A 57,671-nucleotide genomic window follows, 5' to 3' on the forward strand; every position below is an offset into this window, starting at 1 on the left:
CTGGTTTAGTCTTTCTCTATCTTGTTCTCTTGGCAGGTTTTTGTTCATGCCCGTGATACTCTATCCAATTGTCCCTTTTGTCAATCCCCCTCCACCTGAATCCTTACGATAAAATTTCAATGTATATGAATAAATATCAATTATTTCGTAGGTTGTGTTATGCCAAAGGCTTACGCAAAATCAATCATTGCAGATGGGTTGAGCTAATCAACATTGCTATAAACCAGCCGACAATTTAAACTTGAGAATCATTTAAAATTAAACAGGAGCATCAATTATGGTTGCTGAAATTCAAGAAATTGACGCTAAACAGTGGGTAAAAACCCGTTCTTCTCTGGATGCCAACGAGTCTAGTTTTATTGTTTGGTCTGGTAAAATTTATAGTTTTGTACCTGGAGAAAAGCGACAAATTTTATTTAAAATTCTGGGAATGAGTGTGAGTCGCTGTATTCCTACTAGTGCAGAAAGTTGGGATTTTACTTCTAGAGAATTGACTTATTATCTTCATCCCCAAACAGATGAAATTTTACATAAATGGGAAAACCCATGGACAGGAGAAACTGTGCCAGTGATGCATGTAGCTAATAATCCTGTGCAAGGAAAATTTAAAGGTAAGTTTCCTGTCCAAGTGGATGGAGATAAAACGACTTTTGCATTTGACTTGTTTCCCAGTTATCCTAATCCTTTAGCCGCAGATCCTCAATTTAATGATTATTGCCCTTCTGCAAATTATCAAGCAGCAGAATTATTTAAAATTTCTGTGCCTAGTGCAGATTTAGCTAACCCAAACTTAAATTCAGCGACAGAACTGTGGTTAAGTTGGGATAGAATGGGTCAATGGTTGCCTTGGATGAGAATGGGCGATCGCTCTGGTTATCTGATTTATAGTGCTACAGGTAGTAAAGTTAAGGATTTTCCAGCTTTACCAGAACTGCTAAAAACAGAAATTAACACTCGTGTCCCCTTATATAGGCAAGCACCAAAAGCCTATATTGAAGGTGAAGACATGACCTCTTGGTTATATTTCCAAAAACATTTTGATGCCTATTTAGCAGGTGAACAGTTCCCCATTCCCGCAGCAGCAGAAGCTGGAGAGTGAGGAATAGGAGAAGGGGGTAAATTTCTCACCCTACACCCTCTTCTCACCTGTCACCTGTCCTCTACATCCTTTCTAATACCTGAATTCCCAATAAATTTAAGCCTAATTTCAATGTTCTTGCGGTCAAATTACATAACAGCAGTCGTGAAGTTTTGACAGGATCTTCAGATTTGAGAACAGGACAATTTTCGTAGAACTTGTTAAACTTCTCGCTGAGTTGATATAAATAATCACACAACCGATTTGGCAACAATTCTTTTTCTACTTCAGCAATGATTTCATCTAGTTGTAATAGATGCTTGGCTAGATTGAATTCAGCTTCTGCTGACAAAGCAATTTTAGCATTAGAATCTAAATGATTAAAATCAATGTTACCAGCACGACTAATGCCTTGAATTCTGACGTAAGCGTACAGTAAATAAGGTGCTGTATTGCCTTTTAAAGACAGCATTTTGTCATAACTGAAGACATAATTACTCGTGCGGTTCTGACTTAAATCTGCATATTTAACAGCACTCATGCCAATTACTGTGGCAACATTATGAATAAATTCCTCAGTTTCTTCTCTGCCAATTTCTTTTAATCTCAATTCTAAATCTTTGTAGGCACGGCTTACTGCTTCATCTAATAAATCCCGTAATCTCACAGTATCACCAGAACGGGTTTTGAATTTTTTCCCATCTTCTCCTAACACTAATCCAAAGGGAACATGGACTAATTCCACATCTTCAGGAACCCATCCGGCTTTACGCGCTACTTGGAAAAATTGGGCAAAGTGGTTAGCTTGTCCAGCATCTGTAACATAAATTATGCGTTTTGCTTTATCTTCTTGAATGCGGTAGCGAACAGATGCTAAATCTGTAGTTGCGTAGTTATAACCACCATCTGATTTCTGAACAATTAAGGGTAAAGGTTCACCTTCTCTGTTAGTAAAACCGTCTAAGAAAACACATTTTGCCCCTTGGTTTTCTTCTACTAGTCCTGCTGTTTGTAAGTCTTCTACTACTTTGGGTAATAAGGGGTTATAAAATGATTCTCCTCTTTCTTCTAATTTGATATCGAGTAAATCATAAATTACTTGAAATTCTTTTCGAGAAACTTCACAAAGACGTTTCCATGCTGCTTCTGTGAATGGGTCTTTTTGAGATTGTAAGTTTACCACTGCTTTTCTGGATCTTTCTCGAAAATCTTCACTATTATCAAATTTCTTTTTAGCTTCTCTATAGAATTCAACTAAGTCTCCTATATTTATATCACCATGTAAATAATTACCTTGAGAAGTTTCCATCAACATAATGTCGGGATAAGTATCAACAAGATGAGTAATTAACATCCCAAATTGTGTACCCCAGTCACCAACATGATTTAACCGAACTACCTCATGTCCACGAAATTCTAAAATCCGGGCAATGCAATCACCAATAATGGTAGAACGGAGGTGTCCGACGTGCATTTCTTTAGCAATATTCGGACTGGAAAAATCGACAACTTCCCGTTGTGGTGTTGCAGCTACGGGAACTCCTAACCGAGGGTCTGCATTAACTGCGTTGATTTGCGCTTCTAGATAGGATGTTTTTAGTTTTAAATTAATAAATCCTGGCCCAGCGATTTCCGGTGATTCGCAAATATCAGATATTTCTAGTTTATCAACAATCCCAGAGGCGATCGCTCTTGGCTGCATTCCCAATTTTTTACTCAGGGATAATGCCACATTCGCTTGATAATCACCAAATTTCGGGTTACTAGCGGGGACTAAAATCGGGTCTACATCGGTGTATTCAGCACCAAAAGCAGCCACTAAAGCCTGTGCCAATTTTAATTTTAGTTGTTCTTGTGTAGCGTTCATAAGTTAATCGGCTGCTTACTGCGGGGAATATGCTCAAAAGTTTGACTATTTTATAGCAGGGAGGAGGGAGGAGGGAACAGATAACACTGGTTTCTTACCCAATAGAAACAAACTTTCCCTCTACCTGATTCATTTGTGGTTGCGGGTAGAGGGAATTTGCGTGAGGTAAATGCCAGCTTACTTATTAAAGCTGTAAATTTGTTGTGTTTCCAAGCGATCGCAAATAGATGACGGCACTGTATCAGCACCCAAATTTTGTCTGTCTAACTGCACTTGCAAATTCACCAAAGGATCAGTACCTGCGGAAACCAAAAATTCTAGTTTCTGCACATAAGGCAAACTGTATAAATGATCGAGAATTTGACAAATTGCCTGTAGGTAAGGATGGCCGTTTTGCAGATACCAATCTGGTTCCGCTACCTTTGGTTGGTCAAAGCCTAAATGCACCGCTAAAGCTGGTTGGTCAAATAAGGCAATTCCCAAGGGTCTGGCTTCTTCCTGCAACAGTAAATGATGACTTTTCGCTAAGTGACGCAGCTTTTCTAATCTTTCGTAGCGTTTTGTGACTAATTGCGGGTCATCGTACCAATGGAGTGCCACTGTTACCAAATAAGTTTGTAACAGCATATGACCTAACTTTTTGGCCTTAGTGGCTAGGTAATAAGAATTATAGTCGTTGGCTTCAATTAATAAAGGCACACGGTCTACAACCTCTAAACCATAACCCTTAACACCAGCAATTTTACGGGGATTATTTGTGATGAGACGAATTTTTTTTACACCTAAATCCATCAGCATTTGTGCCCCCATCCCATAGTCGCGCAGGTCAGCGGGGAAACCTAAACGCTCATTAGCTTCTACTGTATCTAATCCCATATCCTGCAATGAATAGGCTTTGAGTTTATTAATTAAACCTATTCCTCTTCCCTCTTGTCGCAGGTAAACTACTACACCTTGACCAGCATTTTCAATCATTTTCAGTGCTGCTTTCAACTGCATTCGGCAGTCACAACGCAAAGAACCTAAAGCATCACCAGTTAAACATTCTGAGTGCATCCGCACCATCACTGCTTCATCCTGGAAGGTGCTAGGGTCACCTTTAACGATGGCTACATGTTCGCTGTTGTCCAAGGTGTGACGATAGGCGTAGATTTTAAAATTACCAAATTGGGTGGGCAATTCGGCTACACTTTCCCGAATAATTAAGCGATCATGCTGTAAGCGGTAACTAATTAAATCGGCAATGCTAATAATTTTCAGATTATGAAGCTTCGCATATTCAAATAGCTGAGGTAACCTGGCCATGGAACCATCAGGGTTTTGGATTTCGCAGATGACACCGGCTGGGTAAAGTCCTGCTAACCGGGATAAATCAACCGCTGCTTCCGTGTGTCCTGCTCGTTTGAGTACACCACCAGCTTTAGCCCGAATGGGGAAAATATGACCAGGACGACGTAAATCTAGGGGTTTAGTGGCTGGGTTTAGGGTGACTTGGATGGTGCGGGCCCGGTCTTCAGCAGAGATACCTGTGGAGACTCCTAAATGAGGCCCGGCATCAATACTGACTGTAAATGCTGTTTGGTTAGTATCGGTCAGATTACTCACCATTAATGGTAAGTCTAATTCATCCAGGCGATCGCCTGTCATTGCCAAACAAATCAGCCCTCTGGCTTCCACTGCCATAAAGTTGATCATGTCGGGTGTGGCAAATTGGGCGGCACAAATTAAATCGCCTTCGTTTTCTCTATTTTCATCATCTACCACCACGATGACACGACCCGCTTTGAGGTCTGCCAAAGCGGTATCTATCGAATCGAATTCAAAGGCTTGGGCAGTCTTAGGCTGTGACACAGAAGATTTCCAACTACCAACGTAAATTTTTTTAACGATTTCTTATTGTAGATTGTAGCTTGTTTATCTGAAATAGTTGACAGATGAACAAAGTCAAGGCTTTCCAGAATTATCGGTGTAGTCCTACACTCTGTTCCCATGTGTGTATTTTCTGTTACCAAGCAAACTTTTGTTGGGGATTTTTTTCTACATACTTGAAGTGTGATTCTGTCAGCAAGATATTTTCGATCTATCGATTTATATGTACGCTAAAAGAGGCTATTTGCTATAGAATGCAGCAAAAGTTGAATAGTAATAACCATTCTCCAATTAGCTATTAACTTGATTGTTGATGGCTAATAATTAATTAAACAAAAGCTGATAAGGATTTAATATCATGGGTAATTTAAGGCGCGTACCAGTTGGGATTGTTGGCGCGTCAGGCTATGGCGGAGTGCAACTAGTAAGACTGTTAATGGATCATCCAGAAGTTGAACTAGTGTATTTAGGTGGTGAAAGTAGTGCAGGAAAATCCTTTGGGGATCTCTATCCGCAATTTGGTAGTATCACTAATTTACCCATTGAAGCGGTAGATCCAGAAATCATTGGTAGTCGTTGTGAAGTGGTATTTTTATCTCTACCCAATGGTCTGGCCTGCCAAATCACACCCCAGCTTATAGAAAAAGGATGTAAAGTGCTGGATCTAAGTGCCGATTATAGATTCAGTAATTTAACAACTTATACAAATTGGTATGGTACAGAAAGAAGCGATCGCACCGTTGCCGCTACAGCAGTATATGGATTACCAGAACTATATCGCGATCGCATAGCCGAAGCCTCTCTCATCGGCTGTCCTGGGTGCTATCCTACGGCTAGTCTACTTGCCCTTTCTCCACTCCTCAAACAAGGCTTAATCGTCCCAGAAACAGCTATTATCGATGCTAAATCTGGTACATCTGGTGGTGGCAGACAGGCTAAAGTGAATTTACTCTTAGCTGAAGCTGATAACTCCCTAGCTGCTTATAACGTCGCCCGTCACCGCCATACACCAGAAATCGAGCAAATTTGCAGTGAATTGGCAGGACATGAAGTAACCATCCAATTTACACCCCATCTCATCCCCATGGTCAGAGGGATATTAGCCACCGTTTACGCCACCATGCGTGACCCTGGCTTAGTGCGGGATGATTTAATTACAATTTACACAGCATTTTACCGTAATTCCCCTTGGGTAAAAATCTGTAATAGTGGCGTTTATCCCCAAACAAAATGGGCATGTGGTAGCAATCTTTGCTATATCGGTGTAGAAGTAGATCCCCGCACTGGTCGTATCATTGTCATGTCCGCCATTGACAATCTGATTAAAGGTCAGGCAGGCCAAGCGATTCAGTGTATGAACATCATGTTGGGTTGGGATGAAACACTAGGATTACCAAAGCTAGGGTTTTATCCCTAAAGGGAAGCAGGGAAAGCAGAAGCAGGCATGGAAGGAGGGTTAGGCATAGGAGAAATAAATACTGTCACCTGTCACCTATTCCCTGTCACCTATTCCCTGTCACCTGCCACCTGTTCCCTGTCACCTATTTAGGCCCCAAGCCTACAGCACCAGCATAAATGGCGTGATCGCCTAATTGATCCTCGATACGGAGGAGGCGGTTGTATTTTGCTACCCGTTCACTGCGACACAGAGAACCTGTTTTAATTTGTCCTGCGCGAGTAGCTACAGCTAAATCAGCAATGGTTGTATCTTCAGTTTCGCCGGAACGATGGCTAATTACTGAACGGATACTGTTGCGAGTTCCTAAATCAATGGTTTCCAAAGTCTCTGTCAAGGAACCAATTTGATTCAGCTTAATCAAAATCGCGTTACCTGCTTTTTGCTCAATACCCTTTTGTAAGCGGGTGGCATTGGTAACAAACAAATCATCACCCACCAACTGCACCCGTGAACCTAATTTTTGAGTGAGTAATTGCCAATTTTGCCAATCTTCCTCATGCAGACCATCTTCAATGGAAACAATCGGATATTGGTCAACTAACTGCCCTAAGTAATCAATAAACTCAACGGGAGAATGGGGTTTACCATCGTAAACATATTGGCCATTTTTGTAAAATTCACTGGCAGCCACATCTAAAGCTAAAGCCACCTGTTCCCCAGGCTTATAACCAGCTTTCTCAATTGCTGCTACCAATAATTCCAAAGCCACTTGGTTAGATTCTAGGTTAGGGGCAAAACCACCTTCATCACCTACACCAGTCAGTAAACCTTTCTCATCCAAAACCTTGCTGAGAGTAGCAAATACTTCTGCACCCCAGCGTAAGGCTTCCTTGAAGGAAGAAGCACCGATGGGCACAATCATAAACTCTTGGAAGTCCACGTTATTAGCAGCGTGGGCCCCACCGTTAATGACGTTCATCAAGGGAACTGGCAATAAATTGGCTAAAGGCCCACCTAAATAGCGATAGAGGGGTATTTGCAAAGCCTCAGCCCCAGCTTTTGCCGCAGCCAGAGAAATTGCCAAAATGGCATTTGCACCTAAGTTAGCTTTGTTAGATGAACCATCGAGGGCAATCATTGTCCGGTCTAACAATTCTTGGTCGAGGACATCCAAGCCCAACAATTTTGGTGCTAATACCTGATTGGCATTTTGTACCGCCTTGAGTACACCCTTACCCCCATAGCGGCTTTTATCATCATCCCGCAATTCATGGGCTTCAAATGTACCAGTAGAAGCACCACTGGGCACTTGGGCTAGTCCTACAGCACCACCAGCCAAATGTACTTCTGCTTCCACAGTGGGTCTACCCCGTGAATCGAGAATTTCACGAGCTACAATAGCTTCAATTGCCGTATCCAGAAATTTAGTCATTCCTGCTTCGTCCTTCGTCTCTATCGTATTCAATGGTTAAGACTTTACAGTTTAGTCCTAACCCAACCGTTAGCATAGGTGTTTCTGAGGCGAAATAGGTTGAGATTAAAGAAGATTTCCAATCAAGCGATCGCAACTAGATTTACAGATATTTGTTTCTCTCTATGTATCTGCACCATTGGCTACAAATCAAATAGTAGAATAGAACTCATCACAGCTAACGCCCAACTCGTACAATAGGAAATAGATTGTTGCGAATTGTATAGTTAGAGATATAGCTGTCATGGCTCCCGCCGTTTTAATTGAAAATCTAAAAAAGCGTTACGGTACTGTGGAAGCCGTTAAGGATGTCTCCTTTGTGGTGGAAGCAGGGGAAATCTTTGGTGTACTCGGCCCTAACGGCGCAGGAAAAACCACAACTCTGCGTGCTTTGTGTACACTGACTACTCCTGATGCTGGCAAAATTGAGGTATCGGGAATTTCTGTATTAGCTAATCCCAAATTAGCACGGCAAAAGTTGGGTTATGTGGCCCAGGAAGTAGCTTTAGATAAGGTATTGACTGGTAGGGAGTTGCTGGAATTACAGGCGGCCCTCTATCATTTGCCTGGTAAGGTGATTAAACAACGCATTGATAATGTACTGGATTTACTGGGTTTACAAGAATACGCTGATAAAAAAACCGGAACCTATTCTGGTGGTTTACGCAAGCGTCTAGATTTGGCTGCGGGGTTACTTCATGCCCCTGATGTACTGGTGTTAGATGAACCAACCGTAGGGTTAGATATTGAAAGTCGGTTTGTAGTGTGGGATTTCCTGCGAAAGCTAAGGGCTGCGGGAACTACGGTGGTGATTACCAGCCACTATTTAGAAGAAATTGATGCTTTGGCAGATCGGGTGGCAATTATTGATGGGGGGAAAGTGATTGCCACAGGTACACCATCACAATTAAAAGACAAAGTGGGGGGCGATCGCATTACTTTACGTATCCGCGAATTTTCACCCAGGGAAGAAGCAGAAAATGCTCAACATCTCCTGCAACAATTACCTTTCGTTCAAGAAATCATTATTAACAGTGCTCAAGGTAACTCCCTCAATTTGGTAGTCACACCTCAAAATGATGCCTTGATTACTATCCAGCAAGCCTTAAATAATGCAGGTTTACCAATCTTTGGTATTGCCCAATCTCGTCCTAGTCTAGATGATGTGTATTTGGCTGCCACTGGTAAAACTTTATTAGATGCAGAATTAGCTGCTGTGGCTAATCGTGATCCCAAGGCAGAGAAAAAGCAAAATATGAGATAGGGTGATTGGTGATTGGTGATTAGAAAAAATCACTAATTACCAATTAAACTTATCATAAATTTTCTCAGTATTTCCTAAGAGTAAAGTAAATGATCTGGATCTAACCAAACAATATAAAAAACATTTTCAATGAAGAAACCATGTACTCTGCCATATTCATTTGATGAAAGTTGAAACTGATATGGCTGACCGACTAATTGTTCTTCATCCACGAATCCAAAGCAAGTCTCAGTAGTATCATTCCAATCAATAGGATGGCAACGAAGACTTCTAGCATTTGTCACGGTCATATCATAATATGTCATGCTAGAAATATCACGTAGTCTTTCAATTAGTACATCTGAATACTTGACTATGTATTCTTGACTCTTATTCCTGATTGAGAATTTATCATGATTATTTTTCAGGTATTTGTAGGAAAAGCTAATTAGTTGGGAATGCTCCACCTGTGTAGGTTTGATCCTGGATGAAGATGAAGTTTGAGGATGAGATTTTTTAATCTTCTTCTGCTTCGGCACGTTCCTGGTAATATTCTTTCATCGCTTCCTTAGAAATAATCGCATTAGATGGGGCATCTTGTGGAATATTTCCTCTTGCTTGAATCCAAGGATCTTCACGATGAGTCATTTGTTCTAATTCAAAAGCATCACAACTAAAATAAACTGCTACCAATTCTGCTAGAAATTCATGGACTTGATCAGCAAATTTAGGTTCTTCAACATCCTTGACAATGGGCTTCCAACCAAATTTTTTATACTCCTGGTATAAATCAGGAATCACAGGGCCATGAACCCATGCTTCAAAATCTTCTGCAAATAGAGATTGATCATAAAGAGCTAAGTACCAAGCTTGAGCGTAATAAACTAATTTTTGTAGTTTTAAGTTGCTCAAAAAAGAACCTGTTTCATTCGCTAACCAGATAAAGTAATCAGCGATCGCTTTTGATGTGGTGATAGGCATAATTACCTCCTTCTTGGCCACGATTTTTAGCTTATAGTATTATTGTACTATAGAATTATGACTTTGTGAGTCAATATATCCAGATACGTTCAGTTTATGATAGTCCGGCACTTCCAGAACTCGTTAAACTGGTATTTAAGCGATTGTTGTTCTTTCTAATATTGAGAGTGATGATTTTATTCCATCCTATTATCAGTCACTAACATCGAAAATCCATGAAGACAGACATCCATTTTCAGCAACTAACCTCCCCTACTGTAGTTCCTGAAACTACACCCAACTTCTTTGGTGAAATTGTCCAAGAAACTCTGGCCTTAACTCGCCGTCTATTTATTCAACTGCAACGCCGTCCTTCTACCTTGTTAGCGGGAATTGTCCAGCCGATAATGTGGTTGGTGTTATTTGGGGCATTATTCCAAAATGCCCCTAAAGGTTTATTTGGTAGTACGAGTAATTACGGTCAATTTTTAGCTGCTGGTGTAATTGTATTTACAGCTTTTGCCGGGGCATTGAACGCAGGGCTACCTGTGATGTTTGACAGGGAATTTGGCTTTTTAAATCGGTTACTGGTTGCACCTTTAGCGTCTAGGTTCTCCATTGTCTTTGCTTCAGCCATTTTTATTATTAGCCAAAGTTTATTGCAAGCAGCGGTGATTGTTGGTGCAGCAGCCTTTTTAGGTGCAGGTTTACCCGATGCGGCTGGGTTAGGTGCGATCGCTCTCATTGTCTTGCTTCTAGCTTTGGGTGTCACTGCTATTTCCCTCGGTTTGGCATTTGCTTTACCTGGTCACATTGAATTAATTGCAGTAATTTTTGTGACTAACCTGCCTTTGCTCTTTGCCAGCACAGCCTTAGCACCTTTATCCTTTATGCCTGGTTGGTTGCAAGTTGTCGCTACTCTTAATCCACTCAGCTATGCCATTGAACCAATTCGCTATCTTTATCTCCATCAAAATTGGGGCTTGAATGATGTAGTTATGCACGCTTTTTGGGGTGATGTTACCTTTGCTGCTGCACTATTGATATTGTTGGGATTTGCAGTTGTAGCTTTACTCAGTATTCAACCCCAACTAAGACGGACTCTTGCTTAAGATAGAAGCATCATACCTGAGTGAAATGTGAGGAGGAATCACAATGGGAAAACCATGCTTACCCTTAAATAAAATATTTGCTGCTACCATTGTCGGTATTAGTTTTGCTTCCCTGTTAGTAGCACAACCTAGTCGGGCCGATGTTAATCAACCTTTCGGCACAGAAAGCGATCGCAACACTAACCTCTTGTCTCCCAACAGTTCCGATTTCAATATGCTGGATTTGATTCACCGGGCTAACTTGGGTAATATTCAATGGAATTCTCAACAACAAGACCAACAGCTAGATGATGCGGCCGCAGCATTCAGAGCTAGACAAAAACAACTCATTCAAAGTCAACAACAACAAACTCCTGCTGCTAATACCAATCCAGCAGGAGAAAATATTCCTTCTCCCGTTGTTCTACCCCAAAATAATTAATCTGAATTATTCATATATAAACAAAGAGTTCAGAAGTTGTGCAATTTAGCCACAACTTTGGAACTCTTTTTGCTAGACCTCTTGCATAAGTATTTTTTGTTTCGCGCTAAGGCGCTAAGTCGCAAAGAATCAGGCAAAAATTGGGACTGTTGCAAGAGGTCTACTGATGAAGCAAAACAAAAAGACGATAAATTCAATTTTCTCGCCCCATCTGGGTTTATATCATGTCTTTTTCAATGACCGTCATTGCAACCGTAGGGAAGCAATCCCAAAAACCTTGCAATTGGGTCGTTTCATTGGCAATGGCATATTATGGGTGATTTGCTGGATATGACAACCCTTTATGAGAGGGGAATACCCTACCTGATCCATCGGTATCCACACCTTTAGGATAAATTGCCATTTTTGTAAATAAACGTTATATTTATTTACATAAAGTTACATTAATTAAAAAAACGGAGTTAAAAATGACTATCTTAATTGCAGTATTGGTATTGGGTTGGGTAGCTGCGTCCATGATCGGTTCCCTCGCTTATTTCTTGGGAGAGCAAAAAAAGCCTATTCATGAGCGCAACTGGAATTCCGAATCCTTTGAAAAGCTGGCTAAGGCGATTACTGGTATGGATACAGATTACAGCGATCGCACTCCTGCTTATGCAATGGATGCCTATGCTAGCCGGAATTTACCCCGTTAATTAATCAAGTTTTGGAAGAGTGCCATATTTTTGTACCAATAGCCCCCAGTATTCGCTGGGGGTTTTTTCCATGGGGGAGTGAAGAAGAAGGAAGATGATTAATACCGAATCGAAAAATTTTGGCAACATTAATGATTACCCCACCCGCGCTATCGCGCACCCTCCCCGCTTGCGGGGAGGGTTGGGGAGGGGTTTACTCAATAAGTTGGTTGCTTTTGGAGAATTGGTATAAACCCACCTTCCATAACTCTTATGCCGAAATTTGCCTTTGGTCTGTTGGTGGAAAACGATGATAGAACAAAGCAATCACCATTGGCACAAAAACAATAGTGTTATAAAACAGATGTAACTCTATGCGGGGAACTCCCCATGACTGTAAAACACTGGTGGGAACTGGGGAGTTAAAGAGATTTTTGTGAGTTAAAGCTTGACCTAGTAACAGCGCGTGTTCGATGTGATGCCAAAATTGTAGCCCAAAAGAAATATTCCACCACACACGAGCTTTACCCACCATAGAAGGACGTAGAACAGCTAAACCAACCAACATAAACAGCGCATGACCATAATGCAACCATTCTGAATGTACTAACCAGGGATACAGTAGCCCTAAAGCACCTAGAGCTTGCTTTCTCGGCCAATGCAATATATATACCTGGAACGCTTGAAATAAATGCTCTGCCCAATGAGCAATAATGATAGCCATAAAAACTTGCATGGCGGGTTTATACCACTGGCCATTTAATCGGTACACAAAAGCTTGTAGACCAGAAGAAAATTGACGATAACTTTGATTAATCATTGGTTATTCATTCCTGTTCAATCAAGTTGTTATATTCAAGATTTTGGTAGCTTGAATTTTCATCAACAGCCCTAACTGATTTGATAGGGTTGTAGTGCTGTCCACAATGAAGAAGGAATGGCTGTAGGAATCAGCTTTTCTCCCTGCCTACGCATACAAGCTATTTCCTGTTCACCACGAGCGACTAATTCCTCTCTATCTTGTGTAATACGCCAATATTCAAACAGCATGGGAATACGATTTTGCTTAATCGTTCCTAATCGCATCCGGATGAGAATTTGATCAAAAGCAAATAATTCAGCTAAATATTCACAGGAAACTCGCAGAGTAATTAGGGCTAAATCCTGAGATAGTTCAGTCAGAATATCGGGTGCATATTCTCTGATAAACATCTCCCGACAACGACCTTGCCATAGTATATGATTGGCATAATAAACATTGCCAACTAGGTTAGTTTCTTCAAAGCTGATGATGTGGTGATATTCATAAGTTCGCATTGCTAACACTGATATTTTTTGAGTTGTTAATTAAAGGATGAGAAGAAGTAGAAACTAAATCTCCTGGGGAGGACTGGGACAACAACACAGCAAAAATTAGTGGGTTGTCTTGACCCTGAAGTGAAGTGATAAAAGTTGAAATCAGCAGTGAGCCAGCAGCAAATGACACCCAAGCATCATCTGTGGTGGATGATAGGGATAGGGGAGTATTAACCATAGCCCCGGCTTTTTGTAAACATTCCAGCGCTGTCCACACACGAGTAGCGGCGGTATTTGGGGGTTCTGAGTAGACTTGAGCGATTGTCTCTACTAGCTGGCTATGATCCCAATTGAGTAATTTGTACCAAGTAGCAATTGAGCGAGGAACTACGGTTTCTAAGTCACAACTGAGGGGAACTGTACCAACAACAGCAAAAGTGAGGTCATGGGAATGGGCTGTAGAAATTGCCAAACCTGCTGTTTCTGGTTTACCATCAGGTCGTCGCCAGATGGAGATATTTGCACCTAGTGCTTTACTAATGGCGTAATCGCTCCTAGTTTGTCTTTCTGTATCTACATCTCGCTCTATGGCTACGGACACATTAGCTGTAGGCACAAACTCTTTTAATCGCCGTTCAATATATACTGCTAATAGTGGCTCTACCCAAGGTTTAGTAGGTATTTTCTGATTCACAATTTGTAGTTTGAGACCAGACCATTTTTCTAAAATTTCGCCCCTATCATCTCGAATTTCCAAGTTGTAAATTAAGGTGTTGTCAATGTGAGATTGTTCTTGAGCAAAGACGTAGACAACTTGGGATGTTGGTGTGGTGAAAATCTCTAACCTGTCAACACCCACAGGTAAAATAGTGGCATGGGGAATACAAGCTTGGAGAGCGTGAATAGCTGCATCTCGCGCACCAGGATCACCTAAAACTAGTTCTGCTGGTAAGTAGGAACTAAACCAAGGCGTATCAGCATTTAAGGTAATTTCCGCGACACATTCAGTGGCTTTTAAATGTCGATATGTTTGGATACGTTGGAAGCGGCCACTGTGGAAGAGAATTTCACCATACAAGTCCTGTTGGGGTTGGAGAGAAAGCAAAATGTCAGGAATGGTGATGCGGTGATTTAATTCTGTGGATAAACTGGTAAACTGGCAGGTCGCTTGAAAGTAATCTACACAAAAATTAGTTTCCTCACTTCTGACTACTACTGTGACTACTCCCCCTTCTCGGACTAAAGCGGCAATTCGGAGTTTCTGGGGTAAGTCTCCTATAACTATAGGGCGTTGAAATTTTACATCTGTAAATGTTGGGGGAGTGGAAGAACCAGTTACAGCCATTGCTACTTCAGCCATAGCTTCCAGTCCCATCACCCCAGGAAAGATTTGTTCTCCAGTAAAAACATGGTCTTGAAGATAGGGGTCTGTATTAGCTGATATCTCTACATCTACAATTAATTCAACTCCAGGATAATAGACTCGTTGTGCTTCCAAAAATCGCCATAAAGGTAGTTGGGGTTGGTCTAATTTCAGTGTCGGTGTTTGTGCAAATCTACCGCTAATGACAACGGAAGTAGTAGGTAAGTAGTGGGTTAATAGTTGTTGGCATACCGCAATGCCAATATCTGGGGAAATGGGGGTAATCCCTTCTTGCATGAGGGTGTCTACTCTACCCAAGCGTTCACCCATACCTACACCTGACCAAATCGACCACTCTAAATTGAGACATTGACAGTGGGGATATGCTTGATGATGGTCGGCAACTAAACGCCCTAACCATTCATTCGCTAAAGCGTAATCGGCTTCTCCTGGTAGACCTGTACGGGCAATAATCGAACCAAATGTGATTAATAGTCGCAGTTGTTGGGGGTTGATAGCAGCCAGAAGGTTACGTAGTCCTTGCACTTTTGGGGCTAGGGTACGTTCAAAGTCTGATATTTCTAAATTGGTGATGAGTTTGGGGATATTGACACCTGCACCGTGAAGAATAGCAGTGATGGCTCCAAATTCTTTCTCTCCCTGTTGTACAGCATTGTGTACGGCTGTGGAGTCGCTGACATCAACACTGATGTATTGAAACTTTACACCTGTGGCGGTGATTCTTTGCAGATTAGCTGCTAATTCTGGATCTATGGTGGGATACGATCGCCCTAATAATATTAACTTGACTCCTGTGGTTTTAGCTAAAGCGATCGCACATTCAGCGGCAATACCTTTACCACCGCCTGTCACTAATAACACGTCTGTATGATTGAGGACTTGGTTGCTACTGCTAACATGGTCTGATAATAAACTCAGGCGCGGTTCATAGCGATTGCCCAATAAATCATAGTGTGCTTCTCCATACCCAACTGTGGATAAAGCCTCAGCAATTACCCAGTCGATATTTTGGGGATGGTGGAGGGGAACATCAACAACGCAAACATTTAAACTTGGTCTTTCTAAATATAGTGTCCGTGCGAATCCTGACCCCCCACCACCATGTTGGACTAAGACAAAGTGGGTGTTTGCTGGTTGATTTAAAGCTGTTTTTGCCCCAGTTAATAGTAAATTAATGTGGTTTGTTGCCATTTGTGGGGGAATACACACCACCACACCGCAACCAGGGGCATTTTCTAGGGCTGCTGTGAAGGCATTTGTGAGGGGGTAATCAGCAGGTGCTAATACTTGCCAAGCACCAGATGATTTATGGTTGAGGAGACGACGGGGTAATGGTCGTGGTTGGAGTTCTACTGTAAAGGTACGTATCCAAGAGTCTACACCTTGAGGCGATCGCTGTTCTGGTGTGACGGCTTCTTGAGTCCCAATTTCTGCCAGGGTCGTTAAAGCTTGGGCAATTTCGCTGACTGTGGCATCAGCATAATGAGTAGGGGCAGCAGGTGGGGATAAATGTAGTTTTTTGGTAGCTTCTGCCAATAAATGCCCCACTGTAATGGAGTTGAGATGTAAGTCGCTTAACAGTCGGCTATGGTCTTGAATGGCAGTAAGTGGTAGTTCGGCTTTTTCTGCTACTAAATGACGAATTAGTTCCAGGGGAGACTGGGAGGTGGAAGTAGGAACCACCGGAAGATGGGAAGGATGGGAAGGTGCAGAAGATGGGGGAAGAGTTGGAGATAGGGAACAGGGATTAGCAAAGAATTTCGGTTGCCAATTCAGGTTAAATGGACGAGTAAAGCGATCGCTAAATAATGGTAAATAATTAATTGGTGTTCCCAACACAAAGGCTGCACCCACCGCAGTTAATAAACCAGAGAGGGAACCACCACCAGCGTCGAGGGAAACCACAGGAACTTGCACACATTCTGCTGCTAACCCAGTTAATACGTGACCTGGCCCGACTTCAATTAACAAATCTAAATTTTCAGCCGCAGTTTGAATAGCATCAATAAATTTAACAGGGGCAGTGATTTGAGTAATTAAAAGCGATCGCCAATTTATATCTAATGCCAACGGTTTTCCGGTAACTGTCGATACTACATAATTTTGTAAATATCGTAATTCTACAGTTGCTAAATTTGCTGCTAATTGCTCACCTGCTTGAGCTACCAAAGGTGAATGGAAGGCATGAGAGACTGGTAAATTAACTGTTTTCCAGCCCTTTTCTGTAGCTTCAGCTACAACCTGAGCTACTGCGGCGCTGTCTCCAGAAATTACAGTTTGTTGGGGTGAATTAAAAGCAGCAATATTTACCCTATCACCCTTAATGAGGGCTTGTACCTGTTGAGCAGAGGCACGGATACTGGCCATTGACCCCGCAGGACTATTCAATTGGGACATTGCCAAACCACGCACCTGAGCTAACTGTAATAAAGTAGCTACATCATAGGCACCACCCCAATGCAACGCCACAAGTTCACCTAAACTATGTCCTACCGCTACATTTCCCTGAATTCCCAATTTCTCTAATATCCGTAAACCAGATAAAGATGCACGGACAATGGCTGGTTGGGCCACAGCAGTAGTTTTGGTATCTGTGGGTAAATCGGTTTGTGGATACAGGTCTTGAATATCTGGAAATCTCCGCTGCCAAGCACCACCATTCAGGTATACAGGAGAACCTTGACCAGGAAATAAGAAACCGATGCGGGGGCAATTGTTACCTGTAACTAAAAAGACTCCTGTAGTGATGTCTAAACGCTGGTCAATGCCTGCTTGCAGCCAAGATTGGAGGGTTTGTAACCCTTGAGATAATTGTAGGGGATTGTGAATAGCGATCGCTGCTCGAACAAAACCTTGGGGTTCTAGCCTGTTCGCCATTTCTACAGCTAAATCTCCTACTTCAGCCTGAGACAATTTCGCTGCAAATGTTAGTAATTGAGCTACTTGTTGGGCTAATTCTTCTTGACTTTGAGCCGCTAAGAGAATTAATTCTGTATCCTGTGCCGAAGATAGTAAAACCCTTTCTTGAGATTTAAGAATGTGCCGTCGTTTTTCAGGACAGCCCTCTATTACCACATGGGTATTAATTCCCCCAAAACCCATTGCACTCACACCAGCCTTCAGAGGTAAATCCTCAGGCCACATTTCCCCTTGATTTAACACTCGTAAAGCAGGTTTTTCAGTCCTTAATTCTGGATGGGGTTGTTCGCAACCAGTGGTAGGTGGTAAGACTTGGGTATAAATTGCCATTGTTGCCTTAATCAACCCAGCTACACCAGCGGCTGCTTTCGTATGTCCGATATTAGCCTTAATTGAGCCAATGACAGCAGGGTGAACATCTCCACCGACTTGCTGACGGCTGGTTGAAAGAGCAATTAATTCTGTCTGGTCACCTACTTCCGTACCAGTACCATGGCCTTCAAAATAGGTGACAGTATCAATACCAAAATTGGCACGTTCATAGGCATGGGCTAAGGCTAAAACCTGTCCTGCCACCTCTGGCCGAGTCATACCACCGTGACCATCGGAGGAGATGCCCCAACCTTGAATCAAACCATATATTCTGCGTTGTTGGGCTAGGGCATCAGCATAACGCATCAACACCACAAAGCCACAACCTTCACCAGGGATAAAACCCGCTGAACGGGCATCATACACCCGCATTTCCTCTGGTGCTAAAGCCCCAGCCTGAGCAAAACCAATGATTTCAAAGGGGTCAAGGCTCAAGTCTACACCACCAGCTATCACCACATCTAAATCACCTGTGACGAGGACTGTACTAGCTTGGGCAACTGCGAGGAGGGAAGAACTACAAGCCCCATCTACTGTAAAACCTCCTCCCTGCAAATCAAAATGGTTGCAAATGCGACCAGCAATAGTATTCGATAAATTCCCCGCTAAGGTTTCCGCACCTATTTCTGGAAATGGGGCTTTATATTCTGCTTCCAGATTTTGCAGGAATGCTTGACGTTGTTTGCTTGTCCAGTCGGTGTGAGTTAATGCAGCTTCAACAACACGGCGGACATAAGGCCAGCGCAAACGCATGGTATTGGCACGGGAAAATTCCCCTGTTAAGGTGTTACCAACTATCACACCTGTTTTCATCTTTGGTAAACCTTGTCCTTGAATAAAACCAGCATCTTGTAAGGCTTGACTAGCAATATCTAAGGCTAACCAATGAACTAAATCTGCACTGCGAAAGGTACTGCCAGCAACTCGAAACCCAACCCGGTCAAATTCATAGTCTGTAATGAGGGCAGCGAGGCTAGCATAGGTAGAATCAGGAATATTCTGGTCAAGAGAGAAGTAATCATCTAGGTTCAGGCGTTCTGCTGGCATCCGCCGAAAAGCCCTTCTTCCCGCTAGGACATTTTCCCATAATTCTGTAGGTGAAGTAGCGTCAGCATATCGGCAGGCCATCCCGACAATGGCAATTTCACTACCCATAACTACACCTCTCCAGTTTGGATAGTGTTAGGAACTGGTACTTGTGCAGAGGGAAAAGATTTGATTACTGCTTGGCTGTACATGAAGATGCCCCGCAAAATACACACCGCAGTTAAACCAAAGAATAAGCCAAATACAATATGATTCGTCAGCAATACACCATAGGCAATGGCAACAGCTGCCCCAAATATCACTTGGGCAAATGGTTGGTTGGGTGTGGTTCCTGGGTCTGTCACCATGTAAAAGGTGAATAAAACAAAAGCAACTCCCGTCATGGGAATTAAGGACGGAATTAGTGGTGTATCAAAGATGATGCTTCTAACCAAAGCTTGAATAACAAAACCACCCAACCAGCCACCAATTAATGGCATTTTTTTGGTGAAGCGACTATTGAGGAATGTGCCTGTACAAACAATAATGGCTGGTAATATCCAATCAGCTACACCATTGAGGTTTTCAGTGAATTGATAAGGGGGGGCAATTCCTACCCAAGGAAATAATAATAAGGTGAGAGAAATACCAAAGTTAGAAGGGTTTAAAAAATGCCGTGAACCTTGACCATAAGGAGCGCGAAATATTGCTTTTGAACCGATGGCCACTGCACTAGCAAAGGCTATGGGCAATAGTCTTTCATTGGCATATAACAGCATTGCTATTGCCAAACCAGTGATATGTGCTGAAAGGAGAAAATCAATCAGGTTTTTGATACTACCAAAAAATTGAGGCGATCGCTTGTGAATTTTACTATCTATGATTTCTAATAATATTTCCATGCTATAGGCGCTACCTAGAGATACAAGGGGTTGGGCCCAAGATTGTTCAAATCCTAAAACTGTATGTCCCAATAAGTTTAAAAATGTAATGGCAATAGCAAAGCGACGCAACCCAGCCAGTCGTTGGGGATATTTTTCATGATTTTGTATATTCATGGTAGATAAATATTGGATTAATGGGAAAATAAGACCAGAGTGATGAGAAATTAAATCGATATTGGTTATAAAAATATCTTGTCACTCTGGCAAAAACAGCGTTGATTATTGTTAAAATCTTGCAAAAAATATCTTGTTGCTGAACAGTGATTAAGCAACAGCTTGTTTTTTAATTTTTCTCCCAGATTTTTGATTAGATAAAATACCAAATCCAAAAGCTAAACCTGCGCCAATTACGCTTATAGGTTCTGGTACTTTTTCAGGGTGAACGATATGAATTTCATTCAGTAAAATAGCTACTGGCTGCTGTCCAAAATTACCATTTGCGTCGATGAGAAATAATTCAAGAGGGTTGTTGCCACAATAGGCAACAGCAACGTCAGGATCATAGGGATCATAAGGAGGTGGACATATAACACCATAGGTAGGATCATAAGGAGGCAATAGGTTTGATGGAGAAACCCCTATCAATGGTCGATCACCATCTACCCGCAGAGGAGATTGATTGCCAATGATACCAAATGGAGTATCTATTTTCACGAAAACATCAAAAAAACTACTAGCTAATCCATCTCCATCTATATCTTGAATTTCTCCAGTTCCATCGGCAGTGAGAGTTATTTCTTGATCATTTAATTTGCCTTTTAATGTGTGAGAAAGAATAGTTTTAATAATTCCATTTTCTCCCTTGTCTCTGGTGACTTTAACTGGTCCAGAGAACATAATATTGTCAAATAAAGTAGGAGGACCACTAGGATTTAACAATTGCAAATCAATGTATGCCCAGGAATGGGAAAAATGATCCACACCTGCATCGCAATTATTCACCCAATTTGCACCTGGCCCACAAGTATCAGCAGCATTGGCAGGTTTAACACCAGCAAAAAGAGCGATCGCACTTAATCCTAATGCACTGATAGTAGCAGCAGATTTACTTCTAGTGAAATTCATGGTTTCTATTCTCCTAACCTCATTGCGTGAGCTAATTTAGCTACTCAGATTTAATGCTGATTTTTCCTACCTAAATCTGAGTGCTGTTTTTGTTGAATCTCCAAGCAGCACAGTCTGGCAACCTGGGGACAACAACAAACTTTCTTGGTGGACTTGTCCCTGTCTATCACGCCAGCGTATATCTACTGCTAGTTGGGTGTTATCTGCAACTTTTCCTAACCCAAAGTGCAGTTCTGGACTACGTGCGCCAGAATGACCATTACCACCATCTACCTGTGCTACTAGTTCCCGTCCATTGGGTAGGTGTATAGTAGCGCTGGCCCCTATTGCAGGACTACCAAATACTCCTGGTTGAGGATGACCTGCTTTGACCTGAGTCGTGGCAATTGTTTGGTCTACAGGAGGGAGTAATAAGTGCAGTCCTAAAAACTTGCCGGGATGGGGGCTATCATTGCGATAAAAATAGGACTCTTCAAACTGGTTAGCGATCGCAAAATCTAAATCTCCATCTCCATCTACATCAGCAGTAGCAATACCACGAGTGACATAAGGTTCATCTAACCCCAATTCCTTAGCAAAGTCGTAATATCTGCCATCTTTGGCACGGATAAAGAAGGGGTTATGGTCATGACCACTTAAATCATCTCCCCGTTGACTTTGCAATCTCGGCCAGCTTTGGGTAAGACTCAACATTTCATCATTGCCCATTGCTAACTCATGTAATTCTGGCCAACGGTTGACTGTACCCTTCATGAAACCAGTGGCCTGTAAAGCTTCTAAACTCCCATCATTATCAAAATCGCCAAATTTCGTATCCCACCCCCAACCACCACGAGACACCCCTAAAGGTTCACTGCGGTCAACATAGGGGGCAATTCCTTGGGCCATTTTCTCTACTTCACCAGTGCTAATGAATAGGAAATGACTTTCTTCCAAAGCATATTCACTAGCAATGTTGCTGACGTAAATATCTAGCCAACCATCACCATTCACATCCCCAAAGTCTACTCCCATACCTTTAAATGAGTCATGACCAAGGACTTTTGAGTTGGGAGTGGTTAAGGTTTTTTTCCCGGATAAGATGCCAAATTGGAATTTACCTGGTTGAGAACGGTTATGTAGTAATCTGTCAGGGCCAAAATCGTTAGCAAAATAGATTTCTGGCAACATATCACCATCTAAATCTGCTGTTCCCACTGCTAAAGCCCAAGGTCGAGCTTTTGATTCATTCAAAACATCGGGTATTTCTTGAAAATCTACCGTCGTAGTTGTTGCTGACAACCATCGCAATAAATGATGTCCACCACCGTTATCAGCCCGATTCAAGGAATGTTGCATTACCTCCTGACCAGTTCCTTGAGTGTTGAGAATTTGGGCATTGTCAGGAAAGAAATTACCAACTATTAAATCGTTATGTCCATCACCATCTATATCTGATAGGGTGGCAGCGTTGGTATACCATTGCTCATCACCTGGTAATAAGGCTTGTGGAATGTAGTCACTAGCTTGTAAATTGCCAGTCTTGGTTGATTGTTTGAGGAAAGCCACAGGAGTACGTCCCCAATAGTAAACCAAGATATCCATTTGCCCATCTTCATTGACATCTCCAGGTAAACAGCCCATTGGGGCCATCGTCTTTGGATTGTAGAGGTGGGAATTGGCTACTAAGGTAAAGGGTTGATAACGTGAATTTGTCCCAGGTACAGGTGCAACTAGCACTTGATTTGAGCGTGTTTCTACATAACAAACATCGTTAGCTAACCCATCTCCATCTAAATCATTTAAAGCTACTGCTGCACCAACTGCGGAAATCCAACCAGAGTGTCTTTCTAAACTAGGGTGTACTGGTCGCCATAATTGTGATGATTGAGTTGGTATTGCTGGTAAAGCTGAGGAGGTAAACTGAAAGCGAGAGGCGATCGCTTCTCTTTCTGTTGCCGATACTGCTGGTAAGCGAGAGAGGGAAAATAAGGCCAAAATTACCATTAATGCAACCCACCGCTTGACCTGTTTCCCCATCCATCTAGACAAACGTCTCATACTGGTACACCAAGGGTTGCGAATTGTTTTTGTATTAACTGTCGCCAAATTTCGTAAGCAGGTAAAGCTGCGTCATAGGGTAAATCAATCAACAATTTATCTGTAATTTCTGCCGCAGTTTGAGCAGAAATTCCCAATAGCACTTGGCAAGCCATTTCTGTATCTGAAGTGGGATTTCCGGCTCTTTCCCTAGCCTTGGCAGCAAAAGCTACACCTTGAGCTAAGTGGGGTAAATATAAACCTGCTAATTCTCTCAAAGTTTCGATTTCTTGACGATTCACTCCTCCTGCATAGCCGCAAGCTAATCCAACACCACTCCATAAATCCGCTTGTCTGACCTGATTGAAGGTGTTAATAGTAGCAGCAATTTGCGGAATATCTGCGCCGTAAATAAACCATAAACTTCTCCCCAAACCTTGATCAAAAACTCGCAGTGCATATCCATCTATTTCTGATGGCATGTTTTGCGGTTGGAGATAATGTTGATGGTGAAAGTAACCGGCATGAAATCCATAACCATCTACTGCTAACCACCCCAGTAAGGGATCAGGAAATTCTTGATGAGGTTGATTCAGCGATCGCAAATAACGTTGGATACCCCCAGGAACTCTTGCTAATAACCAACCTGTTCCTACATAACCCATGTATATGTGATTGATTGCTATACCTGACAAAAAATTTTTGAGGCGATTTCTCTGCCAAGGTGTGAAGTAGTCCAAAAGTGCCAAACCCATTGCTGCCCCTTCAAAGGCAAATCCCCGCATCTCTGTTTTTACTACATTGAGTTGGGTGGCTAGTATTTCTAATTCTGCATCAGCGATCGCTAAATGATAGCCATATAAAAATGTCAGCCCAATATCTTCTAGTTTCTGCTTTTTATAAATATCTCTAATAATGAAACCTCTGGTAGCCGCACTGGTTTCTTCAATACTGATTTTGAATAATCTAGCTCGATATTGTTTGACTGTTTGATTTATCAAACATTTACTCTTTTCACTAACATTCAATAATTGTGTGAAAATTCTCCACATACAGTCCTCTTACTCTCTATGGAGTAATAATCAAAAGGCAAGTAATCCTAGTGTTTGTAACAGGAGCAGGGACAACCAAAATCACTAGACTTATCCTCGGTATTTACTTATGGTATCTGTTGTTTACTGATAGTGGTTATTCTTTATTTAATCTTATTTTTATTAAGTAAAGTGAAGTGTAATATTGCAGATTTACAGTTATAAATTAATAATCCAATGAAACCAGCGTAAAAATAGGATTTAATTCCCATTCAGCAATTTAATAACTAGCTAATATCTCCTATTTGGCTTAATTATGAGTCATAACTTATTATTAATTGTTCAGCATTTTCCTATCTATTAACTTCTCATTTCTCAACTACCCCTCAAGGGATTCACTGATATCAAAAGACTCATTCCCATCTGGTGATAGTGATTATCTGGGAAATCAACTATAAGTAATAGTTATTTTTAATGCCGACTAATTGAACATTTAATGACAAGATAACTTCATGAAAACTTCATAAAATGCCTGTTTAATGAATAAATTTTAAGCAGGCTGGATATTCACTAAATTCAAGGGCAGATATGAGCGATCGCCTGGCTCAGATTTCAATAAGTTTAACTATACCTAAATCGAGTTACAACAAACCGCGCTTACCATTAGGACGTATGGTTAACCAATTCGTCTTCGCTACTGAGAGTTGTTCCTCTGTCACCTTCGCCCCAGTCAAATTAGCTCCACACAAATTGGCCCCTCTCAAATTAGCATTACTGAGATAAGCATGACTGAGATCCGCACCCCGTAAATCTGCACCAGCTAAGTCAGCATTGCTGAAATAGGCTTTAGTTAAATTAGTGTCTCGCAAGTTTGCATCTACTAAACTAGCTCTACCAAAATCGCTTTTGTTCAGATTGCTTCCATGCAGGTTAGTTTTCCGCAATTGAGCAGAATTAAAATTAGTCTCGGATAAATCCACTCCAACTAAGCTGAGTAAACTCAAGTTATAAGAAGCAAAATCCCTTCTACCTTTAGAATAGGCTGCCAGTAGGGTTTGTGCATCTAACTTGCGCTCTAGGTGAGAACCATTACTATTACTTGTAGCCAAACTGGTAGCTTTAGATACTATCTCTCCATGTTGAGTACGTCCCATCCCCAGTCCTACCGATTCTCCCCCTTTCGCCCTTCTGGCACGAATAGCGGCTGCAATCTTCGCCACATTTTCATTGCGGTTAGCTGTAGAATTACTGTTCCAAGATGTGGAATTGTCTGGACGCTGGGAATTTTGAACTAGTAAACCCTCTGACAAGCTATTTAGGTATGGCTCTATATCTAGCGCTCCTAGCACTTCCATCGCTGAGTGATAGCGATTCCGTACCGATACCTCTAACATTTTCTTTAATACTTTTGTCAAGTGCTCGCTGATATTGACTAAATGCTCCCACAGCATGTCACCTGTGGTGGGATTATATTCTAAATCTTTAGGTGTTTTCGCAGTGAGCAGATAAATACAAGTCACTCCCAAAGCATAAATATCACTGGCATACACTGGACGCATAGCCATTTGCTCTGGTGGTGCAAAACCAGGTGTACCTATGGCATAAGCTGTTAATGCAGTATGTCCTGATTGATTACCCGCAGCTTGGCTGACTTGGTCTTTCACTGCACCAAAGTCAATTAACACCAATCGTCCGTCTTGGGTACGACGAATTAAGTTAGCAGGTTTGATATCACGATGAATTACCTTTCGTTCATGGATGTATTTTAACAGGGGCAGGATTTCGCTCAGGAATTGTCTGACTCCATGCTCTGTATATACACCCTTCTGTTTTACTTCTTGTTGTAATGTGGAACCGCTAATATATTCTTGGACTAAATAGAATTGCTGACGATCTTCAAAATAATCAAGTAATCTGGGTATTTGTGGGTGATTGCCAATCTTACCTAGAGTCTTGGCCTCTCTTTCAAACAATTCCCCCGCCATTTGTAAAATATGTGGAGCCGTACCAGATGGGCGTAATTGCTTAATTACACAACAGGGCTGACCTGGTAATACTTCGTCCTGGGCTAAAAAAGTTGCTCCGAAACCTCCCTGACCCAAAGGTTTAATCACTCGGTAGCGATCGCGCAAAAGTAGAGGGGAGCCACAGGAATTACACCTGCGACTAGATGCAAGATTTTCTGGATGGATACAGGTAGGATTCAAGCAGTAGCTCATGCACTGTCCACTCTCTACACAAAAAAATAAAGAAAATAAAATTAGGCTCTCATTTTCATTATCGAGAGAAACTAGGAGTTTGACCTGGTCACTTTTGCTGGAAATCTTAATGTAAGAGTTCCTAACCCTTAACTAAAACTACTGAAATTTATACTAACGCTTTGATTTTTGTATTAAAAAAACTAAGCAGGATAAACTCTTTTAATTTTACTATTATCACACGAAAATCTGGCAATAATGGTTACAAAAAAAAATCGGTACTGAATCCTGTCTGGAGTAGTTTTACAGAAAATAGACTTATATGTAATTTTACGTAAATTGACCATTTGCTCTGGAGTAAATATGAAATTTTTACAGCAATTGCTTTACAGCTAATTCACATTTAGGTAAAAAGCAAGACAGATAATCACTAACCAAGAATAAAAAATAGTAAATAATTGTATCTATTTTAGCCTAAGTAAAGGAGATCAAAAAGATGGAAAAGTGCAACTATTTCCTAATTTTCCTGATTATTCTCAATTTAGTGAATTTATCTTGTGGCTCTTGGTTAAATACTATGAGTAAATTTACGAGGGGTTAAACACCTCACCCTGAAAGCCTTAGTTTTGCGTTGTTTTATCTCCTGAAAATTACACCAATCTCTCAGTCAATGCAGTACATATCGGAAAATGACAAATCTTTGAAGAATAGCCATTATTACTGCTGTTATGTACCTGGCAAAGATGAATTTTGCTGTTATAACTTACTGACAACAGAGGCTATGAAGCCCCAGGAGTTAAATTAGGGATGATGGGTTAGACCCCCCATAAACTTACTAAGAGGATGTTGAAAAAAGCCTAAGGTTTGCAAACTTGAAGTATTCCCTCAAGCTGATTCAATACCCCAGACCTTTATAGACTAGATAAAACTTCTCGCGCAGCAGCCAAAGTCTGCTCGATATCCTCGTCTGTATGTTCTAAAGAAGTAAATCCAGCCTCGAATTGAGATGGCGCAAGGTAAATACCTCTCTCTAACATACCCCGATGGAAACGACCAAATTTAGCTGTGTCAGACTTTTTCGCATCTTCGTAGTTATGAACTGGCCCAGATGTGAAAAATAAACCAAACATGGCACTGATAGAACCGCCACAAGCTGCATGACCAGTTTCTTGAGCAATTTGTAGTAAACCATCAGCTAGTTTCTTGGTAATCCGCTCTAGGTACTCATAAGTACCAGGCTTTCTCAATAGTTCTAGAGTCTTAATCCCTGCTGTCATAGCCAGAGGATTACCAGAAAGTGTCCCTGCTTGATAAACAGGGCCGGCTGGGGCAATCATGGACATAATATCACGGCGACCACCATAGGCACCCACTGGTAAGCCACCACCAATTACTTTACCCATGGTAGTTAAATCAGGGGTAATGCCAAATTTCTCTTGAGCACCACCGTAAGCGATGCGGAAACCTGTCATGACTTCATCAAATACCAGTAATGCTCCATGTTCATGGGTTAATTCCCGCAAACCTTCCAAGAAGCCAGCATCAGGAGGAATAAAACCAGCATTACCAACTACTGGTTCAAGAATCACACCTGCAATTTCGCCACGATTAGCCTCAAATAAGGCTTTGACTGCTTCTAGGTCATTGTAGGGAGCGGTTAAGGTACTGCTAGTGGCAGATTTAGGTACGCCAGGGGAGTCAGGTAAACCAAGTGTTGCTACCCCGGAACCAGCTTTAACGAGGAACATATCAGCATGACCGTGATAGCAGCCTTCAAACTTGATGATTTTTTCACGCTGAGTAAAAGCTCGCATCAACCGTAATACAGCCATACAAGCTTCTGTTCCAGAGTTGACAAATCTCACCATTTCTATACTGGGAACAGCATCAATCACCATTTCTGCTAAAACGTTTTCCAGAACGCAAGGTGCACCAAAGCTGGTGCCTTTTTCTAAAGCTTCATGGAGTGCGCTGATCACTTCAGGATGAGCATGACCACAAATGGCTGGGCCCCAAGTTCCCACATAGTCAATGTATTTATTTCCGTCTACATCCCAAATATAAGCACCTTTAACGCGGTCAAAAACTATCGGTTGACCACCAACAGATTTAAAAGCACGAACTGGAGAGCTAACGCCTCCAGGCATGAGATTTTGAGCGGCAGCAAAGATTTCTTGTGATTTTGTGGTTTTAATTGTGGTATTTACCAAGGTTGCCTCCGAACACTGGAAATGAAACAAAAGCTCTCTATCTTAGGATAGGGTTAAACAATGCTGAGAATTTCTATCGTATAAAATTAGCTGAAAGAAAAAAATAACGATATGTGTATAGTTGAGGACGGATGAGGGTTCTCAGAGAAAACTAGCATTTTTGCTAACCCACCATCAAAAAACATTTTTGTCACTCTTCCATCTTGGGGTCGTGAGGTAGAAGGTGAATGAGGATTTCAATTGCTATAGGCGGAATGTTATGGTGAATCCATTAATCTTCAATTAATTACAGCAAATTAGGTCAATATGTCTTCTCCCACACGGCGCTCATTGGTATCTGCCATCCCAACTGAGAAAATTCGCTACGATGACAGGGGTTTAGTACCGGCAATAGTTCAAGATTATTTGGACGGAACGGTGTTGATGATGGCGTGGATGAATCAGGAGTCGTTACAAAAGACTTTGGAAACTGGCGAAACTTGGTTTTGGAGTCGTTCCCGACAGGAGTTTTGGCACAAGGGAGCCACATCTGGGCACATTCAGAGAGTAGAGAGTATTCGCTATGACTGTGATAGTGATGCTTTGCTAATTGGTGTGGAACAAATAGGAGATATTGCTTGCCATACTGGGGAGCGGAGTTGTTTCCATCAAGTAGACGGTACGATTACACCTCCGCCGGCGGATACTTTATCACAGGTGTTTCAAGTGATATGCGATCGCCGTGACCACCCAAATGAAAGTTCTTACACCTGTAAATTGCTGGCTGGTGGTGACAACAAAATTTTGAAAAAAATCGGCGAAGAAAGCGCGGAAGTCGTGATGGCCTGTAAAGATGATGATACTGAGGCGATCGCTGGAGAAGTAGCAGACCTGTTTTATCACACTCTGGTAGCTTTAGCCCATCATCAAGTGGATATTAAGGCTGTTTATCGCAAACTACAAGAACGCCGTAGATAAACCTTGTTTAGTCATACCCAGGGTGTGTAAGCCTCGCGAACCACCCTCTGTCACCATATCTCAAGTTACCTGCTGCTTATATGTCAGCAAATATTCATATTTTTGTAATTCTTATTATTAGCTCTGCTTTTCCTCATTCATTCCACAGAGTTTCCACAGGACTTATGACTATTTTCCACAAAGGTTATACGTTCTCATCGGCTCTTGCTGACTTCCTGGGGATTTTGTTATTACCCCATCGCTGAACTTTGGTAACTGAGTTTTATTTAAGTTTTGTAACAGAAAATATATTTAAACCCTATTGATTTCGTGGAATTTTATTTTGTCACTGCTAATTTTTAACATTTCGCAGCATTGACAAACCCACCCCCTCATAGCGCACAATGATTCGGCTCACCTTTTTTTAGTTTGCTCAACTGTTGGTAAACACCACAGTCGAGAGTGATTTAATTGACCATGATCAGTACCAAACATCTCTGGCTTCTAGCTGAGGATAAATTGAGTGACTGAGTAAAAAAGAAAAAGCTCTTGATATTTGATTCTGTGTTTCCCTATGGGGTATAACTCAGCACTTAATAACTTGCAACGAGGGTGTAGGTTGTGGAAATTCCCCACATCCCATACCCTGCACCCTGAATTAATTGTTAATCCCAGCAAATTTTCGTGATTGACCTGCTCAAAGGAAAATCTTATGAACGCAACAGTTAGCATCTTTACAGAAATACCTGAAACACTTCATGAATCCCTCAAAAACTACCTAGAAACTCATCCAGATTGGGATCAAAACCGTGTTTTGACGGCTGCCCTCTCCTTGTTTCTACTCCAAAATGGAGATAGCGATCGCCGTGCGGCCCGTGTTTATCTAGAAACTTTGTTTCATCATTGCTAAATATCAACTGGATTCTCAACAATGAATCCAGCTATTATTCAAATCAATCCATATAAATTTTGGTCGCAATTCCCTTATCCTGACAGCATCATACTGAATAGGAGAAGAATTGCGACCTGAAGATAAAGAGAAAGAGTTTATCTTTTTTAGTCAGTATCTGATTTTCAGTGACGAGTCAGGGAAAACATAACTCTAAAATTAGGAGTTCAGTTCGCTTTGCTGAGGATACGTAGGACATTCAAACTTGTATCCCACGCCACGTACAGTTTGAATTAATGCGGGTTGACTGGCATCGGCTTCTATCTTTTTGCGAATTTGACCAATGTGAACGTCTACAACCCGCTGATCACCAACATATTCATAATCCCACACCTCTTGAATCAGTTCAGCGCGTCGCCAAACTCGACCTGGATGACTAGCCAAAAAATGCAACAAGTCAAATTCCAGTGCAGTCAAGGGTACTGGCTGATTATTGAGTGTGACTTCTCGCCGTACTGGATCAATCATTAACTTCTCAAAAATGAGACGTTTTTGTTCAGCGGTCGTTACCACCCTCTGTCGCCTTAAAATTGCTGCAACTCTCACTTCAAGTTCACCTAAACCAAAAGGTTTGGTCAGATAGTCATCAGCGCCTTTAGAAAAACCACGAATTTTATCAGCTTCATCTGTACGACTAGTCAGCATCAGCACGAAAACACCGTTCCGGCTTTGCATCTCTTGACAGAGGTTAAAACCGATGACATCTGGTAAATTCACATCTAGAATCACCAATTCGGGGTTAAATTGCTCAAATAGAGCAAGGGCTGTTTTACCATCTTCCGCAGCTTCCACTTGATAGTTCTGTTTCAGCAAAAAGCGTTGGATTAAATTCCGAACCGCAGGGTCATCATCAACTACAAGAATCTTGGCAGGAGCCATGACCATCACTTTTTACAAAAGTTCATTGGATTAATAGGATGGATTGCGTGAAAACGCAGGTTCCATTGAGGCAGTAATTAAAGAGTTTACAGGGCTAATGTATGATTATCCTGAATATTCAACTAAAACTGTAATCATAATTTGGGCCGGTGTAAGTGGGCATATTTTGGTGTCCAAGACTTACACTTGGTATTGATTGAGACCATAAGCAATAGTGATATTGTTAAGGTGTACTGGTGGCAGTTATGGAGTAGATGGCACTTTAAGGCTTTTCAATTTTAAATCGAAATGCAAATATATACCATAACGATGGGTAATCCTGAGGAAACAACGAGAGCTAATGGAGCAATAGTTGATTTTGTCAAGAAAAAGTTTTATTTACTAGGAAAATTTAGCTTTTCATTATTCCCAACTTTAAATTTTAAAGTAAAAGCCTCACTTATTGAACAACCTGAGGGATACACGGAGTGGGGTCAATATGTTAAAGTGACTATAAGTTAAAATTCCCAGGTTGATCAAACTAACCCATGCTACTATCCTGGTAGAGGCTCAAAGTCGGTTGAGACTTTTGTTTCGATCACTATAGACCACTAAGTTCTTTTTCCTTCAATACACGACTGCGGCTGACCGAGGCTAAAGTAATAAATTCCCATGAGCGATCAAAATCCCTACGAAAAACTTGGGGTATCAGAAGATGCTAGCTTTGACGAAATTCAAGAAGCTCGCAATCGCCTGTTAGAGCAACATAGTGGTGATGGCAAGGTTCTAGAAACGATAGAAGCAGCTTATGATGCGATTCTAATGGAACGCTTACGGATGCGCCAGGAAGGCAAAATCAAAGTCCCTGAACGTATTCGATTTCCAGAGTTGCGTGTGCAATCTCCGACCAGAGAAAGTACAATTCCTCGTGAGCAATCACCAGCATGGCTACAGCGCATGTTGGATAAACCAACAGTAGCAGATGTACTTTTACCAGCTATTTGGTATCTGGGTCTGAGTGCTATCAGTGTGTTTTACCGCTCACAGGGAGATCAGGTTTTGCAGCTGACATTGGTGGTTGGGGTAGGAACTAGTATTTTCTTTCTCAATCGCAAAGAAGGTAAATTTGGTCGAGCAGTTTTGTTTACCTTGGCTAGTTTAATTACAGGCTTAATTGCTGGGGGGCTGATTGCTGGTTGGATATTACCGCAAATTAGTTTTATGACTTTGACGGCCAATCAGTTTTCGACTGTATTAACTTTCGTTTTAATGTGGTTAATTAGTAGTTTTCTCCGTTAGGTAATAGGTAATGGGAGTTTTGGACTGCCCATTACCTATGTTGTTATTGGCTGAGAATGAAATCGACAGCTTGGGTGAGGTTTTGTAAAATTAAGTTGGGTTGGTAAAATTCCAACTGTTGGCGATCGCGTATTCCTGATTCCACCCCAATCACAGGAACATTGTTTTTTTTAGCAGCGGTAATATCAGCTTCTGTATCTCCTACCATCCATGTATTAGCTACTGGAGGTAGTTCTTTTAAAGCTCTGGACATCAATAAAGGTTTGTCTTCGATATCGCGGGTTTTGACATAATCATTACTGAGACAGTAACGACGGTTTTCTGGGAAAAATTGACCTAAATCGTATTTATTGAAAGCATAGTCTAATTCTCGCACTCGGCGCATAGTCATCACAGCTAAATCAATACCTGCGGCTTTTACCTTTTTCAGTGCGTCTAAAGCACCAGGGACAAGGATGTCATACTGAAAATAGGGTTCTGTATGCACAGTTTGTTTGCGAAGTAGAGAGAATTGTTGTGCTTGTTCTATATCTAACCCTGATTTTAAGGCTATATCTTTTTCCGGTGTATGCGATCGCTTGAGTTGCCAAAATTCTGCCTTAGAAAGTTCTGTCACCACTTGGTGAGGATATCGAGTTTTTTCTAAGCACAACAGATAAACACTATAGTACCGTTCGGAAACGTCCATGATTGGGCCGTCAAAATCAGTGATCAGTCTCAGCATTAGTAGATAATCTTAATTTTTTTTAACATTATCAGAAAAATGGGTTTAAAACTCCGTGTTTATAGGACGTATTTATGTATTTTGTATTGCCTAATGATGCAATTTAGCAAATATAAGCAAAAGTACACGTAAAACAATCTAACAATTATCACAAATCTATAAATAATATATGATTATAAACATTTAAGAGGTAGGGGCGGGTTTACCGATATTATTTGTGGAAAGATGCAAATCTCTGTGAACCCGCCCCTACAGCAATTTCGTCATCCAATCTAACGACTTGGTAGCCTATGTTCGCGAAGGGTATAGATTTAGGAGTTTCAATCCCGATAACCACTGATAAAACCGCGTTTAATTTGTTCTTGTTCAATGGCTGCGAATAATGCACGGAAATTGCCTTCCCCAAAGCCTTGTGCTTGAGAACGGCGTTCGATAAATTCAAAGAAAAAGGTAGGCTGTGGGAAAATCGGCTTGGTAAAGATTTGTAGGAGGACAGCATCTAGTGGGCCGTTGTCTTGCCAATCTACTAGAATTTGTTGTTGAGCGATCGCTGCTAATTCGGAAAGTGAGAGGGGTAATTGGGGACGTTGTAATAATTGCGAGTAGTATGTCTGGGGGACTTGAAGAAAGGATAAATTAGCTGCACGCAATCGAGCGATCGCATCAATAATATTAGAAGTACCCAATGCAATATGCTGAATTCCTGGGCCCCGATTAGCTTCTAAAAACTCCTGAATTTGCGAATTCCCAGAAGTTGGTTCATTGATTGGTAATTGCACACTACCATTAGCAGCAATCATTACCTGACTATGTAACCCAGATATGTCTGTTTGGATTTTAAAAGTTTGTTGTGGTTGAAAATCCAGAACATTTTCATACCAACTCACGGCCCCTTGTAAATCCCCAGCCTCTACATTCAAAACTAAATGGTCTAGACCTGTAAATAAATAGTTACCCCTTGATGAATTTGGAGTATTTATCACCCTTCTTTCTATCAAAGTATGGGTTAAACTACCCCAAGCAGCAATTTGAGCATACCTAAATCCAGGCGCATCCTGTATAGGTCGCACAACCTTGACACCATGGCGTTCTACCTTTGCTATCATTTCCCCCACATTATCCACACCAAAGGCAATATCTGCTACCCCTGGAGGATGGTGCGACAAAAATTCAGCCACTGGACTAGTAGCTAACAACGGTGAAGACAGTAAAAAGTAGATACTGCCACTTTTTACCACTTCCGTTATGGTGTGACAAGATTTATTTGCCACATTCAGGCTAGGAAAAATCCGATTAACTACCTTTTCAAAGCCCAGATAGCTAACAAACCAATCCCGCCACCTTTGGGCATTATCTACATAGAAGTGAACGTGATCAATTTGCATCATAACTCAGGAAAATCCAGCGCAATAGGTCATACATTCGTAAATTTTGCCCCTTTTGCTAAATTTCCACTTATTTCCTAAGCAAGAATTTCACAACTAGAAAAATAGATGACTATCCGGTTGGATATTAATTTCCATAGGTACTGCTTGGGGTTCCATAGATAAAGCATAGAAAATTGCATTAGCCGCAGTTTGACAACTAAGCATTTTTTTTCGGTCTACTTTTAAACTCACATTGTCCCAAAATGGAGAATCAACACCACCAAAATAGAATAAAGTAAACTTGACACCAAATCGTTTCAGTTCTTCCGCCATACATTTACTAAAGCCTACAACCCCAAACTTAGCAGCAGAATAAGCAGAAGCCATGGCCATGGAATGTTTACCTAAAACACCCACAACATTACAAATATGTCCACTCTTACGCTTTTGCATCTCTTCAGCTGCTACCTGAGTTGTATAAAAACTGCCTTTCAAATTCACATCCAACATTTTATCTAAATCAGCTGGTTCGATATTGTTATAAGGTTTGAGGATACCCACGCCAGCGGCATTTACTAAAACATCTATTTGCCCAAACTGATCCACAGTTTTTCTCATCAATGCTTTGACTTGTTCTAGTTGTGTAATATCTGTGGGAACTGTTAATACTTCCCCTGATAAATCATCAGCTAATGCTGCTAAACGCTCACCATCTCGCGCTGCTAATACTAATTTTGCTCCCACACTGGTTAGTTGCCTAGTTAAACTTGAACCTATTCCACCAGTGGCACCGACAACAACAATTACTTTATTCCGCATTACCCTATTTATATTTTTTTAACAAACTATATTTATCATACTATCTGAACTAAGTCATCGCTATTTAGCGTAAGCCAACCTTCCACCCTATTTCCGTTTGCTTCAGTTTAAAGGAATGACAAGATTGTAAAAACTTGGGGAAATTACCATTGATTTGTAGCTGTTTGATTTGCACGGTGATAGCTTTATTGTATTGACTCTTAAATTTTGTAGCGACAATTCCCACATCTATATAGCCATCTATATCTAATTGATTACAATTTTCTATGATCTGCTTGATAGAATTTTCTAAAGCTATGGCTGAATCGATTTTTAAATCATAAACTTTTTCTGAGGAAATTTTTGCTGGTTCGTTATCATTTTTATGAAGTGGTTGATGATCAAATACTGTGACATAAAATTCTGAGGAATCATCGGTCTTGTGGAGAACAAAATCTTCAGGATAATTAGCAAAAATATCTTTGGGCTTTTTCCCTGGTAAATGAGCAGCAATTACTTGACTCATGTTGATTTTGTGTTTGGCATTGAGTAGTTGAAATACTTTGGAAACTTTAATCCATTGACTACCTGTTGATTGTCTTTCTAATTCAACTAAGGATTTTAAAATAGGAACTAATGAGGCTAAATCAGGGATATGTTTCAGACTATAGGTTGTAGTTTTACCAGTAGAACTATTAAATAGATTAATATGATCACCTTGCTGACTTACTTGATAGACTATCAAGCCATGTTGTTGTAAGTGGTTGCAAAGATTGGTCATCACTTTATCTGAAGAACAGACAAAAACTTCTTTTGCTTTTGGATATCGTTCATGAATAGAAGAACCAAAAGCAATCATTTTGCCATCAGCATTATCTTTTCCCGCAGGAACATGAATTAAATCATAGCCACGTTCATGTAATTCTACGTCTAATTTGCCGCGAATCGACCAATTAGCAAAAGCGATTTTGACTTGAATTGGACAAGTACAAATAGTAGCCAAAAACTTCTCGGTACTCAGATTCAGATTTAAATTTTCTGCGTCTAATAAGATAACAGCAATTCCTAATGAATTTGATTTTGATGATGAATTAATTGTTGCTTCATGGGGAATATTTAGTTGATGAATATGAGGGTTTAATAGATTAATTTTTGATATTAAATCAGTAATGATTTGCGAATTAGTAGATTTTTCTAAGAAGATGGCGTTCAGAGATAATTGGATTTTTTGTATTAATTCATCCCAACTTTTTGTTTGAGATAGTAAAGAGACAAATTTATTAATTAAAGCAGATTGATTGCCTGGTAGATGCCATTGAATAGTTCGATATTTTTCTAGTAATAGGTCTGGATGATGTTTTTGAATTTCAACAATTGTGTGACAAATATAAGTAGCGATGTTTTTTAACTGAGCAGTATCATAAGCGGGCTGTAAACCATCGTTGTTCGGCATAGCGCAAACACAAAAGTAGGGCATTTCAGCAATAATTACCGTCAATTACGGCAATTTACTCATTTTATATCTATTTCAGAGGTGGACTAGGCAAGAGGTAATAGGCAACAGCAGCTAGAATCCTTGTGATGTCAAGAGTTTAAAGAAAAGATACACAACATTTTTTATTTACAGTCTCAACCATCTCGTCTCATTGCTGGTCAGTTTCATAGATTTCACTATTTTTCCTTCTCATTTCTCCAATGATTGCCTTAATTTCCCATGGGAAAATCACATTCTCGAAATTGAATTAGAAATCTATTTTTGATATATGACAATGTTATTCCGGTACAGAGAAGAAATTGGCAACTTATTCAAGGTGCTCAACTTGATACCAATATTCAAGGGTCAGCACCAGGAGGTAGTTCAATGATTAATACCTCTAAAGTTGCATCCCACTCAAAGTGTTGCTAATAGTCGATTGGTTGTCTTATCGTGACTTTGATGAAGAAGTTTTCTCGGTCGCAATAATGTGTAAGTCGATATTTTTGAGTAATGATACTAATTGTTGAGTCAAAGACCCCTTGAATATAATTTGCCACCGCGATCGCTGACTTTCACCTATAACTATCTGAGTAATGTGATATTTTTCCGCTACTTCGGCAATAGCTTTGGGAATTTGACTGCTAGTGACCCGTACAAAAGTCCCTTCAAATTCCTTGCATAACTTCTCACAGGTGTCGATGTGCAGACTTTCTTCTTTGGTGAGAAACCGTTCTGGATGGGCTACAAATAGTACATAGAGAGGAGCATTCATGTAACCAGCTAATCTTGCCCCCCGACGTAATAATTGTACTGAATTCGGGTAAGTAGAGACACAAACTAAAACCCGTTCATGGATACTACAAAATTGTCCTTTGGGAGTGGATGCGATCGCTTCTTCTTCTACGTTATCTGCTACTTCCCGTAAGGCCAATTCTCGCAAAGCAATTAAATTGCGACGCTGAAAAAAGTTGTCTAAAGATTGTTGGATTTTTTGCGGTGCATAAATTTTCCCTTCCAATAACCTTTCCTGGAGAGTTTCTGGTGTCACATCTACCACCACAACTTCGTCTGCTTCCTCTAGAATCCGGTCGGGGACTCTTTCCCGCACCACCACACCAGTGATTCTTGCGACCACATCATTGAGACTTTCCAAATGCTGGACATTCATGGTGGAGTAGACATCAATTCCCGCAGCGAGAATCACTTCTACATCTTCATAGCGTTTTTCTCTGGAGGAACCAGGAACATTGGTATGGGCCAGTTCATCGATTAACACTAATTGGGGCGATCGCTTAATAATTGCCTCAGTATCCATTTCCCGCAGCATCAGCTTTTCACGTGAGATTTGCTGTGTGGGTACAACTTCCAATCCTTGCGCTTTATCCCCCGTTTCCTTACGTCCGTGGGTCTCTAACAACCCAATCACGACATCAATTCCTTCATGTTTCAGCGCATGACCTTCTTCTAGCATTCTGTAGGTTTTTCCTACTCCTGGGGCCATACCAATAAAAATTTTGTGCTTTCCCCGTTTACCCGTATAGATAGAAGCATTCATCATCATCTCCGGTAGTTGTTGATCTCCAAGATGATCATGATTGAATATTTCGCTTTCTCTAATCATCGCCCAATTGTTGGATTTGATAACATTATTACTATGAATAATTAATTTTGCTCTTGGTTAATTTCTTGTAAATCCAGAGCATAATTTAATCGCAAAATATTCACTCCTGGTTCCCCAAAAATCCACAAAAATCGTCCCTCTGTATATTTATTAATTAAGGGAATAATCTCATCTTCCTTAATACCCCGCGCTTGGGCTACTTTTGATAACTGTTGTCGAGCAGCTTTTAAAGAAATGTGTGGATCTAAACCAGAACCAGAAGCATAAATTAAATCAGGAACTAGTTGTAAGCCATCATCTTGCATTTGAGTTGCTGTCTCCATAATCCGGTTCATTAACTCAGGACTAGTGGGAGCAAGGTTACTACCTCCAGAAATTCCTGTGGGTCTAGCTTTTCTTCCTTGACTATATTTGACCGCACTGGGGCGACTATGAAAGTATTTGTCTGATGTAAAAGATTGACCAATTAAAGCCGAACCAATGGGTTGATTATCTACATTATAAACAACGCTGCCATTAGCCGGAAATGATAACGCTGCCTGACCAACTCCTAAAATGAAAATAGGATAGATAATTGCTGTAATTAACCACAATATTAATGTCATCCGCAGGGCGCGGAGTATTTCTCGAATAATTCTCATATGCCAATTTTAATTAGGGACTTTATTAAAACTTTTCTGGTTGAAAAATGACGTAAAATAAATAAATTACCACTGCAAAGACAATAAAGCCTAAAACTCCAATTGCCCAAGCAGAGCGACGCTCTAAAACTCCACCCCCACTAGCATAAACGACTTGAGCAACGCATAAATTCAAGCACATAGTAATGAAAATAGCCAGAGGTATGCGTTGTCTAATTCCTTGGGTAAATAGCCATTTGCAGAAATCAATAACATCCATTGGTAGTATTTTGTGAATAAATCAATGCGGTTGATTATGAAATTAAGGAATAGGAAATAGGGCAGTTATACCAATTCTCCAAAAGCACCCAACACATTGGGTAAACCCCTCCCCAATCCTCCCCGCTTGCGGGGAGGGTGCGCGATAGCTTGGGTGGGGTAATCATCTTTTGCCAACATTTTTCGATTTGGTATTAGAGGTTGTTGTCAAAGTATTGCTGTTAACACATTTTTTGAAACTTTCTCCCTTCATTCCTAAGAAACGTAAGTTTTAAAGCCTCTCCCCTACAACGAGAGAGGTTTAAGGAGTGTTTAGTATCTTAATGACTTTCCCCCATTATCTAAAAGAATCAACTATTAGTTATTTCACCTATCACCTGCCATACTAAGCTAACCCCACAGCAGTAATCACCATATCCAGGAATTTAATGGCTAGAAATGGGGCAATTACTCCACCCAAACCATAAATAAAGATATTCCGTTGTAGTAATTGATTAGCAGTTAAAGGTCGAAAGCGTACACCTTTTAATGCCAAGGGAATTAAAACTGGAATAATGATAGCGTTGTAAATTAAAGCAGCCAGCACAGCGGAATTTACACTGGTTAACTGCATAATATTCAAGCTGCCCAGGTTGGCAGAGGCAAAGATAACCGGAATAATAGCAAAATATTTAGCGATATCATTAGCAATGGAAAATGTGGTTAATGCACCACGGGTAATCAGCAGTTGTTTACCAATACTGACAATATCAATTAATTTGGTAGGGTCAGAGTCTAAGTCCACCATATTAGCAGCTTCTTTAGCGGCTTGAGTCCCTGTGTTCATTGCCACACCCACGTTAGCTTGGGCTAAAGCTGGGGCATCATTGGTACCATCCCCAGTCATGGCCACTAATTTACCTTCTGCTTGTTCCCGTTGAATGACGCTGATTTTATCTTCTGGTGTGGCTTCGGCAATAAATTCGTCAACACCAGCTTCTTTGGCAATAACCGCAGCTGTAATTCTGTTATCTCCAGTCAACATGACTGTCCGCACACCCATGCGTCGCAGTTGGTCAAATCGTTCCCGAATTCCGGGTTTAACAATATCTTTGAGATAAATCACACCAAAAATTTCATTATCCAGGCATACAGCTAAGGGTGTACCTCCTTGTTGGGAGACTTTTTCGTAAGCTTCGTCTAGTTCTGGGGTATTGCGACCATTGCGAGAACGAACAAAACCTTTAATGGCCCCTACTGCACCTTTCCGCACTTCATGACCACCAGGTAAGTTAGTACCACTCATGCGAGTTTTGGCAGAAAATTCCACTCCTTGGGCTTTTTTGCGGTCTAAATCAAATTTTGCACCTAACTTTTCTGCCAAGCGGACAATGGACTTACCTTCTGGGGTATCGTCAAAAATACTAGCTGCTAAAGCAACGTTGGCAATTTCTGCCCTGGTGTGTCCATTAATGGGAATAAATGATTCTGCCAAGCGGTTCCCCAAGGTGATAGTGCCAGTTTTATCTAAAACTAAAGTATTGACATCTCCGCAGGCTTCCACTGCCCTACCAGAGGTAGCAATGACGTTAAATTGTGCCACTCTGTCCATCCCCGCAATGCCAATGGCACTAAGTAAACCACCGATGGTAGTGGGAATGAGGGCTACTAATAAAGCCACTAGCACAGGTACAGTCACAGGACTGTTGACATAATAGGCAAAAGCAGGCAGAGTCCCTACCACAAACAAAAACACTAAACTGAGAACTGCCAATAAAACCGTTAAAGCCACTTCATTGGGGGTTTTATTTCGTTCCGCACCTTCCACTAAGGCAATCATCCGGTCAATAAAGCCGCGACCGGGGTCAGCAGTGATGCGAACGATGAGTTCGTCGGAGATGATGCGAGTTCCCCCGGTGACGGAACTGGCAACATCAGAACCCGATTCTTTCAACACTGGGGCTGACTCACCGGTAATAGCTGATTCATCGACGGAAGCCACACCCATAATTACTTCCCCATCCGCAGGGATGATATCACCAGCTACCACATAGACCGTATCACCTTGGGTGAGGGTGGTGGATGGAACTTCGGTGACGCTACCGTCGTTGGAGAGTTTTTTGGCGATGGTTTCTGTTTTGCTGGATCTCAAGGCATCAGCTTGGGCTTTTCCCCGTCCTTCGGCCACTGCTTCGGCAAAGTTGGCAAATAAGACGGTGAAAAAGAGGATGACTGTCAACAAGCCATTGAAGAGTTGGGGATTTTTTTGATTGACTGGGCCAAATAGTTGGGGGTCAATGGTGACAGCGAGGGTAATGATTGTTCCTAACCACACCAGAAACATCACCGGATTTTTAATGGCATATTTAGGGCTTAACTTGACAAAGGCATCTCTAATAGCCCGGAAGTAGAGTCCTTTGGTGCGGACTCGTGCTTGTTTATGTTTTTGACGGCGATCGCTTGGACGGGGTGGTTTTCCTTTTGGGGTAGTTGCCACTTGATTCATTTTAGTTGGGTGAGAAGGGGCACAAACGTTGAAGATTGAAGATTTTGGACTAAATCAATCTAAAATCCAAAATCTTGTGGACAAAGAACAAGTAACTAACTTCCAGAGGCTAATTTTAAACCTTCAGCAATGGGGCCTAAAGCCAGTACAGGGAAGAAAGTCAACACTCCTAAAATCAGGGTGACACCAGCAGTAATACTGGTAAAAATCAGGGAATCCGTTCTTAACGTCCCACGGGTTTCAGGAACTTGTTGCTTGTGAGACATACTATCAGCCAAAAGGACGATAGAGATAATCGGTACGTAACGCCCTACTAAAATACTTATACTGCTACTGATGTTCCACCACAGGGTATTATCGTTCAACCCCTCTAAGCCAGATCCATTGTTAGCGGCTGCGGAAGCATATTCATAGACGACCTGGGATATGCCATGAAAGCCTGGGTTACTAATGCCTGATAGGGAAATGGGGTAGGCTAAGGCAATGGCACTGGGAATCAAAACCACAATGGGGTGAATCAGCAAGACGATACTGGCTAGAACAATTTCCCGTTTTTCAATTTTCCGTCCTAAAAATTCTGGGGTTCTTCCCACCATCAGTCCAGTGACAAACACCGTGAGAATCAAGTAGATGAAAAGATAGGCTGTGCCTGTTCCCTGTCCACCCCAGACAATTTGTAGAAACATATTAAATAAAGTGGAAAAGATGCCTTGGGGCATGAGGGAGTCGTGCATTCCGTTGACTGCACCGCACATAGTAGCGGTGGTAATCACTGCCCACAAGGAGGTCAGCGCCCAACCAAATCGCTCTTCTTTCCCTTCTAAATTGGGCATTTCTATGGCCAAATTGTTGTTAACGATGGGGTTCCCTTGCAATTCACCAGAGGCTGTAATCCAGACGAGAATCACGAAGATAATAAACACCATCCAAAACAATAACCATGTTTGTTTGAGGTTATTGGCAAATACACCATAGGTGTAAATTAAGGATGAGGGAATACAAATCATGGCGATAGTTTCTATCAAGTTAGAAGCGCCATTGGGATTTTCAAAGGGATGGGCTGAGTTGGCACCAAAAAAACCACCACCGTTTTCTCCCAACATTTTGATGATTTCAAAGGAAGCAACGGGGCCTCTAGGGATATACTGGGTTCCTCCCTCTAGGGTCTGCACGACTAATGTACCGGCTAAAGTTTGGGGGACACCTAAAGCCAACAGAGCGATCGCCCCAATTACAGAAATGGGTAATAATATCCTAGTAATGGCGCGAGTCACATCAACGTAAAAATTCCCTAGCTTTCTTCCCGTTAAGCCGCGAATAAAGGCAATTCCTACTGCTAAACCAGTTGCAGCGGAGGTAAACATTAAAAAGCCTAAGGCTGCGGTTTGGCTAAAATAGCTAAAAGAATTTTCGCCCAGGTAATGTTGTTGGTCGGTATTCGTAAGAAAAGAAATAGTTGTATGTAGTAATAAATCCCATTTGATAGTCACTAAGCCATTGGGATTCCCCGGCAGAAATTTTTGATAGTAAAGTAAGGCATAGACAATTATGCCCATGACTAGGTTACTGGATATCACGGCACGGATATACTGCCAACCAGTCATATCTTCTTGTTTCCCTACTCCCCCCAAAACGTAGATAGTTCTTTCCACCGGGTTCATAATTGGGTCGAGGATGGTTCTCTCTCCCAAGAAGATATTCGCCATATACTTACCCAATCTGGGCGTTATGGCAACAACGATACATAGTATTAACGCAATTTGTAAAAAACCCTGTCCCATGTAGTTCCCACTCTCTTAAATTTAATTTCCTACCACTCATGGTGTAGAAATAACACATTAATTACTGGTAAATTTTATTTTTGGCAATGGGGTGATGATGGTATAGCTAATGTAGTTTTACCCGTCCATTGTTTGCTTGCACATGATCGGTTACTGCTATAGATTGTTCTAATTTACACATTTCTCAAGATTGAGACGATGATATTTTGATGGCAGTATTACCAATTGTTGTACCAATTCTAGATGAGGTTGTGCCAGATAAATTTGGTGGAGATATAACACCGTCAGGTCTTTTGCACAACAAAATCAGAGAATTTTTAGCCAAAAAAACTCAAAAATTACAGTGATATCTCAACATAAAAGAACTATTGGTATTGAAGTTTTACGTTTAGCATTACCTTTGGTTGGTCAATCAATACTGGAAACCTTAATTGTTTTGGTTGATCGAATCATGCTAGGTCACTACAGTACCGCAGCACTGGCATCAATGCGAATTAGCGGTAGTTCTTTTTGGTGTCTGTATAGTATTCTCTCCGCTGTTGCTGTGGGGACTATAGCCTTAGTAGGAAGGGCTGTTGGTAGTGGGAATAAGTCTTTAGCTGGGGCTACTGCCCGGAGTAGTTTACTATTTACATTGGTGATAGGAATTGCCGCTTCCGTTCTCTGTTTACTGAATCTATCAGGGATAATTGGCTTATTTCCTATTAGTGATCCCAGCGTCATCCAAGGTGCTGATGAATATCTGCAAATTATTTTAGCAGCACTACCACTAATGCTGTTATCAATAGTTGCTGCTGCCATTCTCCAAGCGGCAGGGGATACTCGTACACCTTTTTTCATATCTTTATTTGCCAATGCCATTAACGTTGTTATCGACTACATACTGATTTTTGGTCATTATGGGGCACCAGAATTAGGGGTGAGAGGTGCAGCAATTGGTAGTGTAGCAGCAATGGCTATTAATACCACCGTACTGATTTTGATTCTCAGTCGAGACCAAGGTGCAATTAGTTGGCGTGGATATGGTGGAGAATGGGACGCACTGGGGCGAGTATTGCGAGTATCCTTACCGGCATTAGGCGATCGCTTGTTTCGGAGTTTGGGTTATCTTGGTTTTACATTTATGATTGCATCCTTGGGTAGTGTGGCCATGGCTGCCCACGAAGCAATTTTAGGTGTGGAAGAAATCTGTTACCTGGCAGCAGAAGGTTTTGGTACAGCTGCGGCTGCCAATGTCGCCCAAAAACTTGGTGCAAAACAATTGAAATCAGCTACTTGGAGTGCAGTTGCAGCTACTATCTTTGCAGTCATCCTACAGGGAATAGGTAGTTTAGCTTTTATCTTGATCCCATCCCAATTGTTAAGTATTTTATCCCCTGACCCACAAATTATTGCCACAGGTATTCCTTGTCTTTATATTGCAGCTATAGCACAACCATTTATGGCTATTAGTATAGTTTTAGAACAGGCATTACGGGGAGCAGGGGCAACTAAAATAGCTTTTTTCGTCTCTCTCGCCGGTTGGTTAATTGTGCGTCTCATAGCTACCTATACATTTGTGATGGGATTCAATTTAGGATTAGTAGGTGTATGGTTAGGTTCTACTTGTGATTGGTTTGTTCGTGCAGTTGTATTGTTGATAGTTTTTAAACAAGGTAAATGGCGAGAAACAATTGTTTAATATTTATAGCAGGTAACGGATGACAGTGCTAAAAGCCTTTGTTTATTTCAGTTTTAGCTGTAGTTAATATCCTATTATTCACCTGAGTTTGATTGCTTGTTATTTTCTACATTTGCATAAAATTTGATATTGCTTGCTTTGACTTTAGATATCCAGTTTTGGTAATAATCCAAAATTTCTTTATAGGATAAATTATCTTGAAATACTGCTTCAAATATCGGGGGTAGACAACGCTGAGGAAAAATGTTGTGTAGAAGTTTTGTCCAAGTATTGAGAAGAAGAAACTCAAAAAATAATTTTTTAGAAACAGGAAAAGAATAATCACTTAATTCTCTTACAGCCATCCCATCAGGGTGACGACGTAGACTATAGTTTTCCAAAGCAATGGCTAAATTATCACCATATTCATCTAATAATTGATTAAAAATAAACACATCTTCTAATGCTGAATTACATCCTTGTCCGATAGAAGGGGAAACAGCATGAGCCGCATCACCAAGGAGTAAAACGCTATCTTGGTAATGGTAACGGTTACAGCGCACGGTTAAAACCCTGGATATTGGTCTTTTTAAAAATTCTTCCGCCTCCGAAACTGGCATTAATTTACTAATTTCTGGAAAATTATCTCGAAAAAAAGTTAATACTTCATCAACAGTAGTCAATTTGGCAATGGGATTGTTGGCATAGGGAAAAAGAATTACACCACTCATAGCCCCATCTAGTTGATATAGCATGAGAACAGATATACCGCCTGTCAATCTCCAAGTATGAATTTTATTTTTTTCTAAATTCACATCTGGTATGGGGTCAGGCTTGGGTAGAAAGATGGATTTATAAGCATTGAGAACGTAATTTTGTTCAAATTCAAAATCAGGTGTATTGCTCAAATATTCTCTGACAACAGAACGCGCGCCATCAGCGCCAATTAGTAGGTCATAATCAATGGTAAATTCTGCTTCTACCTCTGTATTTACAGATGTTGATATTTTTTGCAACTTAGCTTTTTTAGCAGCAAAATCAACAGCTATTAATTGAGTATTAAAATGAATATTAATGTGCTGATTATGAGTTTCCAATAACTTTTCTAATAAAACTGTAGCTAAATGAGTCCTATCTAAAGTAACAAGAGGTTTTTGACGATTGGTTACTTTAGTTTTCCCATTTTTTTGGTGAATAATAGTTCCTACTTTTTCGATACTCACTGCTTTGACTGCTGTTACTAGTCCAGGAATTTGGGCTATAGGACTCATTCCTCGGTCACCTAAGGAAATAGGGAAACTCCGCACTTTGGAAAAAGCAATATTCCGGGGATCACTGCGACGTTCATAAATGTCAATTTGGTATTGATCATTCCGACGTAACAGGTAATGAGCTAGTAGAACTCCACTAGGCCCAGCACCGATAATGGCAACTTTTTTCATAGAATTGGTATTAAAATTACTCATACTAAAACCTAATTCAATATATATAGCAGAAGTTGGAACTATATTTATATATGTAAATAAATGTGTTTCCTGAAATTATTTTTGAAGGATAGCATCAATGTTAATTTATATGACAGAATTTTGAATATGAATGGATGAAATTAAGAGGATGTTTTAAAAGTCAAAGCCAGTTAAAAATTATGCTAATCGCCTGACCATGATGCGAATCATTGCAATATAGATAAAAGTTTCTGAAGTTTGAGGCAGATGTTCATAATCCTTACTCAAGCGCCTACACCAATTGAGCCATCCAAATGTTCGCTCTACAACCCACCTTTTTGGTAAATGGACAAAGCCCTTTTTCTCTAAAGGTCTGAGAACAATTTCAACGATCCATCGAAACATATCTATGACCCAACGTGCAAACTCCTCACCTCTATAGCCCCCATCCATCCAAATTGTGTGCAATCGTTTTACCTTGCCACCCATACCATGAACTTGTTCTAGGACTTTTTTAGCCCCTTGTCGCTCAGGTATAGAAGCAGACGTAACCAAGACTCTTAAAACTAGCCCTAGTAAATCTACTGTGAGATGCCGCTTTCTACCGTGTATCTTTTTAGCCGCGTCATAGCCAACTTCTTGATAGATCATTGTTGCTGTTTCTACTGACTGGCTATCAACAGCAGCTTCAGATGGTCTTGGCTCACGTCCTGCTGCTACCCTTACCCACTGGTAAAGTTTGTCATGTACTTTTAGCCAAGTACCGTCTAAACGCCATGCTCGGAAATATCCGTAAACTGTTTGCCACGGAGGAAAATCACCTGGTAAACCTCGCCAACTACAACCCTCACAAAGCACATAAACAATAGCATTTACAACTGTGTACATCACCGTATTACGTTCGCGAAGCGTCTCCCCTTGGGAGAGGACGACCACCCGTTTTGGCTTCTCTTAAGAGGTCTGAAATCAGTTCCCACTGTTCCCAGGTTAAGTTACTAGGATATGCTTTAGTCATTGACTCACAAGGTGCTGTTATCTGTAATCTCAGCTTAAGCCTTGTGAGCTTTTTTACGATAGCCCCCCACTTTTAAAACATCCTCTTAGCCTCAAAAATCAACCCTATCAATTATTTGGTTGTTCTTCTTCATCTGACAGAAGATTTTTATTTTAATAATTTAGCATATTAGATACTGAAGAACCAAAATTTTTATATAACATGATATCACTTAGTAAATGAATTAGATAATCTGGTTTATAACCATATGAAAACCAACCCAATATTGTCCGTTACTATAAGATAAATAACCATTTACCAATACCACACAATTGTCTTTCCCCTACTTGTAAGGGTTTAGCATTGCTAAACCCTTACATCAATTTTTGCTGTTTGCTTGCTAAAAAATCTACTGCCAAACGTAGATGAGGATAAACAGAACAATCCAGATAACGTCAACAAAGTGCCAAAATAAGGAAGTGGCATCTACACCAAAGTGACCGTTATCGTAGTTTCCAGGTAGGAAAGAACGAATCAAAATAAGGAACTGTAACAGAATACCGGTGAATACGTGCAAACCGTGAAACCCTGTTAACAGATAGAAAAGACCGCCAAAAGTACCGGAAGTGAAACCAAACTCTAAGTTACTCCATTCCACTGCTTGTCCATACAAGAAGTAACTACCCATTGCCATTGTTAACAATAGGAATGCCCGAAAACCTAATAAGTTTTTCTTAGCTAGATGCTTCTCAGCTAGGTAAATTGTAAAGCTACTAGAAACCAAGACAACTGTGTTAATCGCAGGTTCTTTAATTTCTAGTCCAAAAACGCCAGCGGGTAACCAATCTGTTGATGTGGTTTTGTAAATAATATAGCCAGCAAAGTAGCTTAAGAAAATGACACTTTCTGATAAGAGAAAGACAATAAAACCGAACATTTTATTGCCTTCTTCATCATGTCCATGTTCATGACTGGGATGATGTAACTCTTCTGGAGAAACAGAACTATTCATTGGCACAATACTCCAAAAACAAGTGATAGATGGCGGATGATAGGTGACAGTTAACAATGGGAGGTTAACAGTCAACCATCACCATTTATTCTTTTGCAGATGCAACTAAAGGTTCAGATTTGCCGTAGCCGTAAGGTTCGCTAATAACAGTGGGAATTTCTTCAAAGTTTTCAACTGGTGGGGGAGAAGGTATAATCCATTCCAAACCTATTGCCCGCCAAGGATTATCTGGTGCTTTTTCACCTTGCATCCAAGAAATCACAATGTTGAAAATGAAGGGTAATGTAGACATTCCCAACAAGAAGGAACCTAAACTAGCAACGATATTCCAACCGACTAAATCTGGTGCATAGGAAGCCGCGCGGCGTAACATCCCTTGCAAACCTAATGGGTGCATGGGTAAGAAGTTGAGGTTAGTACCAATGAATGCCAACCAGAAGTGGATTTTGCCCCAACCTTCATGGAACATTCTGCCGGTCATTTTGGGGAACCAGTGGTAGAGGGCTGCATACATGCCCATTGTGACGGTTCCATAAAGAACATAATGGAAGTGACCAACTACAAAGTAGGTGTTGTTAACGTGAACGTCTACGGGGACAGAAGACAACATAATGCCTGTGATGCCGGCGAAGACGAACATAATTAAACCACCCAAGGCAAACAGCATAGGTGTAGTTAATCGCAACTTACCACCCCAAATAGTTGCCACCCAAGCAAATACTTTAATGCCTGTGGGTACTGACACAAACATTGTTGTCAGCATGAAAATCAACCGCATCCAACCAGGGGTACCACTCACATACATGTGGTGAACCCAAACAATTGCACTGACTACGGCGATTAAGATGGAAGAAATGGCAACAACTTTGTAACCAAATAAAGGCTTACGGGCGTAAACGGGGAAAATTTCTGAGAAAATCCCGAAAATGGGGAGAATAATCACGTAAACCGCAGGGTGGGAATAGAACCAAAAGTAATGTTGGAACATCACTGGGTTCCCACCTTTGCTGGGGTCAAAGAAGGCAGTACCAACGGTTAGGTCAAACAGCAGCATAACTGCACCAGCAGTTAAGGCGGGAAGACCAAATAATTGGATGATTTGGGCACTGAATACTGCCCAAACAAACAGGGGCATTCTGAAAAAGGTCATGCCAGGGGCGCGCATCTTCACAATGGTGGTGACAAAATTGACCGCACCCATGATGGAAGATACACCGGAAACCGCTACCGCTAATAACCACAGAACTTGACCATTCACCAAATTACCTGTGGGGTTTTGCAAACTGACGGGAGGATAAGCCCACCAACCAGCTTGGGCAGGGCCGCCGGGAACGAAGAAACTGGACATGAGGAGAATACCCACCACTGGCACCATCCAGAAGGCGACGGCGTTGAGGCGGGGAAAGGCCATATCTCTGGCCCCAATCATAATGGGAACGAGATAGTTAGCTAAACCAACAAGGGAGGGAAATGTCCACAGGAACAGCATTACGGTTCCGTGCATGGTGAACATTCCGTTATATACGGTGCGGTCTACTAAGTCTGCTTCGGGGGTAATGAGTTCACCCCGGAGAATCATGGCGAAGATACCGCCAACGAGGAAGAAGATAAAGGAGGTAACGAGATATTGAATCCCAATTACCTTATGGTCTGTACTAAAGCCAAAGTATCGCTTCCAGTTACCTGGTGATTCATGGTGATTTGATCCACCATTGACACTAATTCCGTGCAGAGGGATGTTAGTCATTATGTTGGAAAGGGAGGTTTTCTTTTTACCAAAAAGTTTGTTTGGTGGGAATTGCTAAATTGAGATTTCTGCGTCCAAATCTCTAAATGATTAGCCGTGATAATTCACCAAGGGAGGTGCGGCGGGTTCTACTGTTTTCCAACCAGTTTGTACGGGTTGTTCGAGTTTTTGAGCATATTCAGATGCTGCTTCGTTGGGTGCTTGGGTAGGACGATGGCCAGCAGCTTTGTTTAACCATTGGTGAAACTCATTAGGAGATTCAACGATGACATCTGCACGCATGGTGGCAAAGTAGGTTCCGCTATATTGGGAGTCGGTGAGGCTATAGGCACCGGGGCGGATGGGGGTAAATTCAAAGTCGATGTTGTGACCAGGTACGATGTCTTGTTTGAGGCGGAATGCGGGGATGTAAAAGCCGTGGAGTACGTCTTCTGAATGTAGGGCTAAGCGCACTCGGCGATCGCTTGGTAAATGCAATTCAGTACTTGTAACATTCTTCTCAGGATAATGGAATACCCATGACCATTGCTTGGCAATGACATCGATTTTTTCTACATTCTCTACAGGTATAGCTTCTTCTGTCTCTACTTTATGTTTACCTGCTGCATAAGCAGATTCAATTTTCATAGGGTTGTGCAGGTGTACCAGTTGAGAAGGCCCTTGAATACCCATCTCTTGGTAAACTTCATAGCTGTAACCTGCAATCCACAACACCAACAAGATAGGGATAGCAGTCCAAACCACTTCTAAAGTGATATTACCTTCAATGTGAGGCCCATCACTCAAATCGTCTTTGTCAGCACGATGGAAGAGAATGGAGTAAAATAACGTTCCGGTTACTCCTAAGAAAATAAATGATCCCACCGTGACCAAAAAGCTAATTAAATCATCAATCAAGTGGGATTCAGCTGCTGCTTGAGGAGGAAGCCAAGAATAAGATTGTTTGCCGATCCAGATACTAATGATCGTCACGACAACTAACCCAGTGACTATAGTCAAAAAATTGAGAATTTGCCGCATTTTCATAATAGTTGTAGGTGATTGGTGATTGGTAATTGGTAACGGATGATGAGTGCTTTCCACAGTTAATACCAATTGGAAAAATGATTGGAATGGATCAAGATATAACTTGCATATCCATCCAAAATTCACAATTCACAATCCAAAATGGTATGATTACCGATTACCTAATTACCGATTACTTGAGTGAGTTGTTGATGTCTTGTCCCATGCGTAGCAAACTATCAGCAGTGTTGTGAACACCAAATTCAGCAGCTAACTGTGCTCCTAATGTGCCATGTATGTACATTAGAAACATGATGGTAATTCCTGCTAATAAATAAGTCAAACTGACTTGTCGAGTAGATTGTTTGCCGGTTGCATAACGCTGTCTACCACGCCAGAATGCCATACCCACAATGAATGTGAGGAGAATTACACCACCTACACCATGCCAAATCATGGTTTCCATTGCTTGTAAACCCCAAGCACTTTTAATTTCTGTTGGTGGACTTGCTAGCAACATTTCATAAAAACCCGCTGCTACTGTGAAAAAAGTAATCACCGCAGAAGCTAGCATGTTGTACCAACCAACATCAAAAAGTTGGGAACGTTCTACAGAAATGGCGAGAAATTTAAAGGCCCATTTTTCTAGGGGAAAAAGTACACCAATGATATCGAAAGTGATACCAATAATGAATAAACCCAAAGTCAGATGTACTAAGTTAGGATGAATGGGAATCAAGTAAGGCAATCCATTCGCACCAAGTTGATGACCGATTTGATTAATTAGTTCTGAGTTCATGGTAAGAGTCCATCCTTTACTGCTTCCACAACTGGAACTGTGTGTAGTCCATATACCCACACCAGTTCATCACCGAGATATACTTGCACACCAACAATGCCAGTTAAAATTACTCCGGCTGCTATGTAATGAAATGGCAATTTATGGGGGTTCTTGGAACGAAGAACATAGCGCCAAGCAGTAATAGCGGCGATGATTCCTGATAGTGACCAGCCAATTAATGTGTGGAGATTCAAGACTGATTTGGCTAGGTCGTAAGGCTTGGCTAAACCTGCTTCAAATTGACCGAAAATAATGGCTACGAAAATAGCAACGGTGGCTACACACATATTCCACCAACTAACCTCAAATAAACGAGTTTTGCCGGTCAAATAGCCAATTAAGTCACAGACAAAAGCAAATAATACCATCGCAATTACAAAGTGAACTACGATAGGATGGATTGTATCTGGATAGGGTAAATTGTGGTCGTTTAACGACGTAAGTTTCTCTAGCATGGACTTCTCCTAAACATAGTGAATGACTCCTAGAGTGAGCTTTGATTATTGCTCAATACTCACTCATTACAACACTTGTAATCACACCTGCCTGGGAGGAGACAAAGATGAATCTGAAGCTAGCCAGCAAAACAGGTGTAGATGATAGTGAATAAATTGGTAAGGTAGCTGCAATTTATCGCTAAATTTTTCGGTCAATTTAGTTACTCATACCAACAGTTTGTAACAGCAATTATCGACGTAGCTTGACAAAATTACTGTCGGGATTTTAATTGGTTTGACCTACTTTTTAGATTACGTAAACTTTTATGAAATGTCAAAACCTAAAAGTTAAATTTTGAGAACTTGTGAAAACCCATGCTGGTGATTTTGATAATCTAGTCATGCTGGGTTGCTGTGAATATTATGAAATAGAAAGAAAAGATTTTGGTGTCTAGTGATGTACAATGAAAAATTATTAATTTGTGGCGAAAATAACAGAAAATTTTTAGATTCAATGGTAAATCGATAGAATTTAAAATTCCGATTTTTAAAATAGGATTAATTGCAAAAAATTCTATCTAATTCGTTTAATAATCATTCTAATTGAAAATTTGCAGAAATAGCTACATATCGATTAAAAAATAAAAATTAGCACTTAAAAAAACTAGCTTTTACGAAGAAGACAGAAGTTACAGAAGTTGCAGGAGTTACAGAATAATTCAAAAGAAGAAGACAGAAGTTCAGGAGTTCAGGAGTTACAGAATCATTTATTTAATGCGATTGCTGCTGAATCCTTGCATTTTTAAACCCCTGTTCGCGCAGCGTGGCGCAGCCATACTTCTGTTCGCGTAGCGTGCCGTAGGCATACTTCTGCAACTCCTGAACTTCTGAACTCCTGAACTTCTGACCTCCTCTTGTCTAAATCCCCTTGAGTGTGGAAAATATGTCGAAACTCCAGTGAGGTAACAATGGTGATTCAGACATATACAGCCGATGTTCTAGTGGTGGGTGGGGGAACAGGTGGCACTGCTGCGGCAATTCAAGCGGCTAGAAGGGGTGCTAACACCATTCTCGTGAGCGAGTTTCCTTGGTTAGGAGGTATGTTAACTGCGGCTGGGGTATCTGCACCTGATGGGAATGAATTAGTTGCCTTTCAAACTGGTTTATGGGGTGAGTTTTTACGAGAGTTAAACCGAAGACAACCAGGGGGACTAGACAATAGCTGGGTCAGTTTTTTTAGTTATGAACCCCATATTGGGGCAGAAATTTTTGCTGATTGGGTGCAAGAATTACCCAATCTTCACTGGATTTCGGGACAAGTTCCCTTAGAAGTATATCGTCAAGGCGATCGCATTTCAGGTGTCCGGTTTGCTGATTTTAGCGTTACAGCCAAAGTGATTCTCGATGGCACAGAACTAGGAGATTTATTAGCTTTAGCAGAAATTCCCCATCGTTGGGGTTGGGAATGGCAATCTGAATGGGGAGAACCCAGTGCCCCGGTTGCAGCTAATTCTCTGACCCAACAATATCCTGTGCAAGCACCCACATGGGTGGTAGTTATGCAAGATTTTGGGGAAAATATCGCCCCTGCAATTCCTAGCGCCCCAAACTATGACCCTTCTTTATTTACAGGGGCTTGGCATAACTATGGCCCAGAAGAATTTTTAAACTATGGGCGCTTACCAGGGGATAAATTCATGATTAATTGGCCAATTTGTGGCAACGACTACGGCCAAAATTTGCAGCGTTTGCTAGATTCAAACTTAGGAAGAAGTGAGTTTGGCCAAGAATGCCTTTGGCATAGCCAAAACTTTGCCCATTTCATCCAAACTCAGTTTGGTCGGCGTTATGGCTTGGCAGAGAGCGTTTTTCCTAATCCTGCTTCCGCTTTTGCCCTCCATCCTTACTTCCGCGAAAGTCGCCGCTTAATTGGATTAAAAACTGTCCGTGAACAAGACATTCTTCCTTTAGCTGGCGCAGAAGTGGCATCTATCTTTGATGATACGGTTGCAATTGGTAACTACGCCAATGATCATCATTACCCTGGTGTGAAGTTTGCACTGCAACCTAAATCTCTTCGTTGGGGAGGTCGTTGGACTGGAACTCCCTTCACCATTCCCTATGGTTGTTTGATTCCCATCTCTACTGATGGTTTATTGGTGTGTGAGAAGAATATATCTGTATCCCATATTGCCAATGGGGCTACAAGATTACAGCCAGTAGTCATGGGTATCGGTCAAGCAGCAGGGATGGCTGCGGCTCTCTGCGTGGAATTAAACTGTCAACCCAGGAATTTACCAATTAGGACATTGCAACTATCTTTACTAGAGAGCGATCGCTCTCCATCTGCAATTGTTCCTTTATTTAATCTGCCCCCCCATCATCCAGAGTGGTTAAACTGGCAAACCTATTATTTAGACCACCCTGAAGCTTATCCTGCCGATGGCAATTGTCCATGCTTTGCCATGGTTGATGATGATTACAACAGATTTACCCGCTTTACAGGGATTTTCCAGCGATTAGATCGGCAAAATTACCGTTTTCAGATGGAAACGCCAACTCAATTAGCTACTCAATCGTGGCAATTAGTAACTTTGCGATCGCACATCAACCAACAACTGCAAAATCTCCCGCAAACACAAAAACTCAACATCTGGGGTCGCATAAATTCATCTGGAAATTGGTTACTCGTTGAATATTTCAACGAAGTATAAAAGTGGTTTTTGTTCAGTAAAATACAATACTTTTTTATAAATTTTCCGGACGAATATATAAAAGCTAAGTATCAGTGAATTGGAGAGTTCTTAAATAGACATCTACTATGCGTGCTGCTATTTCACTTTTAGTATCGAGTCTGGTATTTAGCTCCTTAGCTATAAACCACCAAACCACCTCTACCGGCCTTTCCGACTTGCTCATGAGTTCTTCTGACTCACAGCAACTCATCGCTGGTAGATCCAAAACAAGACCTAACCAACCACAAAACCCCGTACCTCATCGCGGTAGTGGTAGAAGCGAAGCATGAATGGAATCTTTTCCCACTATCCCCATTGCTGTTTAACAGCTATAGGATTGTACCTCTGACAGGAGGTTTAGTTGCTAGAACAGGAATTCAATTACCTACTCACCGGGTGTTTAACATCCTTGACACAACTGTTAACACCTAGAAACAAGACAGTTAAAGCACTATTCCATTCATCTTCAGCCTCAAATTTGCCCTTCTCTGACAGAGATATAGACAGTTAAAGCACTACATTACTGATTATTTGACTCATATTTTCATTTCTCTGCGAGAACCAAGACAGTTACAGCACTGCATCACTTCCTAGTCACGGTTCCCCTTCATCAAAACACCCGGTAAGTTTAGCAACTCCGGCGTGTATGAGTGACTTTAGTCACAAATACACGCGCTAACTCTAATGTTTACTAGTCAAGGAAGTTAGGGAAACACATAATTACCTATTTTTGGCTTGTAGACAAGGCCTCAAAAATGGTGTGTGGAGATTGGGTATTAATTAGGTGCAAAAAAGTTATTATTCATATTTCTGCAAGTCAAACTGGCTTGCGAGCAATCAAATATTTGCTGAAAAAGTGGACTTGTTCCTCGATATTGTCAAAACCAGCCTTTTCCAAACGCTCTACTAAATTATCTGTAATGTAATGGCGATAGTAGGGTTCATGGAAATTCTCAATAAAGCTATTCATGACAGGCTCTAACTCTGGTGAATCAATCAGTTGCATAGAATCGCAAATAATAAAAACTCCTCCTGGTTTAGTTACACGAAAACATTCATCAATCACTGTTTGGCGAACTGAGGCCGGTAACTCATGAAACAGAAAGACTGACGTGACAGCATGAAAATAATCATTTACAAAAGGTAATTCCTCCGCATTTCCTTGTAATAATTGTGGTAATTCACCAGGAATTTGAGATAACAATTCATTAGCTTTGCGTAAATAATGCGGTGATAAATCCAGACCATATAAAGATACTTGCGGAAGTGAGGCTCGTATTAGCTTCAGTGTTCCTCCTGTTCCACAAGCTACATCTAAAATTTTAATTTGTTTTTGGGGCAGGTCGCTAAAAAAGCCCAGTTTTTGTTTTAAAGGTGCTAAGATACGTCTTCGCATCGCATCAGCTACACCACCAAAGAGCAGTTCCACCTGCAAGTCATATAAGTTAGCCGACAGGTCACTCAAATAGCCATTAGTTTGATGGTGAAAGTTCTGTACATAGTAGCTGGGATAACTATCTCTCTCAATATCCGCCCCAAACTCTTGATTTTTATTTTGCTTCACCCGCTCCCAAATCATCGGCAAGTCTAGCAGCACCATTGGATAATAGCGGAGAAAATCTTCCCAAGGGTTGTCAAACAACAAGCTGGTCGGATAAATACCAATTTCCGCATCTCGCCAATCAGTTTCTAGTAACTGATTAAATCTGGCTTGTACCTTCGGTATCAACTCCTGGGGAAGCAGGGGAGGCTTTTGGAGTAGTGAAGGATAGAAAAGATTTCTGATTTGCTCACTCAGGCTCTTATGGGCAAAACTGAAGTAACTCTTGCTTTGGTGAAAAGTCTGATAGGCCAGCTTCGTTAAAATGTCTGACATAACAAATATTTAAAAAATATTAACTTTTGTTTTTATAACTAAAAAAATATAAAAAATAAAGCCTTTGGGCTGTCAAGCCTTGAATAAAGAAAAAGCTATCTTCCTAGACTCGTATACCTCTGTTTATTAGACCTGTGGCTGCATCTTCTCCTGTCAATTAGACAATA

At 41.1% G+C, this 57,671-nt stretch carries 46 protein-coding genes; 15 read left to right on the forward strand and 31 right to left on the reverse strand.

Features of this window, described 5'->3' with window-relative positions; genetic code table 11:
- Window positions 1–277 precede the first annotated feature (277 nt).
- Window positions 278–1,099, forward strand: coding sequence for a DUF1838 domain-containing protein (locus H6G73_RS15295; RefSeq protein WP_190605942.1), 822 nt, complete (start codon window positions 278–280; stop codon window positions 1,097–1,099).
- A gap of 61 nt (window positions 1,100–1,160) precedes the next feature.
- Here the strand turns inward: H6G73_RS15295 and argS are convergent, their stop codons facing one another.
- Together argS and ribBA are read right to left on the reverse strand one after the other, a co-directional pair.
- The gene (gene argS, locus H6G73_RS15300; protein WP_190605944.1) at window positions 1,161–2,945 is read right to left on the reverse strand and encodes an arginine--tRNA ligase; all 1,785 of its coding nucleotides are present in this window, start codon (window positions 2,943–2,945) and stop codon (window positions 1,161–1,163) included.
- Between the two features lie 177 nt (window positions 2,946–3,122).
- Window positions 3,123–4,796: a bifunctional 3,4-dihydroxy-2-butanone-4-phosphate synthase/GTP cyclohydrolase II gene (gene ribBA, locus H6G73_RS15305; RefSeq protein WP_190605946.1), complete on the reverse strand. Its 1,674-nt coding sequence runs from the start codon at window positions 4,794–4,796 to the stop codon at window positions 3,123–3,125.
- A gap of 376 nt (window positions 4,797–5,172) precedes the next feature.
- Here ribBA and argC point away from each other — a divergent pair, with 376 nt between their 5' ends.
- Window positions 5,173–6,231 (forward strand): N-acetyl-gamma-glutamyl-phosphate reductase, encoded by a 1,059-nt coding sequence (gene argC / locus H6G73_RS15310; RefSeq protein WP_190605948.1) that lies wholly within the window; start codon window positions 5,173–5,175, stop codon window positions 6,229–6,231.
- 124 nt (window positions 6,232–6,355) lie between these two features.
- On the opposite strand, the gene eno is transcribed toward argC, so the two are convergent.
- Window positions 6,356–7,645 carry a phosphopyruvate hydratase gene (gene eno / locus H6G73_RS15315; protein ID WP_190605950.1) on the reverse strand — a complete coding sequence of 430 codons (1,290 nt, stop codon included), beginning with the start codon at window positions 7,643–7,645 and terminating at the stop codon, window positions 6,356–6,358.
- A gap of 283 nt (window positions 7,646–7,928) precedes the next feature.
- Here eno and H6G73_RS15320 point away from each other — a divergent pair, with 283 nt between their 5' ends.
- Window positions 7,929–8,948 (forward strand): ABC transporter ATP-binding protein, encoded by a 1,020-nt coding sequence (locus H6G73_RS15320; protein ID WP_190605952.1) that lies wholly within the window; start codon window positions 7,929–7,931, stop codon window positions 8,946–8,948.
- A 495-nt stretch (window positions 8,949–9,443) separates the two neighbouring features.
- On the opposite strand, the gene H6G73_RS15325 is transcribed toward H6G73_RS15320, so the two are convergent.
- Window positions 9,444–9,908, reverse strand: a complete 465-nt coding sequence (locus H6G73_RS15325; RefSeq protein WP_190605954.1) for a Panacea domain-containing protein — start codon at window positions 9,906–9,908, stop codon at window positions 9,444–9,446.
- Between the two features lie 215 nt (window positions 9,909–10,123).
- On the opposite strand from H6G73_RS15325, the gene H6G73_RS15330 reads away from it, so the two are divergent.
- The 4 genes from H6G73_RS15330 to H6G73_RS15345 all read left to right on the forward strand — a co-directional run bounded on the left by H6G73_RS15330 (window position 10,124) and on the right by H6G73_RS15345 (window position 12,347).
- Complete coding sequence (locus H6G73_RS15330; RefSeq protein ID WP_190605956.1) at window positions 10,124–10,999, forward strand: ABC transporter permease; 876 nt, start codon at window positions 10,124–10,126, stop codon at window positions 10,997–10,999.
- Between the two features lie 43 nt (window positions 11,000–11,042).
- Window positions 11,043–11,420, forward strand: a complete 378-nt coding sequence (locus H6G73_RS15335; RefSeq protein ID WP_190605958.1) for a hypothetical protein — start codon at window positions 11,043–11,045, stop codon at window positions 11,418–11,420.
- A 467-nt stretch (window positions 11,421–11,887) separates the two neighbouring features.
- On the forward strand, window positions 11,888–12,115 hold the full coding sequence (locus H6G73_RS15340) for a photosystem II protein, Psb35-related (RefSeq protein ID WP_190605960.1): 228 nt from the start codon (window positions 11,888–11,890) through the stop codon (window positions 12,113–12,115).
- Between the two features lie 94 nt (window positions 12,116–12,209).
- Window positions 12,210–12,347 carry a hypothetical protein gene (locus H6G73_RS15345; protein ID WP_190605962.1) on the forward strand — a complete coding sequence of 46 codons (138 nt, stop codon included), beginning with the start codon at window positions 12,210–12,212 and terminating at the stop codon, window positions 12,345–12,347.
- An 18-nt stretch (window positions 12,348–12,365) separates the two neighbouring features.
- Here H6G73_RS15345 and H6G73_RS15350 read toward each other — a convergent pair whose 3' ends face one another.
- The 9 genes from H6G73_RS15350 to hemL form a co-directional block, all read right to left on the reverse strand.
- Window positions 12,366–12,914: a hypothetical protein gene (locus H6G73_RS15350; RefSeq protein WP_190605964.1), complete on the reverse strand. Its 549-nt coding sequence runs from the start codon at window positions 12,912–12,914 to the stop codon at window positions 12,366–12,368.
- 71 nt (window positions 12,915–12,985) lie between these two features.
- Entirely contained in the window at window positions 12,986–13,411 is a 426-nt protein-coding gene (locus H6G73_RS15355) for an acyl-CoA thioesterase (protein WP_190605965.1), read from the reverse strand.
- Window positions 13,398–19,220 (reverse strand): type I polyketide synthase, encoded by a 5,823-nt coding sequence (locus H6G73_RS15360; RefSeq protein ID WP_190605966.1) that lies wholly within the window; start codon window positions 19,218–19,220, stop codon window positions 13,398–13,400. Before H6G73_RS15360 ends, H6G73_RS15355 begins: the two co-directional genes overlap by 14 nt.
- 2 nt (window positions 19,221–19,222) lie before the next feature.
- Entirely contained in the window at window positions 19,223–20,149 is a 927-nt protein-coding gene (locus tag H6G73_RS15365; protein ID WP_190605967.1) for an RnfABCDGE type electron transport complex subunit D, read from the reverse strand.
- Window positions 20,150–20,299: 150 nt separating this feature from the next.
- Window positions 20,300–21,100 (reverse strand): PEP-CTERM sorting domain-containing protein, encoded by an 801-nt coding sequence (locus H6G73_RS15370; RefSeq protein ID WP_190605968.1) that lies wholly within the window; start codon window positions 21,098–21,100, stop codon window positions 20,300–20,302.
- A 66-nt stretch (window positions 21,101–21,166) separates the two neighbouring features.
- Complete coding sequence (locus H6G73_RS15375) at window positions 21,167–23,140, reverse strand: CRTAC1 family protein (RefSeq protein WP_190605969.1); 1,974 nt, start codon at window positions 23,138–23,140, stop codon at window positions 21,167–21,169.
- Entirely contained in the window at window positions 23,137–24,171 is a 1,035-nt protein-coding gene (locus H6G73_RS15380; protein WP_190605970.1) for a DUF1702 family protein, read from the reverse strand. Before H6G73_RS15380 ends, H6G73_RS15375 begins: the two co-directional genes overlap by 4 nt.
- Window positions 24,172–24,791: 620 nt before the next feature.
- Window positions 24,792–26,369 (reverse strand): serine/threonine-protein kinase, encoded by a 1,578-nt coding sequence (locus tag H6G73_RS15385; protein WP_190605972.1) that lies wholly within the window; start codon window positions 26,367–26,369, stop codon window positions 24,792–24,794.
- Between the two features lie 890 nt (window positions 26,370–27,259).
- The gene (hemL, locus tag H6G73_RS15390) at window positions 27,260–28,558 is read right to left on the reverse strand and encodes a glutamate-1-semialdehyde 2,1-aminomutase (RefSeq protein WP_190605974.1); all 1,299 of its coding nucleotides are present in this window, start codon (window positions 28,556–28,558) and stop codon (window positions 27,260–27,262) included.
- Window positions 28,559–28,864: 306 nt separating this feature from the next.
- On the opposite strand from hemL, the gene hisIE reads away from it, so the two are divergent.
- Both hisIE and H6G73_RS15400 read left to right on the forward strand, forming a co-directional pair.
- The gene (gene hisIE, locus H6G73_RS15395; protein ID WP_190605976.1) at window positions 28,865–29,515 is read left to right on the forward strand and encodes a bifunctional phosphoribosyl-AMP cyclohydrolase/phosphoribosyl-ATP diphosphatase HisIE; all 651 of its coding nucleotides are present in this window, start codon (window positions 28,865–28,867) and stop codon (window positions 29,513–29,515) included.
- Window positions 29,516–30,206: 691 nt separating this feature from the next.
- The gene (locus H6G73_RS15400) at window positions 30,207–30,404 is read left to right on the forward strand and encodes a DUF2811 domain-containing protein (protein ID WP_017317257.1); all 198 of its coding nucleotides are present in this window, start codon (window positions 30,207–30,209) and stop codon (window positions 30,402–30,404) included.
- Between the two features lie 198 nt (window positions 30,405–30,602).
- Here the strand turns inward: H6G73_RS15400 and H6G73_RS15405 are convergent, their stop codons facing one another.
- Complete coding sequence (locus H6G73_RS15405; protein WP_190605978.1) at window positions 30,603–31,322, reverse strand: response regulator transcription factor; 720 nt, start codon at window positions 31,320–31,322, stop codon at window positions 30,603–30,605.
- A 309-nt stretch (window positions 31,323–31,631) separates the two neighbouring features.
- Here H6G73_RS15405 and H6G73_RS15410 point away from each other — a divergent pair, with 309 nt between their 5' ends.
- Together H6G73_RS15410 and H6G73_RS15415 are read left to right on the forward strand one after the other, a co-directional pair.
- Window positions 31,632–31,823, forward strand: coding sequence for a hypothetical protein (locus H6G73_RS15410; protein WP_190605980.1), 192 nt, complete (start codon window positions 31,632–31,634; stop codon window positions 31,821–31,823).
- Between the two features lie 150 nt (window positions 31,824–31,973).
- On the forward strand, window positions 31,974–32,600 hold the full coding sequence (locus H6G73_RS15415) for a CPP1-like family protein (protein WP_190605982.1): 627 nt from the start codon (window positions 31,974–31,976) through the stop codon (window positions 32,598–32,600).
- Between the two features lie 43 nt (window positions 32,601–32,643).
- On the opposite strand, the gene H6G73_RS15420 is transcribed toward H6G73_RS15415, so the two are convergent.
- The 9 genes from H6G73_RS15420 to kdpA form a co-directional block, all read right to left on the reverse strand.
- The gene (locus tag H6G73_RS15420; RefSeq protein WP_190605984.1) at window positions 32,644–33,324 is read right to left on the reverse strand and encodes an HAD family hydrolase; all 681 of its coding nucleotides are present in this window, start codon (window positions 33,322–33,324) and stop codon (window positions 32,644–32,646) included.
- 320 nt (window positions 33,325–33,644) lie between these two features.
- Complete coding sequence (gene hppD / locus H6G73_RS15425; protein ID WP_190606072.1) at window positions 33,645–34,709, reverse strand: 4-hydroxyphenylpyruvate dioxygenase; 1,065 nt, start codon at window positions 34,707–34,709, stop codon at window positions 33,645–33,647.
- Window positions 34,710–34,805: 96 nt separating this feature from the next.
- Window positions 34,806–35,510 carry an SDR family oxidoreductase gene (locus H6G73_RS15430; protein ID WP_190605986.1) on the reverse strand — a complete coding sequence of 235 codons (705 nt, stop codon included), beginning with the start codon at window positions 35,508–35,510 and terminating at the stop codon, window positions 34,806–34,808.
- 64 nt (window positions 35,511–35,574) lie between these two features.
- Window positions 35,575–36,942 carry an NYN domain-containing protein gene (locus H6G73_RS15435; protein ID WP_190605988.1) on the reverse strand — a complete coding sequence of 456 codons (1,368 nt, stop codon included), beginning with the start codon at window positions 36,940–36,942 and terminating at the stop codon, window positions 35,575–35,577.
- 469 nt (window positions 36,943–37,411) lie between these two features.
- Window positions 37,412–38,527, reverse strand: a complete 1,116-nt coding sequence (locus tag H6G73_RS15440) for a universal stress protein (RefSeq protein ID WP_199317746.1) — start codon at window positions 38,525–38,527, stop codon at window positions 37,412–37,414.
- 101 nt (window positions 38,528–38,628) lie between these two features.
- Entirely contained in the window at window positions 38,629–39,228 is a 600-nt protein-coding gene (kdpC, locus tag H6G73_RS15445) for a K(+)-transporting ATPase subunit C (RefSeq protein ID WP_190605992.1), read from the reverse strand.
- Between the two features lie 25 nt (window positions 39,229–39,253).
- Window positions 39,254–39,487, reverse strand: coding sequence for a potassium-transporting ATPase subunit F (locus H6G73_RS15450; RefSeq protein ID WP_190605994.1), 234 nt, complete (start codon window positions 39,485–39,487; stop codon window positions 39,254–39,256).
- 384 nt (window positions 39,488–39,871) lie between these two features.
- Complete coding sequence (gene kdpB / locus H6G73_RS15455) at window positions 39,872–41,971, reverse strand: potassium-transporting ATPase subunit KdpB (protein ID WP_190605996.1); 2,100 nt, start codon at window positions 41,969–41,971, stop codon at window positions 39,872–39,874.
- Between the two features lie 95 nt (window positions 41,972–42,066).
- Window positions 42,067–43,752, reverse strand: a complete 1,686-nt coding sequence (gene kdpA / locus H6G73_RS15460) for a potassium-transporting ATPase subunit KdpA (protein ID WP_190605998.1) — start codon at window positions 43,750–43,752, stop codon at window positions 42,067–42,069.
- A 209-nt stretch (window positions 43,753–43,961) separates the two neighbouring features.
- Between kdpA and H6G73_RS15465 the strand changes: the two genes are divergently transcribed.
- Together H6G73_RS15465 and H6G73_RS15470 are read left to right on the forward strand one after the other, a co-directional pair.
- Window positions 43,962–44,099: a hypothetical protein gene (locus H6G73_RS15465; RefSeq protein ID WP_206756235.1), complete on the forward strand. Its 138-nt coding sequence runs from the start codon at window positions 43,962–43,964 to the stop codon at window positions 44,097–44,099.
- Window positions 44,096–45,433 carry an MATE family efflux transporter gene (locus H6G73_RS15470; RefSeq protein WP_190606002.1) on the forward strand — a complete coding sequence of 446 codons (1,338 nt, stop codon included), beginning with the start codon at window positions 44,096–44,098 and terminating at the stop codon, window positions 45,431–45,433. The genes H6G73_RS15465 and H6G73_RS15470 overlap by 4 nt, the downstream gene beginning before the upstream one ends.
- Before the next feature lie 74 nt (window positions 45,434–45,507).
- Here H6G73_RS15470 and H6G73_RS15475 read toward each other — a convergent pair whose 3' ends face one another.
- The 7 genes from H6G73_RS15475 to H6G73_RS15505 form a co-directional block, all read right to left on the reverse strand.
- Window positions 45,508–46,878 (reverse strand): FAD-dependent oxidoreductase, encoded by a 1,371-nt coding sequence (locus H6G73_RS15475; RefSeq protein ID WP_242034214.1) that lies wholly within the window; start codon window positions 46,876–46,878, stop codon window positions 45,508–45,510.
- A gap of 177 nt (window positions 46,879–47,055) precedes the next feature.
- A protein-coding gene (locus H6G73_RS15480; protein WP_390840172.1) for an IS5 family transposase occupies window positions 47,056–47,872 on the reverse strand; the annotation gives its coding sequence in 2 pieces (ribosomal slippage) (window positions 47,056–47,764 and window positions 47,763–47,872; 819 coding nt in all).
- A 388-nt stretch (window positions 47,873–48,260) separates the two neighbouring features.
- Window positions 48,261–48,863, reverse strand: a complete 603-nt coding sequence (locus tag H6G73_RS15485) for a cytochrome c oxidase subunit 3 (protein WP_190606006.1) — start codon at window positions 48,861–48,863, stop codon at window positions 48,261–48,263.
- An 85-nt stretch (window positions 48,864–48,948) separates the two neighbouring features.
- Window positions 48,949–50,610 carry a cytochrome c oxidase subunit I gene (gene ctaD / locus H6G73_RS15490; protein WP_190606008.1) on the reverse strand — a complete coding sequence of 554 codons (1,662 nt, stop codon included), beginning with the start codon at window positions 50,608–50,610 and terminating at the stop codon, window positions 48,949–48,951.
- A 90-nt stretch (window positions 50,611–50,700) separates the two neighbouring features.
- On the reverse strand, window positions 50,701–51,636 hold the full coding sequence (locus H6G73_RS15495) for a cytochrome c oxidase subunit II (protein WP_190606074.1): 936 nt from the start codon (window positions 51,634–51,636) through the stop codon (window positions 50,701–50,703).
- A 172-nt stretch (window positions 51,637–51,808) separates the two neighbouring features.
- Entirely contained in the window at window positions 51,809–52,414 is a 606-nt protein-coding gene (locus H6G73_RS15500; protein ID WP_190606010.1) for a DUF2231 domain-containing protein, read from the reverse strand.
- Window positions 52,411–52,911, reverse strand: coding sequence for a DUF2231 domain-containing protein (locus tag H6G73_RS15505; RefSeq protein ID WP_190606012.1), 501 nt, complete (start codon window positions 52,909–52,911; stop codon window positions 52,411–52,413). The genes H6G73_RS15500 and H6G73_RS15505 overlap by 4 nt, the downstream gene beginning before the upstream one ends.
- Before the next feature lie 950 nt (window positions 52,912–53,861).
- Between H6G73_RS15505 and H6G73_RS15510 the strand changes: the two genes are divergently transcribed.
- Window positions 53,862–55,607 (forward strand): FAD-dependent oxidoreductase, encoded by a 1,746-nt coding sequence (locus tag H6G73_RS15510; protein ID WP_190606014.1) that lies wholly within the window; start codon window positions 53,862–53,864, stop codon window positions 55,605–55,607.
- A gap of 107 nt (window positions 55,608–55,714) precedes the next feature.
- Entirely contained in the window at window positions 55,715–55,918 is a 204-nt protein-coding gene (patX, locus tag H6G73_RS25145; RefSeq protein WP_190606016.1) for a heterocyst-inhibiting protein PatX, read from the forward strand.
- 527 nt (window positions 55,919–56,445) lie between these two features.
- On the opposite strand, the gene H6G73_RS15520 is transcribed toward patX, so the two are convergent.
- Complete coding sequence (locus tag H6G73_RS15520) at window positions 56,446–57,504, reverse strand: class I SAM-dependent methyltransferase (protein WP_190606018.1); 1,059 nt, start codon at window positions 57,502–57,504, stop codon at window positions 56,446–56,448.
- Between the last annotated feature and the right edge of the window lie 167 nt (window positions 57,505–57,671).

It is taken from the genome of Richelia sinica FACHB-800 (assembly GCF_014698825.1).
Classification (GTDB): domain Bacteria; phylum Cyanobacteriota; class Cyanobacteriia; order Cyanobacteriales; family Nostocaceae; genus FACHB-800.

What these genes read in the sequence shown, in the direction of transcription:
- eno (WP_190605950.1), bottom strand. Translation starts at nt 7,645, where the DNA reads ATGACTAAATTTCTGGATACGGCAATTGAAGCTATTGTAGCTCGTGAA.
- H6G73_RS15345 (WP_190605962.1), top strand. Translation starts at nt 12,210, where the DNA reads ATGATTAATACCGAATCGAAAAATTTTGGCAACATTAATGATTACCCC.
- H6G73_RS15435 (WP_190605988.1), bottom strand. Translation starts at nt 36,942, where the DNA reads ATGCCGAACAACGATGGTTTACAGCCCGCTTATGATACTGCTCAGTTA.
- H6G73_RS15385 (WP_190605972.1), bottom strand. Translation starts at nt 26,369, where the DNA reads ATGAGCTACTGCTTGAATCCTACCTGTATCCATCCAGAAAATCTTGCA.
- hisIE (WP_190605976.1), top strand. Translation starts at nt 28,865, where the DNA reads ATGTCTTCTCCCACACGGCGCTCATTGGTATCTGCCATCCCAACTGAG.
- H6G73_RS15295 (WP_190605942.1), top strand. Translation starts at nt 278, where the DNA reads ATGGTTGCTGAAATTCAAGAAATTGACGCTAAACAGTGGGTAAAAACC.
- patX (WP_190606016.1), top strand. Translation starts at nt 55,715, where the DNA reads ATGCGTGCTGCTATTTCACTTTTAGTATCGAGTCTGGTATTTAGCTCC.
- kdpA (WP_190605998.1), bottom strand. Translation starts at nt 43,752, where the DNA reads ATGGGACAGGGTTTTTTACAAATTGCGTTAATACTATGTATCGTTGTT.
- H6G73_RS15380 (WP_190605970.1), bottom strand. Translation starts at nt 24,171, where the DNA reads ATGTGGAGAATTTTCACACAATTATTGAATGTTAGTGAAAAGAGTAAA.
- H6G73_RS15495 (WP_190606074.1), bottom strand. Translation starts at nt 51,636, where the DNA reads ATGAAAATGCGGCAAATTCTCAATTTTTTGACTATAGTCACTGGGTTA.
- H6G73_RS15485 (WP_190606006.1), bottom strand. Translation starts at nt 48,863, where the DNA reads ATGAATAGTTCTGTTTCTCCAGAAGAGTTACATCATCCCAGTCATGAA.
- H6G73_RS15510 (WP_190606014.1), top strand. Translation starts at nt 53,862, where the DNA reads ATGGTGATTCAGACATATACAGCCGATGTTCTAGTGGTGGGTGGGGGA.
- H6G73_RS15505 (WP_190606012.1), bottom strand. Translation starts at nt 52,911, where the DNA reads ATGCTAGAGAAACTTACGTCGTTAAACGACCACAATTTACCCTATCCA.
- H6G73_RS15375 (WP_190605969.1), bottom strand. Translation starts at nt 23,140, where the DNA reads ATGAGACGTTTGTCTAGATGGATGGGGAAACAGGTCAAGCGGTGGGTT.
- H6G73_RS15415 (WP_190605982.1), top strand. Translation starts at nt 31,974, where the DNA reads ATGAGCGATCAAAATCCCTACGAAAAACTTGGGGTATCAGAAGATGCT.
- H6G73_RS15500 (WP_190606010.1), bottom strand. Translation starts at nt 52,414, where the DNA reads ATGAACTCAGAACTAATTAATCAAATCGGTCATCAACTTGGTGCGAAT.
- H6G73_RS15330 (WP_190605956.1), top strand. Translation starts at nt 10,124, where the DNA reads ATGAAGACAGACATCCATTTTCAGCAACTAACCTCCCCTACTGTAGTT.
- H6G73_RS15450 (WP_190605994.1), bottom strand. Translation starts at nt 39,487, where the DNA reads ATGGATGTTATTGATTTCTGCAAATGGCTATTTACCCAAGGAATTAGA.
- H6G73_RS15430 (WP_190605986.1), bottom strand. Translation starts at nt 35,510, where the DNA reads ATGCGGAATAAAGTAATTGTTGTTGTCGGTGCCACTGGTGGAATAGGT.
- H6G73_RS15320 (WP_190605952.1), top strand. Translation starts at nt 7,929, where the DNA reads ATGGCTCCCGCCGTTTTAATTGAAAATCTAAAAAAGCGTTACGGTACT.
- H6G73_RS15360 (WP_190605966.1), bottom strand. Translation starts at nt 19,220, where the DNA reads ATGGGTAGTGAAATTGCCATTGTCGGGATGGCCTGCCGATATGCTGAC.
- H6G73_RS15340 (WP_190605960.1), top strand. Translation starts at nt 11,888, where the DNA reads ATGACTATCTTAATTGCAGTATTGGTATTGGGTTGGGTAGCTGCGTCC.
- kdpC (WP_190605992.1), bottom strand. Translation starts at nt 39,228, where the DNA reads ATGAGAATTATTCGAGAAATACTCCGCGCCCTGCGGATGACATTAATA.
- H6G73_RS15370 (WP_190605968.1), bottom strand. Translation starts at nt 21,100, where the DNA reads ATGAATTTCACTAGAAGTAAATCTGCTGCTACTATCAGTGCATTAGGA.
- H6G73_RS15350 (WP_190605964.1), bottom strand. Translation starts at nt 12,914, where the DNA reads ATGATTAATCAAAGTTATCGTCAATTTTCTTCTGGTCTACAAGCTTTT.
- kdpB (WP_190605996.1), bottom strand. Translation starts at nt 41,971, where the DNA reads ATGAATCAAGTGGCAACTACCCCAAAAGGAAAACCACCCCGTCCAAGC.
- H6G73_RS15440 (WP_199317746.1), bottom strand. Translation starts at nt 38,527, where the DNA reads ATGATGATGAATGCTTCTATCTATACGGGTAAACGGGGAAAGCACAAA.
- H6G73_RS15420 (WP_190605984.1), bottom strand. Translation starts at nt 33,324, where the DNA reads ATGCTGAGACTGATCACTGATTTTGACGGCCCAATCATGGACGTTTCC.
- ctaD (WP_190606008.1), bottom strand. Translation starts at nt 50,610, where the DNA reads ATGACTAACATCCCTCTGCACGGAATTAGTGTCAATGGTGGATCAAAT.
- H6G73_RS15400 (WP_017317257.1), top strand. Translation starts at nt 30,207, where the DNA reads ATGAACGCAACAGTTAGCATCTTTACAGAAATACCTGAAACACTTCAT.
- H6G73_RS15520 (WP_190606018.1), bottom strand. Translation starts at nt 57,504, where the DNA reads ATGTCAGACATTTTAACGAAGCTGGCCTATCAGACTTTTCACCAAAGC.
- H6G73_RS15355 (WP_190605965.1), bottom strand. Translation starts at nt 13,411, where the DNA reads ATGCGAACTTATGAATATCACCACATCATCAGCTTTGAAGAAACTAAC.
- H6G73_RS15475 (WP_242034214.1), bottom strand. Translation starts at nt 46,878, where the DNA reads ATGAGTAATTTTAATACCAATTCTATGAAAAAAGTTGCCATTATCGGT.
- hppD (WP_190606072.1), bottom strand. Translation starts at nt 34,709, where the DNA reads ATGCAAATTGATCACGTTCACTTCTATGTAGATAATGCCCAAAGGTGG.
- H6G73_RS15465 (WP_206756235.1), top strand. Translation starts at nt 43,962, where the DNA reads ATGGCAGTATTACCAATTGTTGTACCAATTCTAGATGAGGTTGTGCCA.
- argC (WP_190605948.1), top strand. Translation starts at nt 5,173, where the DNA reads ATGGGTAATTTAAGGCGCGTACCAGTTGGGATTGTTGGCGCGTCAGGC.
- H6G73_RS15325 (WP_190605954.1), bottom strand. Translation starts at nt 9,908, where the DNA reads ATGCCTATCACCACATCAAAAGCGATCGCTGATTACTTTATCTGGTTA.
- H6G73_RS15335 (WP_190605958.1), top strand. Translation starts at nt 11,043, where the DNA reads ATGGGAAAACCATGCTTACCCTTAAATAAAATATTTGCTGCTACCATT.
- H6G73_RS15410 (WP_190605980.1), top strand. Translation starts at nt 31,632, where the DNA reads ATGGGTAATCCTGAGGAAACAACGAGAGCTAATGGAGCAATAGTTGAT.
- H6G73_RS15405 (WP_190605978.1), bottom strand. Translation starts at nt 31,322, where the DNA reads ATGGCTCCTGCCAAGATTCTTGTAGTTGATGATGACCCTGCGGTTCGG.
- H6G73_RS15365 (WP_190605967.1), bottom strand. Translation starts at nt 20,149, where the DNA reads ATGAATATACAAAATCATGAAAAATATCCCCAACGACTGGCTGGGTTG.
- argS (WP_190605944.1), bottom strand. Translation starts at nt 2,945, where the DNA reads ATGAACGCTACACAAGAACAACTAAAATTAAAATTGGCACAGGCTTTA.